51 protein-coding genes and 1 pseudogene (1 of these 52 only partly in view) are annotated in these 56586 nt (G+C 71.2%); 23 read left to right on the top strand and 29 right to left on the bottom strand.

From position 1 onward, the window contains the following. On the top strand, positions 1-270 hold the 3' end of the coding sequence (locus tag AB0H78_RS29385; RefSeq protein ID WP_363237671.1) for a thioredoxin domain-containing protein. The gene continues 558 nt to the left of window position 1, outside the view; the window shows 270 of its 828 coding nt (coding positions 559-828); its start codon lies off the left edge, out of view; the stop codon is at positions 268-270. Positions 271-339: 69 nt separating this feature from the next. Beyond that, positions 340-1305: a prolipoprotein diacylglyceryl transferase gene (lgt, locus tag AB0H78_RS29380; RefSeq protein WP_363237670.1), complete on the top strand. Its 966-nt coding sequence runs from the start codon at positions 340-342 to the stop codon at positions 1303-1305. 67 nt (positions 1306-1372) lie between these two features. Here the strand turns inward: lgt and AB0H78_RS29375 are convergent, their stop codons facing one another. The 16 genes from AB0H78_RS29375 to AB0H78_RS29300 form a co-directional block, all read right to left on the bottom strand. Next, complete coding sequence (locus AB0H78_RS29375; RefSeq protein WP_363237669.1) at positions 1373-2206, bottom strand: CoA ester lyase; 834 nt, start codon at positions 2204-2206, stop codon at positions 1373-1375. After that, entirely contained in the window at positions 2203-3420 is a 1218-nt protein-coding gene (locus AB0H78_RS29370) for a CoA transferase (RefSeq protein WP_363237668.1), read from the bottom strand. The genes AB0H78_RS29375 and AB0H78_RS29370 overlap by 4 nt, the downstream gene beginning before the upstream one ends. Next, positions 3420-4322 (bottom strand): ribokinase, encoded by a 903-nt coding sequence (gene rbsK / locus AB0H78_RS29365; RefSeq protein WP_363237667.1) that lies wholly within the window; start codon positions 4320-4322, stop codon positions 3420-3422. The genes AB0H78_RS29370 and rbsK (AB0H78_RS29365) overlap by 1 nt, the downstream gene beginning before the upstream one ends. Beyond that, the gene (locus tag AB0H78_RS29360) at positions 4319-5737 is read right to left on the bottom strand and encodes an ADP-ribosylglycohydrolase family protein (RefSeq protein WP_363237666.1); all 1419 of its coding nucleotides are present in this window, start codon (positions 5735-5737) and stop codon (positions 4319-4321) included. Before AB0H78_RS29360 ends, rbsK (AB0H78_RS29365) begins: the two co-directional genes overlap by 4 nt. Next, a complete protein-coding gene (locus tag AB0H78_RS29355) occupies positions 5734-6891 on the bottom strand; it encodes an ADP-ribosylglycohydrolase family protein (protein ID WP_363237665.1) in 1158 nt (385 codons plus the stop codon). Before AB0H78_RS29355 ends, AB0H78_RS29360 begins: the two co-directional genes overlap by 4 nt. After that, on the bottom strand, positions 6888-8063 hold the full coding sequence (locus AB0H78_RS29350) for an ADP-ribosylglycohydrolase family protein (RefSeq protein WP_363237664.1): 1176 nt from the start codon (positions 8061-8063) through the stop codon (positions 6888-6890). Before AB0H78_RS29350 ends, AB0H78_RS29355 begins: the two co-directional genes overlap by 4 nt. Next, on the bottom strand, positions 8060-9145 hold the full coding sequence (locus AB0H78_RS29345) for an ADP-ribosylglycohydrolase family protein (RefSeq protein ID WP_363237663.1): 1086 nt from the start codon (positions 9143-9145) through the stop codon (positions 8060-8062). The genes AB0H78_RS29350 and AB0H78_RS29345 overlap by 4 nt, the downstream gene beginning before the upstream one ends. A gap of 62 nt (positions 9146-9207) precedes the next feature. Then, positions 9208-10539 (bottom strand): sugar ABC transporter substrate-binding protein, encoded by a 1332-nt coding sequence (locus AB0H78_RS29340; RefSeq protein ID WP_363237662.1) that lies wholly within the window; start codon positions 10537-10539, stop codon positions 9208-9210. Continuing rightward, on the bottom strand, positions 10539-11393 hold the full coding sequence (locus tag AB0H78_RS29335) for a carbohydrate ABC transporter permease (RefSeq protein WP_363237661.1): 855 nt from the start codon (positions 11391-11393) through the stop codon (positions 10539-10541). Before AB0H78_RS29335 ends, AB0H78_RS29340 begins: the two co-directional genes overlap by 1 nt. Further along, complete coding sequence (locus AB0H78_RS29330) at positions 11390-12349, bottom strand: sugar ABC transporter permease (protein ID WP_363237660.1); 960 nt, start codon at positions 12347-12349, stop codon at positions 11390-11392. The genes AB0H78_RS29335 and AB0H78_RS29330 overlap by 4 nt, the downstream gene beginning before the upstream one ends. After that, on the bottom strand, positions 12346-13383 hold the full coding sequence (locus tag AB0H78_RS29325) for a LacI family DNA-binding transcriptional regulator (RefSeq protein ID WP_363237659.1): 1038 nt from the start codon (positions 13381-13383) through the stop codon (positions 12346-12348). The genes AB0H78_RS29330 and AB0H78_RS29325 overlap by 4 nt, the downstream gene beginning before the upstream one ends. Positions 13384-13526: 143 nt before the next feature. Then, a complete protein-coding gene (locus tag AB0H78_RS29320; protein ID WP_363237658.1) occupies positions 13527-14360 on the bottom strand; it encodes a CoA ester lyase in 834 nt (277 codons plus the stop codon). Continuing rightward, a complete protein-coding gene (gene rbsK / locus AB0H78_RS29315) occupies positions 14357-15268 on the bottom strand; it encodes a ribokinase (RefSeq protein WP_363237657.1) in 912 nt (303 codons plus the stop codon). The genes AB0H78_RS29320 and rbsK (AB0H78_RS29315) overlap by 4 nt, the downstream gene beginning before the upstream one ends. A gap of 142 nt (positions 15269-15410) precedes the next feature. Beyond that, the gene (locus AB0H78_RS29310) at positions 15411-16244 is read right to left on the bottom strand and encodes an ADP-ribosylglycohydrolase family protein (RefSeq protein WP_363237656.1); all 834 of its coding nucleotides are present in this window, start codon (positions 16242-16244) and stop codon (positions 15411-15413) included. Beyond that, positions 16228-17352, bottom strand: a complete 1125-nt coding sequence (locus AB0H78_RS29305; protein ID WP_363237655.1) for an ADP-ribosylglycohydrolase family protein — start codon at positions 17350-17352, stop codon at positions 16228-16230. The genes AB0H78_RS29310 and AB0H78_RS29305 overlap by 17 nt, the downstream gene beginning before the upstream one ends. Further along, positions 17349-18332: an ADP-ribosylglycohydrolase family protein gene (locus tag AB0H78_RS29300; protein WP_363237802.1), complete on the bottom strand. Its 984-nt coding sequence runs from the start codon at positions 18330-18332 to the stop codon at positions 17349-17351. The genes AB0H78_RS29305 and AB0H78_RS29300 overlap by 4 nt, the downstream gene beginning before the upstream one ends. 305 nt (positions 18333-18637) lie before the next feature. On the opposite strand from AB0H78_RS29300, the gene AB0H78_RS29295 reads away from it, so the two are divergent. The 5 genes from AB0H78_RS29295 (at position 18638) to AB0H78_RS29275 (ending at position 27364) form a co-directional block, all read left to right on the top strand. Beyond that, a complete protein-coding gene (locus AB0H78_RS29295) occupies positions 18638-19369 on the top strand; it encodes a VIT1/CCC1 transporter family protein (RefSeq protein WP_363237654.1) in 732 nt (243 codons plus the stop codon). Between the two features lie 292 nt (positions 19370-19661). Further along, positions 19662-24221 (top strand): glutamate synthase large subunit, encoded by a 4560-nt coding sequence (gltB, locus tag AB0H78_RS29290; RefSeq protein ID WP_363237653.1) that lies wholly within the window; start codon positions 19662-19664, stop codon positions 24219-24221. After that, positions 24214-25674, top strand: coding sequence for a glutamate synthase subunit beta (locus AB0H78_RS29285; protein ID WP_363237652.1), 1461 nt, complete (start codon positions 24214-24216; stop codon positions 25672-25674). Before gltB ends, AB0H78_RS29285 begins: the two co-directional genes overlap by 8 nt. Before the next feature lie 353 nt (positions 25675-26027). Then, the gene (locus AB0H78_RS29280; RefSeq protein WP_363237651.1) at positions 26028-26246 is read left to right on the top strand and encodes a hypothetical protein; all 219 of its coding nucleotides are present in this window, start codon (positions 26028-26030) and stop codon (positions 26244-26246) included. Positions 26247-26260: 14 nt separating this feature from the next. Next, the gene (locus AB0H78_RS29275; RefSeq protein WP_363237650.1) at positions 26261-27364 is read left to right on the top strand and encodes a hypothetical protein; all 1104 of its coding nucleotides are present in this window, start codon (positions 26261-26263) and stop codon (positions 27362-27364) included. A 9-nt stretch (positions 27365-27373) separates the two neighbouring features. Here AB0H78_RS29275 and AB0H78_RS29270 read toward each other — a convergent pair whose 3' ends face one another. After that, positions 27374-28099: a glucose 1-dehydrogenase gene (locus AB0H78_RS29270; RefSeq protein ID WP_363237649.1), complete on the bottom strand. Its 726-nt coding sequence runs from the start codon at positions 28097-28099 to the stop codon at positions 27374-27376. Between the two features lie 60 nt (positions 28100-28159). On the opposite strand from AB0H78_RS29270, the gene AB0H78_RS29265 reads away from it, so the two are divergent. The 3 genes and pseudogenes from AB0H78_RS29265 to AB0H78_RS29255 form a co-directional block, all read left to right on the top strand. Next, entirely contained in the window at positions 28160-28876 is a 717-nt protein-coding gene (locus AB0H78_RS29265) for a VWA domain-containing protein (RefSeq protein WP_363237648.1), read from the top strand. Further along, positions 28837-29466 (top strand): HutD family protein, encoded by a 630-nt coding sequence (locus AB0H78_RS29260; protein WP_363237647.1) that lies wholly within the window; start codon positions 28837-28839, stop codon positions 29464-29466. The genes AB0H78_RS29265 and AB0H78_RS29260 overlap by 40 nt, the downstream gene beginning before the upstream one ends. A 5-nt stretch (positions 29467-29471) precedes the next feature. Then, a pseudogene (locus AB0H78_RS29255) lies at positions 29472-29858 on the top strand (VOC family protein); the annotation flags it as partial. Between the two features lie 16 nt (positions 29859-29874). Here AB0H78_RS29255 and AB0H78_RS29250 read toward each other — a convergent pair. Genes AB0H78_RS29250 through AB0H78_RS29235 form a run of 4 tightly spaced genes read right to left on the bottom strand, consistent with a single transcriptional unit; the run spans position 29875 to position 33177 of the window. Next, positions 29875-30246 carry a VOC family protein gene (locus tag AB0H78_RS29250; protein ID WP_363237646.1) on the bottom strand — a complete coding sequence of 124 codons (372 nt, stop codon included), beginning with the start codon at positions 30244-30246 and terminating at the stop codon, positions 29875-29877. Further along, positions 30243-31190: an acyl-CoA dehydrogenase family protein gene (locus tag AB0H78_RS29245; protein ID WP_363237645.1), complete on the bottom strand. Its 948-nt coding sequence runs from the start codon at positions 31188-31190 to the stop codon at positions 30243-30245. Before AB0H78_RS29245 ends, AB0H78_RS29250 begins: the two co-directional genes overlap by 4 nt. Further along, positions 31187-32329, bottom strand: coding sequence for an acyl-CoA dehydrogenase family protein (locus tag AB0H78_RS29240; protein ID WP_363237644.1), 1143 nt, complete (start codon positions 32327-32329; stop codon positions 31187-31189). Before AB0H78_RS29240 ends, AB0H78_RS29245 begins: the two co-directional genes overlap by 4 nt. Next, a complete protein-coding gene (locus tag AB0H78_RS29235) occupies positions 32329-33177 on the bottom strand; it encodes an enoyl-CoA hydratase (RefSeq protein WP_363237643.1) in 849 nt (282 codons plus the stop codon). Before AB0H78_RS29235 ends, AB0H78_RS29240 begins: the two co-directional genes overlap by 1 nt. A 44-nt stretch (positions 33178-33221) precedes the next feature. On the opposite strand from AB0H78_RS29235, the gene AB0H78_RS29230 reads away from it, so the two are divergent. The 3 genes from AB0H78_RS29230 to AB0H78_RS29220 are packed head-to-tail and all read left to right on the top strand — an operon-like array spanning position 33222 to position 35826. After that, entirely contained in the window at positions 33222-34010 is a 789-nt protein-coding gene (locus AB0H78_RS29230; RefSeq protein ID WP_363237642.1) for an SDR family oxidoreductase, read from the top strand. A 45-nt stretch (positions 34011-34055) separates the two neighbouring features. Further along, positions 34056-34643 carry a TetR/AcrR family transcriptional regulator gene (locus AB0H78_RS29225; RefSeq protein ID WP_363237801.1) on the top strand — a complete coding sequence of 196 codons (588 nt, stop codon included), beginning with the start codon at positions 34056-34058 and terminating at the stop codon, positions 34641-34643. A 25-nt stretch (positions 34644-34668) separates the two neighbouring features. Then, positions 34669-35826, top strand: a complete 1158-nt coding sequence (locus AB0H78_RS29220) for an acetyl-CoA C-acetyltransferase (RefSeq protein ID WP_363237641.1) — start codon at positions 34669-34671, stop codon at positions 35824-35826. An 8-nt stretch (positions 35827-35834) separates the two neighbouring features. On the opposite strand, the gene AB0H78_RS29215 is transcribed toward AB0H78_RS29220, so the two are convergent. Further along, entirely contained in the window at positions 35835-36473 is a 639-nt protein-coding gene (locus AB0H78_RS29215) for an SIMPL domain-containing protein (RefSeq protein ID WP_363237640.1), read from the bottom strand. Positions 36474-36681: 208 nt separating this feature from the next. On the opposite strand from AB0H78_RS29215, the gene AB0H78_RS29210 reads away from it, so the two are divergent. Both AB0H78_RS29210 and AB0H78_RS29205 read left to right on the top strand, forming a co-directional pair. Beyond that, entirely contained in the window at positions 36682-36885 is a 204-nt protein-coding gene (locus AB0H78_RS29210) for a cold-shock protein (RefSeq protein ID WP_003969786.1), read from the top strand. A 106-nt stretch (positions 36886-36991) separates the two neighbouring features. Continuing rightward, complete coding sequence (locus AB0H78_RS29205; protein WP_363237639.1) at positions 36992-38569, top strand: DEAD/DEAH box helicase; 1578 nt, start codon at positions 36992-36994, stop codon at positions 38567-38569. A 19-nt stretch (positions 38570-38588) separates the two neighbouring features. Here AB0H78_RS29205 and AB0H78_RS29200 read toward each other — a convergent pair whose 3' ends face one another. From AB0H78_RS29200 to AB0H78_RS29185, 4 genes are read right to left on the bottom strand one after another with little or no spacing between them, the layout of a single operon-like run. Then, a complete protein-coding gene (locus tag AB0H78_RS29200) occupies positions 38589-39635 on the bottom strand; it encodes a nitronate monooxygenase (protein WP_363237638.1) in 1047 nt (348 codons plus the stop codon). Further along, entirely contained in the window at positions 39635-40369 is a 735-nt protein-coding gene (locus AB0H78_RS29195) for a CoA-transferase (protein ID WP_363237637.1), read from the bottom strand. The genes AB0H78_RS29200 and AB0H78_RS29195 overlap by 1 nt, the downstream gene beginning before the upstream one ends. After that, positions 40366-41214, bottom strand: coding sequence for a CoA-transferase (locus AB0H78_RS29190; protein WP_363237636.1), 849 nt, complete (start codon positions 41212-41214; stop codon positions 40366-40368). Before AB0H78_RS29190 ends, AB0H78_RS29195 begins: the two co-directional genes overlap by 4 nt. After that, positions 41211-41990 (bottom strand): enoyl-CoA hydratase family protein, encoded by a 780-nt coding sequence (locus AB0H78_RS29185; RefSeq protein WP_363237635.1) that lies wholly within the window; start codon positions 41988-41990, stop codon positions 41211-41213. Before AB0H78_RS29185 ends, AB0H78_RS29190 begins: the two co-directional genes overlap by 4 nt. Before the next feature lie 54 nt (positions 41991-42044). On the opposite strand from AB0H78_RS29185, the gene AB0H78_RS29180 reads away from it, so the two are divergent. Further along, positions 42045-42797 carry an SDR family oxidoreductase gene (locus tag AB0H78_RS29180; RefSeq protein WP_363237634.1) on the top strand — a complete coding sequence of 251 codons (753 nt, stop codon included), beginning with the start codon at positions 42045-42047 and terminating at the stop codon, positions 42795-42797. 1 nt (position 42798) lies between these two features. Beyond that, complete coding sequence (locus tag AB0H78_RS29175) at positions 42799-43692, top strand: SDR family oxidoreductase (RefSeq protein WP_363237633.1); 894 nt, start codon at positions 42799-42801, stop codon at positions 43690-43692. Positions 43693-44029: 337 nt separating this feature from the next. On the opposite strand, the gene AB0H78_RS29170 is transcribed toward AB0H78_RS29175, so the two are convergent. Both AB0H78_RS29170 and AB0H78_RS29165 read right to left on the bottom strand, forming a co-directional pair. Beyond that, complete coding sequence (locus AB0H78_RS29170; protein WP_363237632.1) at positions 44030-45505, bottom strand: HEAT repeat domain-containing protein; 1476 nt, start codon at positions 45503-45505, stop codon at positions 44030-44032. A 49-nt stretch (positions 45506-45554) separates the two neighbouring features. Beyond that, a complete protein-coding gene (locus AB0H78_RS29165) occupies positions 45555-46445 on the bottom strand; it encodes a hypothetical protein (protein ID WP_363237631.1) in 891 nt (296 codons plus the stop codon). Between the two features lie 102 nt (positions 46446-46547). Here AB0H78_RS29165 and AB0H78_RS29160 point away from each other — a divergent pair, with 102 nt between their 5' ends. The 3 genes from AB0H78_RS29160 to AB0H78_RS29150 all read left to right on the top strand — a co-directional run bounded on the left by AB0H78_RS29160 (position 46548) and on the right by AB0H78_RS29150 (position 50786). Beyond that, positions 46548-47324: a serine protease gene (locus AB0H78_RS29160; protein ID WP_363237630.1), complete on the top strand. Its 777-nt coding sequence runs from the start codon at positions 46548-46550 to the stop codon at positions 47322-47324. Positions 47325-47416: 92 nt separating this feature from the next. Then, positions 47417-50512 carry an endo-alpha-N-acetylgalactosaminidase family protein gene (locus AB0H78_RS29155; protein WP_363237629.1) on the top strand — a complete coding sequence of 1032 codons (3096 nt, stop codon included), beginning with the start codon at positions 47417-47419 and terminating at the stop codon, positions 50510-50512. 67 nt (positions 50513-50579) lie between these two features. Next, on the top strand, positions 50580-50786 hold the full coding sequence (locus AB0H78_RS29150) for a hypothetical protein (protein WP_363237628.1): 207 nt from the start codon (positions 50580-50582) through the stop codon (positions 50784-50786). Here the strand turns inward: AB0H78_RS29150 and AB0H78_RS29145 are convergent. Further along, positions 50765-52486, bottom strand: coding sequence for a beta-galactosidase (locus tag AB0H78_RS29145; RefSeq protein ID WP_363237627.1), 1722 nt, complete (start codon positions 52484-52486; stop codon positions 50765-50767). The genes AB0H78_RS29150 and AB0H78_RS29145 overlap by 22 nt on opposite strands. A gap of 104 nt (positions 52487-52590) precedes the next feature. Between AB0H78_RS29145 and AB0H78_RS29140 the strand changes: the two genes are divergently transcribed. From AB0H78_RS29140 to pepN, 3 genes are read left to right on the top strand one after another with little or no spacing between them, the layout of a single operon-like run. Then, a complete protein-coding gene (locus tag AB0H78_RS29140; RefSeq protein WP_363237626.1) occupies positions 52591-53478 on the top strand; it encodes an AraC family transcriptional regulator in 888 nt (295 codons plus the stop codon). An 11-nt stretch (positions 53479-53489) separates the two neighbouring features. Beyond that, on the top strand, positions 53490-53792 hold the full coding sequence (locus AB0H78_RS29135; protein WP_363237625.1) for a chorismate mutase: 303 nt from the start codon (positions 53490-53492) through the stop codon (positions 53790-53792). A 49-nt stretch (positions 53793-53841) separates the two neighbouring features. After that, positions 53842-56334: an aminopeptidase N gene (pepN, locus tag AB0H78_RS29130; protein WP_363237624.1), complete on the top strand. Its 2493-nt coding sequence runs from the start codon at positions 53842-53844 to the stop codon at positions 56332-56334. Positions 56335-56586: the final 252 nt, after the last annotated feature.

The raw sequence follows: 56586 nt of genomic DNA, 5'->3' as shown, positions 1-56586 counted from the left end.
CTCGCGGGGAAGGTGGACGGGCTCGACACCCCGTCCTTCCAGTCCTGTGTGAACGGCGGGACGCACGACAGCTGGGTGAAGAAGTCCAACACGGCCTTCCAGAACAGCGGTTACAGCGGGACGCCGACCGTGCTGCTCAACGGGGACGCGGTCTTCCCGAAGAAGGGCGACGAGGCCATCACCCCGGCCAACCTGAAGAAGTGGGTGGCGGAGGCGAACAAGGGCAAGAAGGCCGGAACGCTCACGCCGAGCCCTGGCACCACGGGCTGACCTCGTTACCCAGCCGTTGCCGGGTGGGTAGTCCGCTCTCCCACCCGGCAAGGTAGCGTCGGCTCTGCCATGAATCTTGCTTATATCCCGAGCCCGTCGACCAGCGTGGTCCATCTTGGACCGATCCCGCTGCGCGGCTACGCGTTCTGCATCATCATCGGTGTCTTCGTTGCCGTCTGGTACGGCAACAAGCGCTGGATCGCCCGGGGCGGCAAAGCCGGCACCGTGGCCGACATCGCCGTCTGGGCGGTGCCCTTCGGCCTGGTGGGCGGGCGGCTCTACCACGTCATCACCGACTACGAGCTGTACTTCAGCGACGGCAAGGACTGGGTCGGCGCCTTCAAGATCTGGCAGGGCGGCCTGGGTATCTGGGGGGCGGTCGCGCTCGGCGCGGTCGGCGCCTGGATCGGCTGCCGCCGCCGCGGCATCCCGCTGCCGGCCTGGGCCGATGCCATGGCCCCCGGCCTGGTCATCGCGCAGGCCATCGGCCGCTGGGGCAACTGGTTCAACCAGGAGCTGTACGGCAAGCCGACCGACCTGCCGTGGGCGCTGAAGATCAGTGAGGGCACCGACCGGGTCGCCGGGACGTACCACCCGACGTTCCTGTACGAGTCGCTCTGGTGCCTCGGCGTCGCCGCGCTGATCGTCTGGGCAGACCGGCGGTTCCGGCTCGGGCACGGGCGGGTCTTCGCGCTGTACGTCGCGACGTACTGCGTCGGGCGCGGCTGGATCGAGTACATGCGGATCGACGACGCGCACCACATCCTGGGTGTGCGGCTCAACGTCTGGACCGCGATCGTCATGTTCGTGCTCGCGGTGACGTACTTCGTCATCTCGTCGAAGCTCCGGCCGGGGCGCGAGGAGATCGTGGAGCCGGATGCGGCCGAGGCCGCCGAGTCCGCTGAGTCCGCGGAGGACGGGGACGCCTCCGACTCCGTCGACCTGGACAAGAAGGCCGAGACCGGGGACAAGCCGGAAGAGGCCGAAGCCGAGGCCGAGCCCGCCGACGAAGAAGCGGCCGCCAAGAAGAGCTGACCGTATCTGTGCAGAGAGGGCCCCGGACCAGTACTGGTCCGGGGCCCTCCGCGTATCGGTGCGTGTGTCAGCGGGGCCGTGACGCCAGTGCGAGCGTGCGCCGCGCGCCCTCGACCACGGCCGCGTCCACGAACCGGCCGTCGGGCAGCGCGAGTGCGCCGCTGTCGGTGGCGGCCGCCTTCACGATCTCCTCCGCCGCCTCCATGTCCTGCTCCGTCGGCAGGAATGCCCGCTCGATCACGGGCAGTTGGCGCGGGTGGATCGCGGTCCTGCCCAGGAAACCGAGCGCCCTGCCCCGGGCGCAGCTCGCGGCCAGGCCCTCCAGGTCGCGCACGTTCGGAAACACCGACTGGGCCGGCGGGGCCAGGCCCGCCGCGCGGGCCGCCACCACGACGCGGCCGCGCGGCCACGCCAGGCCGGTCTCGTCCGCGATCCCCAGGTCGGCGCGCAGGTCCGCCTCGCCCAGGGCAAGGCCGCGTACCGACCGGGTCGCCGTGGCGATCTCGTACGCGTACTCGATGCCCAGCGCGGACTCCAGCAGCGGGTGGAGCGGGAGCTCCGCCGGGGCGTGTGCCGCCCAGGCGGCCACCGCGCGCACCTGGTCCGCGCTGTCCGTCTTGGGCAGCCGCAGCCCCGCCAGGCCCGGGAGGGGTGCGAGGGTGCGGACCTCGTGCTCGGCCAGGGGCCCGTTCAGCGCGTTGATCCGGACATGGACCGGGGACGGGCCCGGTGCACCGGAGGAGAGGAGCTCGGCCGTGGCGTCGAGGGCGTAGGCCTTGCGGTCAGGGGCGACCGCGTCCTCCAGGTCCACCAGCACGACGTCCGCGCCGCTGTGCAGCGCCTTGGCGACCACCTCGGGCCGGTCGCCGGGTACGTACAGCCAGGTCAGGACGGCGCTCATCGGACCGCTCCCGACGCGCGCAGGGCGGCGATGTCCGCGGCCTCCAGGCCCAGGTCCGCCAGGACGTCGTCGGTGTCCGCGCCGTGCGGGCGGCCCGCCCACTTGATGGCACCCGGGGTCTCCGAGAGGCGGAAGAGCACGTTCTGCATACGGATCGTGCCCAGCTCCTCGTCCGGGACCTCGGTGATCGTGCCCAGGGCGCGGTACTGCTCGTCCTCCATGACGTCCCCGATCTCGTAGACCGGGGCGATGGCCGCCTCCGCTTTCTCGAAGGCGGCGACCACCTCCGCGCGGTCGTGCCGGGCGATCCAGGAGGCCACCGCCTCGTCGAGCTCGTCCGCGTGCTGGGCGCGCTGGGCACCCGTCGCGAACCACGGTTCGTCGATGAACTCCGGCCGTCCGACCAGGTGCATGACGCGCTCCGCGATGGACTGCGCCGACGTCGAGACGGCCACCCACTTTCCGTCGCGGGTGCGGTAGGTGTTGCGCGGCGCGTTGTTGTTCGAGCGGTTTCCGGTGCGCGGCTGGACATAGCCGAGCTGGTCGTACCAGATGGGCTGCGGGCCGAGGACCGCGAGCATCGGCTCGATGATCGCCATGTCGACGATCTGGCCCCGGCCGGTCTTGTCCCGGCCCTGGAGCGCGGCCATGACCGCGTACGCGGTGGAGAGCGCCGCGATCGAGTCCGCCAGGCCGAACGGCGGGAGCGTCGGCGGTCCTTCCGGCTCGCCGGTCATCGCCGCGAAGCCGCTCATCGCCTCGGCCAGCGTGCCGAAGCCGGGGCGGCGGGAGTACGGACCGAACTGGCCGAAGCCCGTCACCCGGGCCAGCACCAGGCGCGGGTTCGCCTCGGAGAGCCGGTCCCAGCCCAGGTCCCACTTCTCCAGGGTGCCGGGGCGGAAGTTCTCGATGATCACGTCGGCCTCGGCGGCCAGCTTCAGCAGCACCTCGCGCCCGCCCGCCGAGGACAGATCGAGGGTGATGTTGCGCTTGTTGCGGCCCAGCAGTTTCCACCAGAGGCCCACGCCGTCCTTGCTGGGGCCGTGCCCGCGCGAGGGGTCGGGCTTGCGCGGGTGCTCGACCTTGATGACCTCGGCGCCGAAGTCGCCGAGCATCGTGGCGGCGAGCGGGCCCGCGAAGAGCGTCGCCAGGTCCAGTACGCGCAGGCCCTCCAGGGGGCCCGGCGCGGGGGCGGTCTGCGGTGCGTTGTTCATCAGTTGTTCCTCGCGTACAGCTCGTCGATCTCGGCTCGGGTCGGCATGGAGGCGCTCGCGCCGGGGCGCTGCACGCCCAGCGCCGAGGCGGCCGACGCCCAGGCCATCGCCTCGTGCATCGGGCGGCCCTCACCGGCGGCCACGGCCAGCGCGCCGACGAACGTGTCGCCGGCGGCGGTCGTGTCCACCGCGGCGACTCGCAGCGCGGGAACGACGAAGGGGTCGGTGCCGCGGGCCGCGTACAGGCTGCCCGTGGCGCCGAGCGTGATGACCACCGCGGGGACCTGCTCCAACAGGGCCGCGGCCGCCCGGTGCGGGTCGCTGTGGCCGGTCAGGGTCTCGGCCTCGTGCTCGTTGGGCACCAACAGGTCCGTGAGCGCGAGGAGTTCGGGCGGCAGGGGGCGCGCGGGGGCGGGAGTGAGGAGGGTCCTGACGCCGTGGGCGCGAGCCGCACGGGCCCCTGCGACGACGCCCTCCATGGGCACCTCCAGCTGGAGGAGGAGTGCGCCGGACGCCGCGATGCGGGCCTCGTCGCCGCCGGTGAGCGCGGTGAGAGCGGCGTTGGCGCCGGGGACGACGACGATCGCGTTGCCGCCGTCGTCGTCCACCACGATGTGCGCGATCCCGCTGGGACCCGGGACGGTGCGCAGCCCCGACGTCTCCACGCCGGACTCCGCCAGCGCGGCCCGCAGCCGCGGACCGAAGTCGTCGTCCCCGACGGCTCCGATCATGGTGACCGCGCCGCCCGCACGGGCGGCGGCGACGGCCTGGTTGGCGCCCTTGCCGCCGGGCACCGTACGGAACTCCCGGCCCGCGACGGTCTCGCCGCGCCGGGGCGCGGCCGCCACGTACGCGACCAGGTCCATGTTGGTGGAGCCCAGGACGGTCAGTGCGGGTGTCATGCCGGGCGTCCCTCTTCTCGTACGCGGTCCTGCACATGGGCCAGGGTGCGCTCCGCGAGCGCGTCGAAGCCGATGCCGTCCATGCCGCCGACCGTGGTGGCCAGCCGGTTCTTCAACGGCGCGGTCCAGCGTGCGGGTACGGCCTGCGGCGAACCGGCCAGCAGGCCGGAGATGCTGCCGGCGGTCGCGCCGTTGGAGTCGGTGTCCCAACCTCCGGACACCGCACGGCAGATGGAGCCGGTGAAGTCGCCGCCGGCGTGGGTGAGGGCCGCGGCCAGCAGGGCCGCGTTGGGCAGGACATGCACCCAGTGGTGGTCGCCGTACGCGGTGTGGAGCTCGTCCACGACCGTCTCGAAACCGGCGGCCGTGCCGAGCGGTTCGGCCGCGGCCCGCTCGATCCCGAAGCGCACCGCGGCGGCGAACCGGGAGCGCGGCGGGACGACGGAGAGGCCGCTGCGCAGACAGGCGTGGACGTCCTCGGTGCCGGTGGCCGCCGCGGCGATCACCGCCGCCGCGAACATCTCGCCGTACACGCCGTTCGCCGTGTGCGTCAGCACCGCGTCCCGCCAGGCCGCTTCGGCGGCCGCCGCCGGATCGCCCGGGTGCGTCCAGCCGAAGATGTCGGCACGGATCTGTGCGCCGATCCACTCACGGAAGGGATTGCGGTACGAGGCGGTGTCCGGCGGCTCGATCCCGTCGAGCAGATTGCGGTACGCGACCCGCTCGGCGGTGAAGGTCCGGCCCGCGGGGAGTTCGTCCAGCCATAGCTGAGCCACGTCGGCGGTGCTGAAGCCGTGCCCGTACCGGTCGAGCAACAGCAGCCCGAGCAGCGGGTAGTTGAGGTCGTCGTCCTCGGGCGCACCGTCGATGTTCTCGGCCAGCGAGGTCGGGCGCGAACGCCGGTTCCACGGGTGCGCGGCGGCCACCTCGGGGTCGAGACCGGCCTCGGTGAACCAGGTGTCGAGCGGCCAGTTGCCGGTGGAGCGGGCGATCGCCCGGATGCCGGACAGCGTCAGCTTCTCCACCGGCTTGCCCAGGACGCAGCCCGCGGCCCGGCCCAGCCAGGATGCCTCGAGGCCGGCGCGCAGCGCGTCCCGGCCGGGGACAGCCCCCGACGGGGCGGGCCAGGCAGGGCAGGAGGCGCGGATCGCGTCCAGGTCCGTCGGCTCGTCCGGCGCCAACGGTGAGGCGACAGCGGCCAGTTCGTCCAGGATCTCCTCGGCGAGCCGGCGCAGCCCGGGCGGCGTGGGGCCGGCGGAAGCGCCCGCGCGCTCCGGGGCCAGATGGCCGCCCGCCGCCGTCCAGCGGCTGGTCGCCGCCTCGACGGGCCGGCAGTCCTGGGCGGCCTGGCGCAGTTCGTGTCCGACCAGGTCCTCGGGCTGGACCCAGGTCAGGCGCAGGGCACGCGCGGTCACCGGGCACCCGCGATCGCGCCGAACAGCGCCTCGTGCTCGCGGCGGCGCTCCAGGTCGCGGGCGAACACCTCGCGGGTGACGGCGGACAGGGCCGCGGCCGGGGCGTGCAGGTCGAGGCGGCTGGCGGTGGCCACGGTCTGCGCCCACTCGCCGGGGACCGCGCTCTCGCCGTACAGTGCACCGATGATCGCGGCGCTCATCGTCGCGATGGAGTCGCAGTCGCGGCCGTAGTTGACCGAGCCGAGCACGCTCTCGCGGAAGTCGCCGCGACCGGCCAGCAGCATGCCGAGTGCGACGGGCAGCTCCTCGATCGCGTGCAGGCGCGAGGGGCGGCGGGCGCCCAGCGACGGCTTGCGGTACTCGGGGCCGACCGTGTCGAAGGGGGCCACGGCCTCGCGCAGCGGCTTGAGCGCGGACTCGTAGCCGTCATGGCGTACGGCGACCTCGCAGACCGCCTCGATCGCGGAACGCGTGCCGTCCTTGGCGAGCGCCAGAGCGTCCTCGACGACCGACTCGGGCGTGGCGCCCGGCTTGCAGGCCGAGGCGACGGCGGCGGCGAACACGGCCGCGGCCTCGCGCCCGTAACTCGACTGGTGCGCACCGGCGACGTCCAGCGCCTCGGCGTAAGCGGCCCCGGGATTACCCGCGTTGACCAGGCCGACCGGCGCCATGTACATGGCCGCACCGCAGTTGACGATGTTGCCGACTCCGGCCTCGCGCGGGTCGATGTGCCCGTAGTGCAGCCGTGCGACGATCCACTTCTCGGCCAGGAAGATGCGCTGCAACGGCAGCGCCTCGGCCTCCAGTTCGGGGATCCAGCGCGGTACGCCCATCAGGTCGGGCACCAGGTGGTCGGCCACCGCGTACGCGTCCAGGTGGTCGCGGACCTTGTCGTAGACCCGGATCAGGGCGTGCGTCATCAGGGTGTCGTCGGTGACGTGTCCGTCGCCCTTGTGGTACGGCGCGATCGGCCGCGCCGTGCGCCACTCGTCCTTGTAGAACGGCTCCACGATGCCCTGGACACGTCCGCCGTGCCGCTCGCTGATCGCCTCGGGGGTCCAGCCTTCGACCGGGCCGCCGAGTGCGTCTCCGACGGCCGCGCCGATCAGGGCGCCGTTGGTGCGGTCCTCGAGGGTCGGGGTGGGGGCGGTCATGAGCGGGTTCCTTCCGGGGATACGGGCAGGGGGGAGTTGGCGGTGAGCCGGGCGGCGACCTCGACGAGGTCGGTGCCCGCGAGCTGCGGCAGCGCGCAGCCGACGAGGGTGCGGCAGCTGTCGCGCCAGGTGGCGGGCAGTGCGTCGCCGCCGCCTATGGCGCCGGTCAGCGCGCCGGCCAGGGCCGGGGCGGAGTCGGCGACGCGGGCCAGGCAGGCGGCGGAGGGGACGGCCTCGGCCAGGGCGCCGCCCGAGGCGAGCGCCATGGCGAGGGCGACCGGCACCGTCTCGGCGGCGGCGATCCCGTAGCTGTAGACGTGGTCGACGATCTCGTGCTCCAGGACGGGCACGAGCGCGAACGCGCCGCCCGCCGTACGCGCCAACCGCACGGCGTGCAGGGCGTTGCGGCGGATCTCGCTGCCCTCGGGGAGCTGGGCGAGAGCCTCTTCCACACAGGTCTCGACGGACGCGCCGCCGAGCGCGGCGGCCACGGCCGCGGCCATGGCGCGGGCACCGTGCACCCCGTCGCCGTCCTGGGTGTAGCGGGCGTCGAACTCGGCGAGGTCGGCGGCCGCGGCGGGATCACCGGGGTGGACCACGGCGAGCAGGGTGGCGCGTACGCACGCGGCGTCGTCGAAGTGGTGCGGGTTGTCGTGACCGGTGGCCGGCGGACGCATCCCCGCGGCCAGGTTGCCCAGACCGGCGCGCACCGAGATACGGGCACGCAGCGGCATCAGCGCCGACTCGATCTCGTCCGCCTGCGCGGACGCGGCGGCCACGTCGTCGGCGAGGCCGAGCCAGGCCATCGACAGCGCGGCGCGCACCCGCTGATGGGGCGGCAGATCACTGTCTCCGGAGCTCGCCGCCGACAGGATCGCCTGAGCTGTGAACGTCGCCCACTCGGCGTCGTCGGAGGGGCCGAGCTGCAGCGGGGCGGGCGGCTGGTTCAGCGCGATGGGCACCGGGAGCGTGGTCGTCGCGTTCTGCTCGGCGAAGGTGTCGAGCTCACGGGTGAGCCGGCGCGTCCAGTCGGGCAGCAGCGCGGCACGGTGGCGTCCCGCCGGCCAGCCGGCGGCATCGCCCGCGGCGATCCCGAGCAGCAGCCCTTCGATACGGCGGTGCGGGTCGGAGCCGGCCCGGACGGAGACGGGGTCGGTGGTCTGTGTCGTCACGAGGCGGCCTTGCTGTGGTCGTGGTGCGGTACGAGGCGGTCGGCGAGGTCGAGGATCCGGCGTCCGGCCATGGAGGGCAGGCAGCTTCCGCGTACGGGACCGATCGCCTGCGCCCAGTGCGCCGGGATCCCCGAAGCGCCGCCGAGTGCACCGGCCAGGGAGCCTGCGACGGCCGCGGTGGTGTCGGCGTCGCGGCCCATGTTGACGGCGGCCAGCACCGAAGCCCTGAAGTCGCCGCGGGCCGCGACGAAGGCGCCGAATGCCAGTCCGACGGCCTCGGGGGCCAGATCGGTCCACGGGTATCCGCCGATCACCACGGCCGAGCGCACCGCGTGTTCGACGGAGGCGGTCGACGCGTCCGCGCTCTGCGAGGCCCGGCGTGCGGCGCTCACCGCGCGGTGCAGCGAACGCGCGGTCCAGGAGTCCTCGGGGACCACGGAGAGCGCTGCCTGCACCACGGCGTCCGGGCTGTCGCCGACCATGGCGGCGGCGACACCGGCGGCGACCGCCTGGCCGCCGTAGATGCCCTCGCCCTCGTGGCTGACTGTTCCGTCGATGGCCACCAGCCTGGCCGCTTCGGCGGGCCGACCGGTGGCGTACACGCCGAACGGGGCGGCCCGCATGGCGAGTCCGTCGCTCCAGGCGTGCCGGTGCTGGGCGGAGATCGGGGCGGCGAGACCCCGGCGGAGGTTCTCCAGCGTGCCGCGCTCACTGAACCCGGCGCCGCGGAACGGGCCTTCGTCGATGTCGGCGATCCAGGTGTGCCAGGCCTTCTCGACGTGGGAGACGGTGAGCCGGGAGCCGTGCTCCGCGAGGAGCAGCCCCGAGAAGATCGCGTACTCGGTGTCGTCGGTCCCCGCCGGTTCCGCCGAGACGAAGTCCTCGATGCGCCCCCAGCGTTCCCGTATCTGAGACGGCGTCATGTTCTCCGCGGGCGCGCCCAGGGCATCGCCCACGGCGAGTCCGAGGAGCGCGCCGCAGGCGCGGTCCCGCAGCGAGCGAGGGGCGTCGCCCTGCTGGGGACGGAGCAGGGTCACGGTCGGCCCGGGTTCTGCGGGGGAGGGGTCGGGGCTGCCACTCATGGTGCTGATCGTGCTCATTTCTAGGGTTGAGCCGGTGTGCTGACGCCCGGGGAGGGGGAGCGTCAGCGCTGGTAGCGGTCGAGGACGCGCTGGCCGTCTCCCGCGAGTTTCGTCCGGAGGGAGCCGAGAGTGCCGGAGCCGTTGTAGTAGTTCTGGAACGCCGGGGTGGCGATCTTGTCCTTCCACTCGGCGTATCCGCGCACCCCGAGAACCGGGGAGGGGACGAGGTTCCCGAAGATCTGGCTGCCGGTGTTCCAGCCGTCCTTCGGCGAGCTCAGCGCCGGGTCCTTCAGCGCCGAGGTGCTGGTCGGCAGCATCCAGTCGCCGAGGGCCAGGCGCGCCGCGTTCTTCCCCTGGGTGAGGAAGGAGATGAAGTCGACGGCGGCCTGCTTGTGCGCGGAGTCCTGCGAGACCGAGAGGGTCTGCGGTACGACGCCCTGGGTCTCCCCGGCCGCTCCGCTGCCCGCCGGGAGCGGCAGGACGGTCCACTGGAAGCCCTTGGGCGCCTGCTGCTTGACCTGCTGGCGGTAGGAGAAGTTCAGCGGAACCATGGCGTACTTGCCGGCGAAGAAGCCGGGCAGGGTGTCGGAGCCGCTCATGCCCAGGCTGCTCTTCGGCGAGGTGTGCTCGACGTTGATCTGCCGGTTGATGAGCTGGGAGACGGCCGACTCGGCGGGGTCGAAGGCCACCTTGTTCTTGCCGGCGGCGCGGCTGAAGATCGTGCCGCCGGTGGAGACGGAGAGGTTGACCGACTGGCTGACCGGCTCCTTCATGGACCAGGCCACGCCGTACTGCTCAGGCCTGGAACCCGAGCCCTTCACGGTCATCTTCTTCGACGCCTGCTCGAACTCCGCCCAGCTCCACGGGTGGGCCGCGGTCGGAATCCTTGCCCCCGAGGCCTTCAGGAGCTTGGTGTTGGCGATCAGGACGCGCGGCTCCTGGAGGAACGGCACACCGTAGACACCCTTGTCGTACGTGGTGGTGTTCCACGACTGCCCCGGGATGTCCCGCTTCAGCGAGGCGGGCAGCAGCTTGCCGATGTCGGCCAGGTCGCCGCCGTACGCGAAGTCCGTGAGGTCGGAGGCGTCGTCATGGATGATGTCCGGCGCCGCGCCGCCCTCGAAGGACGTCAGGAGCTGGTCGTGGATTCCGTCCCAGCTGCCCTGTACGTACTTGACCTGGACGTCGGGGTGCGCGGTGTTCCACTCCTTCACCAGCGCCTTGTTGGCGGCGACGGAGTCCTGCTGCCAGGCCAGGCTGAGGAATTCGAGGGTGATCCGGCCGTGGGCGTCACCCGTGTCGCCCTGGGAGCAGCCGGCGACCAGTGCCAGGCCCAGGGTCGCGGCCAGCGCGGCCGTCGCGGTGCGCAGCCGGGTCCTCGCGGGGGTGCGCATCAGCCCTTCACCGCCCCGGCGAGCATGCCGCCGACCAGTCTGCGCTGGAGCAGCGCGAAGAAGAGCAGGCTGGGGATGGTGGCGATGACGGAGGCCGCGGCGAGCGGTCCGAGGTCCGCGACGCCCTCGGCGCCGAGGAACCGGGTGAGGATCACGGACATGGTCTGGTGCTCCGGGGACTTGAGCAGGACGAGGGCGAAGAAGAACTCGTTCCAGGCGGTGACGAAGGTGAACATCGCGGTGGCCACCAGACCTGGGGTGAGCAGCGGGAAGACCACGCTGACCAGGGTGCGCAGACGGCTCGCGCCGTCCACGGCCGCGGCCTCCTCGAGGGTGACGGGCACGGCCTTGACGTACCCCTGGAGCATCCAGAGGGAGAAGGGCAGGTTCCACACGACGTACACCGCGATCAGCCCCACCAGGGAGTCGATCAGGTGCAGGTTCTTCAGGACGAGGAACAGCGGGATGATGATCAGCACGAACGGGAACGCCTGGCTGATGAGCACCCAGCCGTTGGCGGCCGTGGTCATCCGTGAGCGGAAGCGGACCAGCGCGTAGGCGGCGGGCACCGCGAGGGCGGTCGCGATCACGGTGGCGCTGCCGGCCACGATGAAGCTGTTGAGCGCGGCGTGGAGCAGCGGCTGGGTGTCGAAGGCCGTACGGAAGTTGTCCAGCGTCGGATGCCTGGGCAGCCACGTCGGGTCGATCGAGCCCAGCTCCTGCGGCGACTTGAAGGCCGTGGAGAGAAGCCAGAGCAGCGGGAAGGCCAGGAAGACCAGGTAGCACAGGAGGCCGAGGTACTGGCCGGTGCGGCCGGCGGTGCGACGGGCGCGGAGCCCTGCGGGGATGCTCATGCCGTCTCCTCGTTGAGCTTCTTGCGCAGCGTCAGGGTGAGGAGGACGGCGATCACCGCGACCATCCCCAGGCCCATGGCGGCGGCGTATCCGAACTGGCCGTACTTGAAGGCCTCGTCGTACGCGAAGAGCATCGGGAGCTGGGTCTTGCCGCCCGGGCCGCCCTGGGTCAGGACGTAGACCAGGCCGAAGGAATTGAAGTTCCAGATGAAGTTCAGGGCGGTCACCGAGATCACCACCGGCTTGATGGCCGGCCAGGTGACGTTGGTGAAGCGGCGCCAGATTCCTGCGCCGTCGAGGTTCGCGGCCTCCGTCAGCTCGACCGGTACGTTCTGCAGCCCGGCCAGCAGGACCACGGTGGTCTGCGGCATGCCCGCCCAGACTCCGACGACGATCACGGCGGGGAGGGCGACGGAGAGGCCGGTGAGCCAGTCGACGTTCTGGTGGATCACATGAAGCTGCGTCAGGACCTTGTTCAGGATGCCCGCGTCGGGGTGGTAGACCAGGCGCCACATGATGCCGACGACGACCTCGGGCATGGCCCAGGGGACGAGTGCCAGGGTCCGCGCCAGCCAGCGGAACCGCAGGTTCTGGTTGAGCAGCAGGGCCAGGCCCAGCGACATGAGGAACTGCAGCGCGGTGACGCTGACCGCCCAGATGATCCCGATCTTGAAGGACTGCCAGAAGAGCGAGTCGTGCAGCAGATCGGTGAAGTTGGCCAGGCCCAGGAACTTCGTGGACGTCGTACGTCCCGCCTGCGCGTCCGTGAAGGCCAGGGATATGCCGTAGAGCAGTGGGCCCACGCTGAGCACGAGGATCGGTATCAGGGCGGGGGCCAGCAGGAACCAGGCCCCCCGGTCCAGACCGAGCGCGCGCTTGCGCTGCTCGGGGGAGCGGGGCGGCGGGGTGCCGCGATGGTCCAGGGCGTCGTTGCCCCGGACTGCGGTGACACTCATGCGAACCTCAGGTTCTCCTGTTCGGTTGCCGGCGCGGTCGAGCTGCGTACGACAAGGCGGGGTATGGCGGTGGTGTGCTGGGGGGTTTCGGGGGCGGTCCCGTGGCCGAGGCGGGCGAGAAGGAGTTCGGCCGCCCGCCGGCCGCGCTCGGCCGATCCCAGGTCCACGCTGGTGAGCGGGGGCCAGGCGGCCTGGGCGAGGGCGCTGTCGTCCATGCCCACCACGGCGATGTCGTCGGGGACGCGTACGGAGCGGGTGTGCAGGGTGCGGATCGCGCCGACGGCCAGCTGGTCGTTGGCGCAGAAGATCGCGTCGGGTGCGGCGGCCAGCAGCGACTCGGCGGCGCGGGCTCCCGACTCGGTGGCGAAGTCGGTGGAGACGACGAGGGACGCGTCGTACGGCAGGGCGCAGTCGGCGAGCCCCTGGCGGTAGCCGGCCATGCGATTGCGTCCCGGGACCGTGTCCGAGGGGCCGTTGACGAAGGCGATCCGGCGGCGGCCGGTCATGTGCAGATGCTGTACGGCCATCGCGGCGCCCAGGACGGAGTCGGCGCGCACGCTGTCGATGGGCACGCCTTCGGGGAGGGAACCGATGACGACGACAGGGGCGGCGGCCGAGTTCAGCGTGCGGACGTACGCATCCGTGATGCGGATGGGGCACAGGATGAGTCCGTCGCTGGTGCGGTCGCTGAGACTGCGGATGACGGCGAGTTCGTCCTCGACGACCGCGTCGGTGGAGTGCAGCAGCAGCCGGTAGCCGGCGGCCTTGGTGACCGCCTGGATCTCGCGGACCATCGTCACGTAGACGGGGTTGCCGATGTCTTCCATGGCGAACGTCAGCTGCCGGGTCCGCCCGCCCTTGAGCGAGCGGGCCACCGCGTTGGGGACGTAACCGAGTTCGGCCACGGCCTCCTCGACCCTGCGCAGGGTGTCGGCGCGCACGGTCAGTCCGTTGAGGACACGGGAGACGGAGGCGATGGACACCCCTGCACGCTCGGCGATCGACACGATGGTCGGTGGCCCCTGTGATGTCATGCCTGCCCCCTGAGCGGTGAATGACGCGGTGGCTGTAAACGTTTTCAGCAACTGGAAACGATTACAGATGTTGCTTACATCTTTCTTCCGCGTCAACGGGTCGGCGATGTGATCCACATCTCACCGGGGGGCTGCGGCCCAGGTCAGTGCAGGCGAGCAGCCAGTGCGAGGGTGCGCCGCGCGCCCTCCACGACGGCCTCGTCAACAAAACGGCCGTCGGGGAGAGCGAGCGCGCCGGCGTCGGCGGCCGCGGCTTTCACGAGCTCCCGGGCCGCCTCCGTCTCCGCTTCCGTGGGCGTGAACGCCCGCTCGATCACGGGCAGTTGGCGGGGGTGGATGGCTGCCCGGCCGAGGAATCCCAGGGACCGGCCGCGGGTGCAGCTCGCGGCCAGGCCGTCCAGGTCCCGGATGTCGGGGAAGACGGACTGGGCGGGCGGGGCCAGGCCGGCCGCGCGGGCCGCCACCACGATCCGGCTGCGGGCGAAGTCCAGGCCCGCGTCGTGACGTACCCCCAGATCCGCCCGGAGGTCCGCCTCCCCGAGGGCGATGCCGAGGACGGAGGGGTGGGCGGAGGCGACCGTGTACGCGTTCTCGACTCCGAGCGCGGACTCGATCAGCGCGTACAGCGGAACTCCGCACGCGGCGGCCCGGGTTACCTGCTCCCGGCACGTCACCTTGGGGAGGCGGAAGGCGGACAGGCCCGGGAGGTGGGCGAGCGCCTCGATGTCCTGCTCCGTGGAGATCCGTACATGGACCGGGGCGGGCCGGGGCTGCGCGAGGAGTTCCGCCGTGGCGTCGCGGGCGTAGCCCTTGCGGTGCGGGGCCACCGCGTCCTCCAGGTCGACGATCACCACGTCGGCGCCGGAGTCGAGGGCCTTGGCGACCACTTCGGGGCGGTCGCCCGGTGCGTACAGCCAGGTCAGCGGCGTGGACTGCGGGGGAGTCGGGGTCGTCGGCGGGGTGCCGTCCGCCGTCATGAGGCGCTGTCGATCTCCGTGCGGTACGGCATCGAAGGGGTGGCCCCGGTCCGCTGGACGCAGAGAGCTGCCGCCGTCGTCGCCCAGGCGATCGCCGCCGGCATCGGCTTGCCCTCGCCGAGCGCCACGGCCAGCGCGCCGACGAAGGCGTCCCCGGCGCCCGTCGTGTCGACGGCCTCGACTTCGTGCGCCGGGGTGAGGAGGGGCTCGGAGGTCCGGGTCGCGTAGAGCGTCCCCTCGGAGCCGAGGGTGATCAGGACCTCGGGGACGTCCTTGAGGAGCGCGGCTGCCGCTTCGTACGCGTCGGTGAGGCCGTTGGTGAGGGCCTGGGATTCGAGGCGGTTGGGGATCAACAGGTCGGTGACAGCGAGGAGTTCGGGGGGAAGCGGCTGGGCGGGGGCGGGCGTGAGGAGCGTACGGACGTTGTTCCTGCGGGCCGCCTCGGCTCCGGCGATCACTCCGGAGAGGGGGAGTTCGAGCTGGAGGAGGAGGGTCGCCGAGGAGGCGATCACGGCCTCGTCGCCGGGGGCCAGCGCGGTGACCGTGCCGTTGGCGCCGGGGATGACGACGATGGAGTTGGAGCCTGCGGAGTCGACCACGATGTGCGCGGTGCCGGTGAGGCCCTCGGTGGTGCGCAGGGAGTCGGTGTCGACTCCGGCCTGGGTGAGGGCGGTGCGGAGCGTGGTGCCGTGGGGGTCGTTGCCGACGGCGCCGATCATGGTGACCGTGGCGCCCGCGCGGGCGGCGGCGACGGCCTGGTTGGCGCCCTTGCCGCCCGGGATCGTACGGAACTCGTGGCCGGTGACCGTCTCGCTGCGGGCCGGGTGGCGGTCGACGTACACGACCAGGTCCATGTTGGTGGAGCCGAGGACGGTGATGCCGGTGCGGGGGGTGTCGGTGATCGTCATGGGCGGATGGCCTCCTGGCGCGTGGGGTGGGTGAGGGTGTCGAGGACCGAGGCGGAGAGATCGCCGTCGGCGTGGGTGAGGGCTGCGGCCGGTTCCAGGTGTGCCGACGTGCCTGGCCGTGACGCCGGTGCGCGGCGGAGCATCAGCGAGCCGCGAGGGCCGCGAACGCCGACTCGTGCGTGCGGCGCCGCTCCGCGTCCTGGGCGAAGACCTCCCGCGTCACCTCCGCCAACTCCCTTGCGGGGGTGAGGAGATCGAGGCGGCAGGCCTCCGCCACCGTCTTCGACCAGTCGCAGTCCCGGCTGTAGTTGACGGAGCCCTGGACCGTGTGGCGGAAGTCGCCGTTGCCGACGAGAAGCATCCCCGGGGCGATCGGGAGTTCCTCGATGGCGTGCACGCGCGAGGGGCGGCGCGCGGCCGGCGACGGCTTGCGGTAGTCAGGGCCGACCGTGTCGTACGGGGCCACCGCCTCGCGCAGCGGGCGCATCGCCGTCTCGAAGTCCGTGTGGCGCGACGCCACTTCGCGGACCGCTTCGCTCGCCGTACGCGTGCCGTCCTTGGCCGGCGAGAGCGCCGCCCCCGCCGGGTTCGCCGCGTTGACCGGGCCCACCGGCGGGGGGAGCGCCTCCGCCTCCAGCTCGGGGATCCAGCGCGGCGTGCCGATCAGGTCGGGGACCAGGTGGTCGGCGACCGAGTATGCGGTGAGGTGATCGCGGACCGTGCCGTACACGCGGATCAGCGCGTGCGTCATCAAGGTGTCGTCGGTGACGTGCCCATCGCCCTTGTGGTGCGGCGCGATGGGCCTGGCCGTGCGCCGGTCGTCGCCACGGAAGGGGCCGGCGATGCCGCGCACGCGGCCACCGTGCCGTTCACTGATCTGCTCAGGTGTCCAGCCCTCGACCGGTCCGCCGAGCGCGTCGCCGACCGCCGCGCCGGTCGGGCTGCCCGCGATCCGGTCCTCAAGTGTGAGCGTCATGTCGGAATTGTCCATCTGGGGCGGTTGATTGCCGTGCCTGTACGAGAAGTTCGGCGAGTTCCACCAGATCCGTGCCCGCGAGCCGGGGCAGCGCGCAGCCGACCAGCGTCCTGCAGGCCTGTCGCCAGGTGTCGGGGAGTGCTGCCGCGCCGCCGAGCGCGCCGGTCAGGGCGCCGGCCAGGGCGGGTGCGGAGTCGGCGACCCGGGAGAGGCAGGCGGCGGTGGGCACGGCTTCGGTGATGCGGCCGCCGGAGGCGAGGGTGAGTGCCAGGGCGACGGGGACGGTCTCGGCGGCGGCGATCCCGTAGCTGTAGATGTGGTCGACGATCTCGTGTTCCAGGCGGGGGACCAGGGCGAACGCGCCCTCGGCGTCGCGGGCGAGCTTCACCGCGTGCGCGGCGTTGCGGCCGATCTCCGTGGACTCGGGCAGCTGGGCGAGGGCGGCTTCGACGGCCTCGTACGGGTCGGCGCCGCCGAGCGCCGCGGCGACGGCTGCGGCCATCGCGCGGGCGCCGTGCACTCCGTCGCCGTCCTGGGTGTAGCGGGCGTCGTACTCGGCGAGTTCGGCGGCGGCGACCGGGTCGCCCGGGTGGACGACGGCCAGCGCACAGGCCCGTACGCAGGCCGCGTCGTCGAAGTAGTGCGGGTTGTCGTGCCCTGTGGCGGGCGGGCGCAGCCCGTTGGCGAGGTTGCCCAGACCCGCGCGCACCGAGATCCGGGCGCGCAGCGGCAGGACCGCCGACTCCACCTCGGGGGCGCGGTCGGCGGCCGCGGCGATCTCGGCGGCGAAGGACCGCCAGGCGAGGTCGATGGCGCTGCGGATCCGGCCCGGCGGCGCGTGGAGCAAGGTCGTGGCGGTGTACGCCGCCCACTCGGCGTCGTCGGACGGGCCGAGCTGGAGCGGCTCGGGGTCCTGGTTGAGGGCGATGGGCACGGGCAGGGTGGTCGTGGCGTTCTGCTCGGCGAAGGTGTCGAGTTCACGGGTGAGGCGGCGCGTCCACTCGGGCATCCTGGCCGCCCGGTGACGCGCGGCCGGCCACCCGGCGGCGTCCCCGGCGGCAAGGCCGAGGAGCAGCCCTTCGACGCGGCGGTCCGGGTCCTTCGTCATGACGTCACCGCCGTCGGCTCGTCGTCGGGGGTCAGGAGATCGGCGATGTCCAGGACGTGATAGCCGGCCATCTCCGGCAGGCAGCTGCCGCGCACCGGGCCGATCACGGTCGACCACTCCTCGGGGATCGACTGCGCCCCCTTCATCGCGCCCGCCAGCGCGCCGGCCACCGCAGCCGTCGTGTCCGCGTCGCGGCCCATGTTCACCGCCGTGAGGACCGAGGCGCGGAAGTCGCCGCGTGCGTACGCGAAAGCTCCGAAGGCCAGGCCGACCGCCTCCGGCGCCAGGTCCGTCCAGGGGTAGCCGCCGATGACCACCGCCGAGCGGATCGCCCGCTCGCCCCGGTCGGCCGCGACCACCGCGCGGCGCATCGAGCGGGCCGTCCAGGAGTCCATCGGTACGACGGAGAGCGCCGCCCCGATCACGGCCGCCGGGCCCGCGCCCGACATCGCCGCGGCCACGCCCGCCGCCACCGCCTGGCCTCCGTAGATGCCCTCGCCCTCGTGGCTCACCGAGCCGTCGACGGCGACGAGGCGGGCCGCCTCGGCGGGACGGCCCGCGGCGAACACCCCGAAGGGCGCCGCCCGCATGGCGAGTCCGTCGCTCCAGGCGTGCCGGTGCTGGGCGGAGATGGGGGCGGCCAGGCCGCGGCGGAGGTTCTCCAGGGTGCCGCGCTCGCTGAAACCCGCGCCGCGGAAGGGGCCCTCGTCGAGGTCGGCGATCCAGCGGTGCCAGGCCCGCTCCACATGGGACGCGGTGAGGGCCGAGCCGTGCCGGGCGAGGAGGAGACCCGAGAAGATCGCGTACTCGGTGTCGTCCGTGCCCGCCGGGTTGTCGGAGACGAAGCCTTCGATACGGCCCCAGCGGCGGCGGATCTCCGAGGGGCGCATGTTCTCCGCGGGCGCCCCGAGCGCGTCGCCGACGGCCAGCCCGAGCAGGGCCCCGCGGCCCCTTTCGCGGAGGTCGGCGGCGAGCGGCAGAGGGGTCCGCGGGCGATTGCATGCAATCGCCCAGGGGTCGGGGGGTTTCCCCGCAGGTGAGTACAGCATGGCTAGCGCCTCCAGGGGCTCGCCGACCGGTTCCTGGATGTGTGCCACACCGCGCGCCTCACGCGCCGTTGAAACCTCACTGTCACCCGGTCGGAATCGGCCGGGAGTGGCGGCTCCGCCGCTGGTAAGTACGGCCTGGCTTGCTGGCGGGGGTTTTGAATCGTGCGTACTTTCGAAGCTGTTGAGGGGGAAGCGGGGCTGCCCGAACCCGCAGTGCACGAATCAAGGGGATAGCTGTGTCCATCATCGATACCGAAGCGACGCTGCACGAGGCGCACCGCGACAACCACACCCACCGCGATGTCAACGGCGGCTGGCTGCGCCCCGCCGTCTTCGGTGCGATGGACGGGCTCGTCTCCAACCTCGCGCTCATGACGGGTGTCGCGGGCGGGGATGTCTCGCACCGCACGATCGTGATCACCGGGCTCGCCGGTCTCGCGGCCGGAGCCTTCTCCATGGCGGCGGGTGAGTACACGTCAGTCGCTTCGCAGCGCGAGCTCGTCGAGGCCGAACTGGACGTCGAGCGGCGCGAGTTGCGCAAGCACCCCAAGGACGAGGAGAACGAGCTCGCCGCGTTGTACGAGTCCCGGGGCGTCGAGGCGGAGCTGGCGCGCGAGGTCGCGCGGCAGCTGTCGAAGGATCCGGAGATGGCGCTGGAAATCCATGCGCGCGAGGAGCTGGGCATCGACCCCGGCGATCTGCCGTCGCCGCTCATAGCCGCGGTCTCCTCCTTCACGGCCTTCGCGCTCGGCGCGCTGCTGCCCCTGCTGCCCTACCTGCTCGGCGCGCAGGCGCTGTGGCCCGCGCTGGTCGTGGCGCTGTTCGGGCTCTTCGGCTGCGGGGCGGTCGTGGCGAGGGTCACGGCCCGGTCCTGGTGGTACAGCGGGCTGCGGCAGCTGGCGCTCGGCGGGGCCGCGGCAGGTGTGACGTACGCCCTGGGCACACTGTTCGGAACCGCCGTAGGGTGAGACACTATGTGGAGCGCTGCATAAGTAGTCCGTTACCCAGCGGTTTTGATCCGTTAACCGTGGGGCATAAGGCGAAAGCGCTGTGGGCAACGACGCCTGCTCTGCTGCGGGTCGACGGAGACCGATCTGTCCCCCTCCGACCCACCTCCACCGCGTGATGCGGTGTCCGCATGCTGGAATGAACTATCCGCTTTCCGAGAAGCGTTCCATCATGTAACCTGCACGAAATTTCGCAGAGGGCCAACGTCGTCCCTCGGCTATTGCATATGCCACGACGACGACGGGAGTGCCGATGCGTTCCGACGCCTGGTCGCCCATGGAGGGTCGCCCCGCCCAGCAGGGGATGTACGACCCTCGTAACGAACACGATGCCTGCGGTGTCGGGTTCGTGGCCACTCTTACCGGTGTGGCCAGCCATGAGCTGGTCGAACAGGCGCTGACCGTACTGCGCAATCTCGAACACCGCGGTGCCACGGGCTCCGAGCCGGACTCCGGCGACGGCGCAGGAATCCTGCTCCAGGTCCCGGACGCCTTCCTCCGCGAGACCGCCGGATTCGACCTCCCCGAGGCCGGTTCGTACGCCGTCGGAATCGGCTTCCTGCCGATAGACGACAGTGCGGCAGCCGTCTCACAGATCGAGACGATCGCCGCCGAAGAGGGCCTCACCGTCCTCGGCTGGCGTGAGGTGCCCGTCACCCCCGATCTCCTCGGCAACGGCGCCCGCGCCACCATGCCGGCCTTCCGCCAGCTCTTCGTGGCCGACGGCAGCTCCAAGGACATCGCGCTCGACCGCAAGGCCTTCGTCCTGCGCAAGCGCGCCGAGCGTGAGGCCGGGGTGTACTTCCCCTCGCTCTCCGCCCGGACGATCGTCTACAAGGGCATGCTCACCACGGGACAGCTGGAGCCGTTCTTCCCGGACCTCTCCGACCGCCGTTTCGCCACGGCCGTCGCCCTGGTCCACTCCCGCTTCTCCACGAACACCTTCCCCAGCTGGCCGCTGGCCCACCCGTACCGCTTCGTCGCGCACAACGGCGAGATCAACACGGTCAAGGGCAACCGCAACTGGATGAAGGCCCGCGAGTCCCAGCTCGCCTCCAGCCTCTTCGGCCCGGAGAAGCTGGACCGCATCTTCCCCGTCTGCACCCCGGACGCCTCCGACTCGGCCTCCTTCGACGAGGTCCTGGAGCTGCTCCACCTCGGCGGCCGCTCGCTGCCGCACTCGGTGCTGATGATGGTCCCCGAGGCGTGGGAGAACCACGACTCGATGGACCCCGACCGCCGCGCCTTCTACCAGTACCACTCCACGATGATGGAGCCCTGGGACGGCCCGGCCTGCGTCACCTTCACCGACGGCACCCAGGTCGGCGCGGTCCTCGACCGCAACGGTCTGCGCCCCGGCCGCTACTGGGTCACCGACGACGGCCTCGTCGTGCTCTCCTCCGAGGTCGGCGTGCTCGACATCGACCCGGCGAAGGTCGTCCGCAAGGGCCGCCTGCAGCCCGGCAAGATGTTCCTCGTCGACACCGCCGAGCACCGCATCATCGAGGACGACGAGATCAAGGCGGCCCTGGCCGCCGAGAAGCCGTACGCCCAGTGGCTGGAAACCGGCGAGATCGAGCTCGAGGACCTCCCCGAGCGCGAGCACATCGTCCACACCCACGCCTCGGTCACCCGCCGCCAGCAGACCTTCGGCTACACCGAGGAAGAGCTCCGCGTCATCCTCGCGCCGATGGCCCGCACCTCCGGCGAGCCGCTCGGCTCCATGGGTACGGACTCGCCGATCGCCGCGCTCTCCGAGCGCCCGCGCCTGCTCTTCGACTACTTCACCCAGCTCTTCGCGCAGGTCACCAACCCGCCGCTGGACGCCATCCGCGAGGAGCTCGTCACCTCGCTGCGCTCCGTGCTCGGCCCCGCGGGCAACCTGCTGGAGCCGACCGCGGCCGCGTGTCGCAGCGTCACGCTGCCCTTCCCGGTGATCGACAACGACGAGCTCGCCAAGCTCATCCACATCAACGCCGACGGCGACATGCCGGGCATGAAGGCGGCGACGCTTTCCGGCCTCTACCGCGTCTCCGGCGGCGGCGAGGCCCTGGCCGCCCGGCTGCGGGAGATCTGCGCCGAGGCGGATGCGGCCATCGAGGCCGGCGCCCGACTGATCGTCCTCTCCGACCGGCACTCCGACGCCGAGCACGCACCGATCCCCTCGCTGCTGCTCACCTCGGCCGTCCACCACCACCTCATCGGCACCAAGCAGCGCACCCAGGTGGGCCTGCTCGTCGAGGCCGGTGACGTCCGCGAGGTGCACCACGTCGCGCTGCTCATCGGTTACGGAGCCGCGGCCGTCAACCCGTACCTTGCGATGGAGTCCGTCGAGGACCTCGTCAGGGCGGGCACCTTCATAGAGGGTCTCGAGTCCGAGCAGGCCATCCGCAACCTGATCTACGCGCTCGGCAAGGGCGTGCTCAAGGTCATGTCGAAGATGGGCATCTCGACCGTCGCCTCCTACCGCGGTGCGCAGGTCTTCGAGGCCGTCGGTCTCGACGAGGCCTTCGTCGCGGAGTACTTCAACGGCACGGCCACCAAGATCGGCGGCGCCGGTCTCGACGTCGTCGCCAAGGAGGTCGCGGCCAGGCACGCCAAGGCGTACCCCGTCTCCGGCATCGCCGCATCGCACCGCGCGCTGGAGATCGGCGGCGAGTACCAGTGGCGCCGCGAGGGCGAGCCGCACCTCTTCGACCCGGAGACGGTCTTCCGCCTGCAGCACGCCACGCGCAACCGGCGCTACGACATCTTCAAGCAGTACACGGGCCGCGTGAACGAGCAGTCCGAGCGGCTGATGACGCTGCGCGGATTGTTCGGCTTCAAGTCCGGCCGTGAGCCGATCTCCATCGACGAGGTCGAGTCGGCCTCCGAGATCGTCAAGCGCTTCTCGACCGGCGCCATGTCGTACGGCTCGATCTCGCAGGAAGCCCACGAGACCATGGCCATCGCCATGAACCAGCTCGGTGGCAAGTCCAACACCGGTGAAGGCGGTGAGGACCCGGAGCGTCTCTACGACCCGGCCCGCCGCTCCTCCATCAAGCAGGTCGCCTCCGGCCGCTTCGGTGTGACCAGCGAATACCTGGTCAACGCGGACGACATCCAGATCAAGATGGCGCAGGGTGCCAAGCCCGGCGAGGGCGGCCAGCTGCCCGGCCACAAGGTCTACCCGTGGGTCGCCAAGACGCGTCACTCGACGCCGGGCGTGGGCCTCATCTCCCCGCCGCCGCACCACGACATCTACTCCATCGAGGACCTGGCTCAGCTGATCCACGACCTCAAGAACGCCAACCCGGTCGCACGTATCCACGTGAAGCTGGTGTCGGAAGTCGGGGTCGGCACGGTCGCAGCGGGTGTCTCCAAGGCGCACGCGGACGTCGTCCTCATCTCCGGCCACGACGGCGGTACGGGAGCCTCGCCTCTCACCTCGCTGAAGCACGCGGGCGGTCCCTGGGAGCTCGGCCTCGCCGAGACCCAGCAGACGCTGCTGCTCAACGGCCTGCGCGACCGCATCGTCGTGCAGACCGACGGCCAGCTCAAGACCGGCCGCGACGTCATCATCGCCGCGCTGCTCGGCGCCGAGGAGTTCGGTTTCGCGACCGCGCCGCTCGTCGTCTCCGGCTGCGTCATGATGCGCGTCTGCCACCTCGACACCTGCCCGGTGGGCATCGCCACCCAGAACCCCGTTCTGCGTGACCGCTTCTCCGGCAAGGCCGAGTACATCGTCAACTTCTTCCAGTTCATCGCCGAAGAGGTCCGCGAGCTGCTGGCCGAGCTCGGCTTCCGTACGATCGAAGAGGCCGTCGGCCACGCCGAGCTCCTCGACACCGAGCGGGCCGTGGACCACTGGAAGGCGCAGGGGCTCGACCTCAACCCGCTCTTCTACGTCCCCGAGCTGCCCGAGGGCGCCGTACGCCACCAGGTCATCACCCAGGACCACGGTCTGGAGAAGGCGCTCGACAACGAGCTCATCAAGCTCGCCGCCGACGCGCTGCAGGCCTCGGCCGCCGAAGAGGCGCACCCGGTCCGCGCACAGGTCGCCATCCGCAACATCAACCGGACCGTCGGCACCATGCTCGGCCACGAGGTGACGAAGAAGTTCGGCGGTGCGGGCCTGCCCGACGACACCATCGACATCACCTTCACGGGTTCGGCCGGTCAGTCGTTCGGCGCGTTCGTGCCGCGCGGTGTGACGCTGCGCCTCGAAGGCGACGCCAACGACTATGTGGGCAAGGGCCTTTCGGGCGGGCGCGTCATCGTCCGTCCCGACCGTGGCGCCGACCACCTCGCCGAGTACTCGACGATCGCGGGCAACACGATCGGCTACGGCGCCACCGGCGGCGAGCTGTTCCTGCGCGGCCGTACCGGCGAGCGGTTCTGTGTCCGTAACTCCGGTGCCACGGTCGTCTCGGAAGGCGTGGGCGACCACGGCTGCGAGTACATGACCGGCGGTCACGCGGTCGTCCTCGGCGAGACGGGGCGTAACTTCGCGGCCGGCATGTCCGGCGGTGTCGCGTACGTCATCGACCTCGTCAAGGACAACGTCAACTCGGGGAACGTCGGCGCGATCGAGGCCCTCGACGAGACCGACAAGCAGTGGCTGCACGGTGTCGTGCAGCGCCACGCCGAGGAGACCGGGTCCACCGTGGCCGAGAAGCTCCTCGCCGAGTGGGACACCGCGGTGGACCGCTTCAGCAAGATCATCCCGACCACGTACAAGGCAGTGCTCGCCGCCAAGGACGCCGCTGAGCTGGCCGGTCTCTCCGAGACCGAGACCACCGAGAAGATGATGGAGGCGGCGACCAATGGCTGACCCCAAGGGCTTTTTGACCACGGGCCGCGAGGTCGCACAGACCCGCCCCGTCGGCGAGCGGCTGAAGGACTGGAACGAGGTCTACGTTCCGGGCTCCCTGCTGCCGATCATCAGCAAGCAGGCCGGACGCTGCATGGACTGCGGCATCCCCTTCTGCCACAACGGCTGTCCGCTGGGGAACCTGATCCCCGAGTGGAACGACTACGCGTACCGCGAGGACTGGTCGGCGGCGAGCGAGCGCCTGCACGCCACGAACAACTTCCCGGAGTTCACGGGCCGTCTGTGCCCCGCTCCGTGCGAGTCGGCGTGTGTGCTCGGCATCAACCAGCCGGCCGTCACGATCAAGAACGTCGAAGTCTCGATCATCGACAAGGCGTGGGACAGCGGCGACGTCACCCCGCAGCCGCCGCAGCGGCTCAGCGGCAAGACCGTCGCGGTCATCGGCTCGGGCCCGGCGGGCCTGGCCGCCGCCCAGCAGCTGACGCGGGCCGGCCACACGGTCGCCGTGTACGAGCGGGCCGACCGCATCGGCGGTCTCCTGCGGTACGGCATCCCCGAGTTCAAGATGGAGAAGGTGCACATCAACCGCCGCATCGAGCAGATGCGCGCGGAGGGCACCAAGTTCCGTACCGAGGTCGAGATCGGCCGCGACATCGACGCGTCGAAGCTGCGCAAGCGCCACGACGCGGTCGTCATCGCGGCGGGCGCCACGGTCTCCCGCGACCTTCCGGTCCCGGGCCGTGAGCTCAACGGCATCCACTTCGCGATGGAGTACCTGCCGCTCTCGAACAAGGTGCAGGAGGGCGACTTCGTCACCCCGCCGATCACCGCCGAGGGCAAGCACGTGGTCGTCATCGGCGGCGGCGACACGGGCGCGGACTGCGTGGGCACCGCCCACCGCCAGGGCGCGGCCTCGGTCACCCAGCTGGAGATCATGCCGCGGCCGGGCGACGACCGTTCGGCCGGGCAGCCCTGGCCGACCTTCCCGATGCTCTACAAGGTCACCTCGGCTCACGAGGAGGGCGGCGAGCGGGTCTACTCCGTCTCGACCACGCACTTCGAGGGCGACGAGGACGGGAACGTCCAGTTCCTGCACCTGACCGAGGTCGAGTTCATCGACGGCAAGCTGACGCCGAAGCCGGGCACGGAGCGCAAGATCCCCGCCCAGCTCGTCACGCTGGCCATGGGCTTCACGGGCACGGACCAGGCCAACGGTCTGGTCCAGCAGTTCGGTCTCGAGCTCGACGAGCGCGGCAATGTCGCGCGCGATGCCGATTTCGCCACGAATGTGGACGGCGTGTACGTTGCTGGTGACGCGGGCCGCGGCCAGTCGCTCATCGTGTGGGCGATCGCCGAGGGTCGCTCGGCGGCGCGTGGCGTGGACCGCTTCCTCACGGGGGCGAGCGAGCTGCACGCCCCGATCAAGCCGACGGACCGTTCCCTGATGGTCTGACCCGGCCCCCGCAAAGACGTCCCGTACAACGGCGTACGGAACTGAACACGGCGCTTGCCCCACTGTCCCCGACCGGACGACTGGGCGGGCGCCGTGACGCGTTTCGCCTGCGGCGCGGCGGGGTGGGTGCGCCCCCGTCCTTTTGCGGGGGCTGCGCCCCCGCACCCCCCGGTACGCGACCTTCGGCCGCGTGTCCTCAATCGCCGGACGGGCTTGATTTTTGCCGGCACCGGCTCACATGTGCGGGTTGTGCGTCCGGGGGCGGAGCCCCGCCCCGTCGCGGCTATTGACTAAAAGTCAGTTTCGCAGCACGCTCGGGGCCGAGCCAGCCAACCGCCCCTCCGGGAGGTCCCGTGAGCACCGCTGCCCTGCCGCAACTCGCCACCGAGCTCAACGCCCCGCCCCCCGACTCCGTCGCCCAACTTTCCGAGCCCCAGATCCAGTTGCTCGCCGACGCCCTGCGGGGCGAACGCGCCCGTCGCGCCGAAGGGCTCGGTGAGGCCGCCGAGGAAGCGCTCAAGCTCGTGCCCGCCCTGGCCCGTGGGCCCGTCCGCCGCATCCTCTTCAGGTGAAGGGACGCCCTCCCATGGACACCTTGCGCAATCGCGCCGAGACCCAGAAGCTCGCCCGCCTCCTCGGGGAGGAGCCCGACCGGCTCTCCTTCCTCCAGGACCTCCCCGCCGACGACGTCCGCGCCCTGCGCGAGCAGACCGTGGCCGCCCTCTACGACGATCAGCCCGAGATGCTCGACCGCATCGCCAAGGCCACCAAGCTCGTCCCCGCCGGGGTCGCCGCCGCCATTTCCCAGAAGGCGCTCGGCCCCCGCCTGGCCGCCGCCGTCGCAGGCCGGCTCGAGCCGCCCCGCGCCGCCGACATCATCGAGAAGCTGCCCGTCTCCTTCACCGCCGAGTCCTGCGCCCATCTCGACCCCCGCAGGATCCCCGGCATCGTCGACCGCCTCGACGAGAACCTCGTCGTACGGATCGCGGTCACCCTCGCCGAGCGCGGCGACCACATCACCATGGGGCGCTTCGTCGGACATCTGCGCGACCACGCCCTGGAGCGGATCCTTCCGCAGGTCGGGGACGACGACGTACTGCGCTCCGGATACGCCGTCGACCAGCCAGAACAGCTCGGCAGGATCATCGCGTTGATGGGGCAGGAGCGCCTCGCCTCCGTCATCGCTTCGGCCGCCGCCGACGGCCTGTGGCCCGAGGCGCTCGCCGTCGCGGGGATGGTCACCGGGGAGCAGCGCGCCGCCATCGCGACGCTCGCCGCCCGCAGGCCGCAGGACGAACTCGACTCCCTGGTACGGGTCGTGGCGGATCAGGGGCTGTGGGAGTCGCTGCTCCCGCTCGTCGCCGTACTCGACGAGGAGGACCGCAGGGGCGTCGCCGTACTCCCGTCGCTGCGCGAGAGCGACGTGCTCGCGGGGGTCGTACGGGCCGTCGTGGCGACCGGTCTGTGGGCCGAGTTCCTGCCGCTGGTCGGGCTGCTGCCCGAGGAGTCCCGCAAGGTCGTCGCGGACGCGGCGGGCCACCTCGCGGACAGCGAGCTCGACGCTCTCGCCCGCGAGGTCGACAAGCAGGACCTGTGGGAACTGGTGCTGCCGCTCGTGGAGTTGATGGACGACACCGGCAAGCAGCGCATCTTCGAACTGCCGGCTTTCCAGGACCAGGCCGGGGAGTGAGCGGGCCGGTCAGCCGGTCGTCTGGCCCCCGTCGACGGTGAACTCCGTCCCCGTCACATACGAGGACGCGTCCGAGACGAGGAACCCGACCAGCTGACCGGCCTCCTCCGGCTGCCCCATCCGCCCCAGCGGCACATGCGACCAGTCCTTGTCCGCGACCGCCGCCGTCATAGGGGTGTCGATCGCCCCGGGGTGCACGGAGTTCACCCGTATCCCGTACGGCGCCAGGTCCAGCGCCGAAGAGCGGGTGAGGCCGCGCAGGCCGAACTTCGTCGACCCGTACGCCGCATGGCCCTTGATCCCCACCAGCCCTGCCGTCGACGAGACGTTCACGATCGATCCGCCGCCCGCCTCCTTCATCGCCGGGACCACCGCCCGTATCCCCAGGAACGGGCCGATGAGGTTGACCCGCAGCAGGCTCTCGAAGTTCTCCAGGGTCTCGTCCTCCACGGACGCCGTCCGCCACAGCGCCGCGTTGTTCACCAGCGCGTCCAGCCGCCCGAAGGCGCTGAGCACGGCCTCGACCACCGACGTCCAGTCCGCGGCCTCGGACACGTCATGCGGCACGAACACCCCTTTTCCACCAAGGGACTTGGCGACCTCCTCGCCCTCGTCCTCCCGTACGTCCGTGACCACCACCCGCGCCCCCGCCCCGGCGAACATCCGCGCCTCCGCCGCGCCCTGGCCGCGTCCCGCCCCCGTGATGACGACGACCTTGCCTTCCAGAGAGTTCATTTCAGCCCCTCGCTCGGTGTCGTACTGTCGGCTGATCGAATCGAGTGGACGGAGCACCGGATGCCCATCAGCCTCCAGAAGATGGAGGAGACCGCGCCCGCGCTCGTCAGCCTCTACAAGACCGCAGGCATATCACTGAACAAGCACGGTCTGAACGGCGAGCGCGCAGCGGTCTACCTGGTCATCGACTACTCAGGATCGATGAAGCCCTACTACCAGGACGGCAGCGTCCAGGCCCTCGCCGACCGCGTGCTCGGTCTCGCCGCGCACTTCGACGACGACGGCACGGTCCCCGTCGTCTTCTTCTCCACCGACGTCGACGCCGTCGAGGACATCACCCTCGCCAACCACCACGGCCGCGTCGAGAAGATCGCCGCCGGGCTCGGCCACATGGGGAAGACCAGCTACCACCTGGCCATGGACGCCGTCATCGACCACTACCTCGACAGCGGCTCGACCGCGCCCGCCCTCGTCGTCTTCCAGACGGACGGCGGCCCGATCAACAAGCTCGCCGCCGAACGCTATGTCTGCAAGGCCGCCAAGCTGCCGATGTTCTGGCAGTTCATCGGCTTCGGTGACCGGGGCAGCAAGCAGTTCGATTTCCTCCGCAAACTCGACGAACTCGCCGTCCCCGCCCGCCGCCCCGTCGACAACGCGGGCTTCTTCCACGCCGGCAGCGACCCGCGGAAGGTCTCCGACGGCGAGCTCTACGACCGGCTGGTGGCAGAGTTCCCCGTATGGCTGAGCACGGTGCGGGCGGCAGGGATGGTGCGGTGACAGAGGTGCGGGCAGAGGTACGGGCAGGGGTACGGGTCCTGAGGGCCGCCGGGCGCCCGGCCGTCCCCTGGAAGAACGGCGGCGGCATCACCCGCGAGATCGCCGCCTGGCCCGAGGGCGCGGACATGGACGACTTCGCCTGGCGCGTCAGCCTCGCCGACGTCACCGCCGACGGACCCTTCTCCGCCTTCCCCGAAGTGGACCGCACACTGACCGTCGTCGAAGGCGCCGGGATGGACCTCACCGTGGGCGGCCTGCGGACCCTGGTCGACGAGCGGTTCGTACCGCGCGACTTCGCGGGCGACACCGCGACCGACTGCCGCCTTCTCGACGGCCCCGTCGTGAACTTCAACGTGATGTACCGCAGAGGCCGCACGGAGGTCACCACGGCGGTCCTGCGCGGCCGGACCCCGGTCGAGGTCCCGCCCGGCGCGACCGTACTGGTCGTCGCGCTGGACGGGTCCGCGGTCCTGGAGGGCGCGGGCATCGAACTCGGGCCGTACGACGCCGCGTTGGCGACCCGCGGCCCCCTGGGCGTGCTGCGCGCCGAGCGGCGCACGGCGCTGGTCACCATGCGCATGGCACAGTGACGGCCATGACTTCTCTCGTACGACACATCACGATCGACTGCGCCGACGCCCACAAGCTGGCGACGTTCTGGTCGCAGGTCCTTGACGCCCCGCTGGCCGACGACGACTTCCCCGGAGACCCGGAGGCGCTGGTGCAGGCGCCGGGCGTCGGGGTGCTGTTCGTCCAGGTCCCCGAGTCCAAGTCCGTGAAGAACCGCGTCCACCTCGACCTTCAGCCGCAGGACCGTTCCCGCGACGAAGAGGTGGAGCGGCTGCTGGAGCTGGGTGCCTCCCTGGTGGCCGACCGGCGCAATCCGGACGGCACCGGCTGGGCGCTCATGGCCGACCCCGAGGGCAACGAATTCTGTGTCGAGCGCAGCGTCGCCGAGCGGGAGAAGACCTCCGGGGCCCAGTGAGCCGGCCCGGAGCTCAGCGCGCGAGCAGACAGAACGGGTGGCCGGCCGGATCGGCGTAGATGCGCCAGCCGCTCTCGTTGTCGTCCAGGAGGTTGGCCCCCGCTTCCAGGACCTCCTGCTCGGCCCGGTCCAGGTCGTCCACCTCGAAGTCCAGGTGGAACTGTTGCGGGCGCGAGGGGTTGGGCCACTGAGGAGCCTGGTGGTCCTCCGCCCGCTGGAAGCCCAGGACCAGTCCCGCCGGCGTATGGAGCGTCGCGAAGTCGGCGTCGAGCCTCCAGCGGCGGTCGGGCTGGTTCACCGTGCCGCCGAGGACCGTCCGGTAGAAGGCGGCCAGGCTCGGCGGGTCGGGGCAGTCCAGGACTATGCACTGCAGGGCGGCGATCATGCGGTGGATTCTAGTGCGGCCAGTACGGCGGTCCGGCAGGCGGTGGGGTTGCCCCAGGCGTCCCGCAGCGGCCGGGCCTTCCGCAGCCACAGCGAGAGGTCCAGTTCCTCGGTGTAGCCGACCGCGCCGTGCAGCTGGAGCGCGGTGCGGGCCGCCGTGTACGCCGCCTCGCCCGCGGTCACCTTCGCCGCCGCGATGTCCCCCGGCGCCATGGTGAGCGCGGCCCCGTAGAGCAGCGGTCGGGCGAACTCCAGGGCGAGGAGGGTGTCCGCGAGGCGGTGCTTGACCGCCTGGAAGGCGCCGATCCGCGTCCCGAACTGGGTCCGCTGCTTCACGTACGCGACCGTACGGTCCAGGAGCGCGAGCCCCACACCGAGGGACTGCGCCGCGGTGAGGAACGCCGCCATGCCGGCGGCCTCGCTCAACGCCGGTGTGCCGCCCAGGAGTTCACCGCCGGGATCCGGGGCGAACAGGCGGCGGGCCGGGTCGGCCGATGCGCGCAGCGGACCGTACCCGGGCGCGACGCGCCCCTCGGAGGTGACCAGCAGGTCGGCGGCGTCGGCGTCCAGTGCGTACGGGCCCTCGGCGAGGGAGATCAGCGCCTCGCCCGCGGCGATCCGCGGCAGCCACTCCTTCGCGGCGGGCGTCGGGGCCAGGAGCACGGCCGCGGCCGCCGTCTCGACCACCGGGCCCGGCACGCAGTGGCGTCCCAACGCCACGTAGGTCAGGGCCAGTTCGACGGGCAGCGGCCCCACTCCCTCGTACGCCTCGGGGACCGCCAGCGCGAACACCCCGGCCTCCGCGAGCCGCGCCCACAGGGCCCGGCCAGGGGCGTGGTCCCCGGCGGCCCAGGACCGTACGACAGAAGGCGTGTCGGCGGCCGTGAGCAGCGCGTCCAGGGAGCGCGCGAAGTCCTGCTGCTCGTCGGTGAGCTGGAATCTCATGCGCGGCGTCCCCTCGGCAGGCCGAGCAGCCGCTCGGCGATGATGTCGCGCTGGATCTCGTTGGTGCCCGCGTAGATGGGCCCGGAGAGGGAGAAGACATGACCCTCGGCCCAGGCGGTGTCCGCCAACTCCCCGTCGGCGCCCAGCAGATCGAGCGCCGTCTCGTGGAGCGCGATGTCGTACTCCGACCAGAAGACCTTGTTGAGACTCGACTCCGCGCCGATCGTCTCGCCCGCCGCGAAGCGCGAGGCGTTCGCGTACGTGAAGAGCTGGTAGGCGCGCGCGCCGATCACCGCGTCCGCCACCCGGTCGCGCACCGTCACCTCCTCGCCCCGCTCGCGCCACAGCGCGGTGAGGCGGTCGGCGGCGGCCAGGAAGCGGCCGGGGGAGCGCAGGGTGAGGCCGCGCTCGTTGCCGGTGGTGGACATGGCGATGCGCCAGCCCTGGCCCGGCTCCCCGATGACGTCCTCGTCGGGGACGAAGACCTGGTCGAGGAAGAGCTCCGCGAAGGCCGGCTTTCCGTCGAGGCGGCCGATGGGGCGGACCGTGACGCCCGGCGCCTTGAGGTCGAACATCAGGTAGGTGAGGCCCTGATGGGCTTTGGGCGCGTCAGGATCCGTACGGAAGATGCCGAACGCGCGGTCCGCGAAAGCCGCCCGGGACGACCAGGTCTTCTGCCCCGAGAGCAGCCAGCCGCCGTCCGCCCGTACGGCGGTCGACCGCAGCGAGGCGAGGTCGGAGCCGGACTCCGGCTCGGACCAGGCCTGCGCCCAGATCACCTCGCCGCTCGCCATCGGGGGCAGGACGCGGGCGCGCTGCTCGTCGGTGGCGTGGTCGAAGAGGGTGGGGGCGAGGAGGTTGATGCCGTTCTGGGAGACCCGGCCGGGGCCGCCGGCCCGGTAGTACTCCTCCTCGAAGACCAGCCACCGGAAGATGTCCGCGCCCCGGCCGCCGTACTGCTGGGGCCAGTTGACGACCGACCAGCGGTCCGCGGCCAGCCGCCCCTCCCACTCCCGGTGGGCCGCGAAGCCCTCCTCGGTCTCCAGGGAGGGGAGCGGCTCGGCGGGGACGTTCGCCGCGAGCCACGCTCTCGCCTCGGCCCGGAAGGCGTCCTCGTCGGGCGTGTGCGTCAGGTCCATCAGCTGCTCGCCTTCTTCATCGCTGCTATGTCCATGCCGCCCAGCGGGTCGGCGGCCGTCTCGGCGTTGTGGGCGTGGGCGAGATGGTGCAGTCCGAAGACGGAGTCCATCCCGGCGTGCATGCCCTGCAGGTCCTCCGCCTGATTCACGGCGCGCTTGGTGAGGGCGAGTCCCAGACGCGGCATTCCGGCGATCTGAAGCGCCAACTCCTCGGTACGGGACGAGAGTTCGTCGCGCCCCACGACCTGGTTGATCATTCCGACCTCGTACGCCCGCCGGGCGCTCATCCTGTCCCCGGTGAACAGGAACTCCTTCGCGATGCGTGGCGGCATCACCCACGGATGCGCGAAGTACTCGACGCCCGGGATCCCCATCCGTACGACCGGGTCGGCGAAGAAGGCGTCCTCGCTCGCCACGATCAGGTCGCAGACCCAGGCCAGCATCAATCCGCCCGCCACGCACGCCCCTTGGACGGATGCGATCACCGGTTTCGGCAGCTCGCGCCAGCGCCTGCACATCCCCAGATAGACCTCGGACTCGCGGGCGTACCGGCTCTCGGCGCCCGCCTTGTCCGAGTGGTCCCACCAGAGTCCGGCCCGCCGCTCGAAGGGCAGATGGGCATCGCGTTCCGGGGTGCCGATGTCGTGGCCCGAGGAGAAGTGGTCGCCCGCCCCGGACAGGACGAGGACCTTCACCTGCGGGTCGTCGGCCGCCCGGTAGAAGGCATCGTCCAGGGCGTAGGTCATCGCGGAATTCTGGGCGTTGCGGTACTGCGGGCGGTTCATGGTGAGGTGCGCGACCGGGCCGCGGCGCTCGTACAGGACCGGTGGTGCGGACGGGTCGGGCATCGGACTCCTTCCCTAACAAGTGTTTGGTAGGTTAACGTGCCGGTGTGACGAACAACAAGCCGCAGTACGTCCCCGGCCACGGCCTGCTGACCGGCCGCACCGCCGTCATCACCGCAGCCGCCGGAGCGGGCATCGGCGGGGCGACGGCCCGTAAATTCCTGGAGGAAGGCGCCCGCGTCGTCCTCGGCGACACGCACGCCCGCCGCCTCAAGGAGTCCCAGGCGGCGCTCGCCGAGGAGTTCGGCACCGACCGCGTCGCCTCGCTGCCCTGTGACGTCACCGACGAGACCCAGGTCCAGGCGCTCTTCGCGTACGCGGGAGAACTGCACGGCGCCCTGGACATCGTCGTCAACAACGCGGGCCTGGGCGGGACTTCACCCCTCGTCGAGATGACCGACGACCAGTGGTCCAAGGTCCTGGACGTCACCCTGAACGGAACCTTCCGCTGCACGCGAGCCGCCCTGCGCGCATATAGGGAGACGGGAGGCGGCGGCGTCATCGTCAACAACGCCTCCGTCGTCGGCTGGCGCGCCCAGGCAGGCCAGGCCCACTACGCGGCCGCGAAGGCCGGCGTCATGGCCCTCACCCGGTGCGCGGCCATCGAGGCCGCCGAGTACGGCGTACGCGTCAACGCCGTCTCCCCGAGCCTCGCCATGCACCCGCACCTGGTGAAGGTCACCACCCCCGAACTCCTCACCGAGCTCACCGCACGCGAAGCCTTCGGGCGCTACGCGGAGCCCTGGGAGGTCGCCAACGTCATCGTCTTCCTGGCCAGCGGCTACTCCTCGTACATGACCGGGGAGACCATCTCCGTCAGCAGCCAGCATGCGTAAGACAATGGCGGCGTGCCGACCAACAGCAACGCCAAGAAGACCCCGGTGACCGCCACCCCCGCGCGCCGCCGCGAACTCCTCGACACCGCCGCCGAGGTGTTCGCCGCCCAGGGCTACAACGCCACCACCGTCCGCAGGATCGCGGACGAGGCCGGCATGCTCGCCGGGAGCCTCTATTACCACTTCGATTCCAAGGAATCGATGGTCGACGAGATCCTCTCCACCTTCCTGACCGAGCTCTGGGCGGGCTACGACGCCGTGCTCGAAGCCGGCCTCGGCCCCAGGGAGACCATCGAGGCCCTCGTCACCGAGTCCTTCCGCGAGATCGACCGGCACCGCGCCGCCGTCGCGATCTACCAGAAGGAGTCCAGGCACCTCGCCGCCCTGCCGCGCTTCCACTACCTCGCCGACTCCCAGACCAAGTTCGAGAAGGCCTGGCTGGGGACGCTGGAGCGCGGCGTCGAGGACCGGGTCTTCCGCGCCGACCTGGACATCCGCCTCACCTACCGCTTCGTCCGCGACACCGTCTGGGTCGCGGCGTCCTGGTACCGGCCGGGCGGCCAGCACAGCCCCGAGGAGATCGCCCGCCAGTACCTGTCGATGGTCCTGGACGGGATTTCCGTCCGTACATAACCCGTTGCACCGGAGGAGCCAAGCCATGTCCGAGGCCTACATCGTCGAAGCGGTCCGCACCCCTGTCGGCCGGCGCAAGGGAGGCCTCGGGGCCGTGCACCCCGCCGACCTCGGCGCGCACGTGCTCAAGGCGCTCGTCGCCCGCTCGGGCATCGACCCCTCGGCCGTCGAGGACGTGGTCTTCGGCTGCCTGGACACCGTCGGCCCGCAGGCCGGCGACATCGCCCGTACGGCATGGCTGGCAGCCGGGCTGCCCGAGGAGGTGCCGGGCGTGACCATCGACCGCCAGTGCGGCTCCTCCCAGCAGGCCGTGCACTTCGCCGCCCAGGGTGTCCTCTCCGGCACCCAGGACCTGGTGGTCGCGGGCGGCACCCAGAACATGACGCAGATCCCGATCGCCTTCGCCTCGCGCCAGGCCGCCGAACCCCTCGGCCTCACCGGTGGCCCGTACGCGGGCAGCGAAGGCTGGCGGGCGCGGTACGGCGACGCCCCCGTCAACCAGTTCCACGGCGCCCAGCTCATCGCGGAGAAGTGGGGGATATCCCGCCTGGAGATGGAGGAGTTCGCCCTGCGCTCCCACCAGCGGGCGATCCAAGCGATCGACGAGGGCCGCTTCGCGCGCGAGATCGTTGCGTACGGGAACGTCACGACGGACGAGGGCCCGCGCCGCGACACGACGCTCGCCAAGATGGCGGGCCTCAAGCCGGTCCTCGAAGAGGGCACGATCACCGCCGCCTGCTCCTCCCAGGTCTCCGACGGCGCGGCCGCGATGCTGATCGCCTCCGAACGGGCGGTCGCGGAACACGGTCTGACCCCGCGCGCCCGTATCCACCACCTCTCCGTACGGGGGGAGGACCCGATCCGGATGCTCTCCGCCCCGATCCCGGCCACGGCGTACGCCCTGAAGAAGACGGGGATGTCCCTCGACGACATCGACCTGGTCGAGATCAACGAGGCCTTCGCCCCGGTCGTCCTCGCCTGGCTGAAGGAGACCGGGGCGGACCCCGACAAGGTCAACGTCAACGGCGGTGCGATCGCGCTGGGCCACCCGCTCGGCGCGACGGGCGTCAAGCTGATGACGACCCTCCTGCACGAGCTGGAGCGCACGGGCGGCCGCTACGGACTGCAAACGATGTGCGAAGGCGGCGGCCAGGCGAACGTCACGATCATCGAGCGCCTCTGAGCGGTCGGCTACGGGGTGAGCGAATAGCCCACCAGCACGGCCGCCGCGATCTCCACGAGCCCCGGCGCCAGATCGCCGTCCACACCCTCCCCGGAGATCAGGCGGCCGTGCGAGCGCACCCCGAGCGTCTCCGGATCCACGTCCTGGAGATGGATGACCGGGCCCAGCCCCGCGCCGGCCGCCTCCGCGTACACCTCGGCCTTGCGGCGTGCCGCCGCCACCGCCAGACGTCGCGCCTCGTCGCGCAGCGCCGGTTTGTCGTGAACGTCGAAGACGACCTCTTCGACGTGGTTCGCCCCCGCGTCCACCGCGTCCACGATGAGCTGCTGCAGATCGTGCAGGGCGGAGGCTTCCACGGTGTACGAGGCCTGGCAGCGGTAGCCCAGAAATTTTCGATCCGCGCCGTAGCCTTCGTACGAAGAGGTGAGGGAGAGCCGGGATCCGGAGACCGCGGCGTCCGGTATGCCGTGTCTGCGCACCGTGTCGCGAAGTTGTTTCACGGCCGTTCCGGCCCGCTTGAAGGCCTCGTCCGGGGTGGGCGCCAGAAGGTCAACTGCCAGTTTCACACGGGCCACTTGAGGCTCACGCTGCACACTGCCCGCACCGAACACGCTGAGCCCCCAGGGCTCTCTGATCGCTTGAGTCACACCCGGATCCAAGCAGCGACCGCGCAACCGTGCTAGTGTTGGACCTGTTGCAGTTTTGGTACCCATGAACTTTATGTGCGCCTGACGGGAATGTTCCTCAGGCGCATTGTTAGTTTTTCCGGTGTTTCTCCGGTTATGGGGTTCAATGCGGCGACGCGGAATTCGTAAAGTGCGAATTTCCGGCTCTGCACCTGTTTGGGAGAATGTTATGGCCACCGGTACCGTGAAGTGGTTCAACTCTGAAAAGGGCTTCGGCTTCATCGAGCAGGACGGCGGCGGCGCCGACGTCTTCGCCCACTACTCCAACATCGCCACCTCGGGCTTCCGTGAGCTCCAGGAAGGCCAGAAGGTCTCCTTCGACGTCACGCAGGGCCAGAAGGGCCCGCAGGCGGAGAACATCGTCCCGGCCTAATTGCCGGACGCGTACCTCGCTGACCGGGGCTCGCACCTTCACGGTGCGGGTCCCGGTTTGTGCTGTGTGTCCGACAGACAAGACCGGCAGGAAGGCTAGAAACTGCATGACCCGCTCCGCTGAACGTCCCTCGCGCCCCGCACGCAACCATTCGTCGAGGGGCCGCTCTCAGGCCCCCGCCAAGGGTCCGGCCCGCAAGGCGGCCCCCAGGCCCGCCGAATTCACGCTGCCGGAGACCATCACCCCCGCGCTGCCCGCCGTCGAGGCTTTCGCCGAGCTGGACATGCCCGCCGCCCTCCTGAAGACCCTTGCGGCACAGGGCGTCACCGACCCGTTCCCGATCCAGAGCGCGACCCTGCCGAACTCCCTCGCGGGACGCGACCTCCTCGGCCGCGGACGCACCGGGTCCGGCAAGACGCTCGCCTTCGGACTCGCGCTGCTCGCCCGCACCGCGGGCCGGCGATCCGAGCCCAGGGCGCCGCTCGCACTCGTACTCACCCCGACGCGTGAGCTCGCACAGCAGGTCACGGACGCGCTGACGCCGTACGCGACCTCCGTCAACCTGCGGGTGGCCACCGTCGTCGGCGGTATGTCCATCGCCAAGCAGGCCGGTCAGCTGCGCCGTGGTGCCGAGGTCGTCGTGGCCACGCCCGGGCGCCTGAAGGACCTCATCGAGCGCGGCGACTGCCGACTGGACCAGGTCACCATCACCGTCCTCGACGAGGCCGACCAGATGGCCGACATGGGCTTCATGCCGCAGGTCACCGCGCTGCTGAAGCAGGTCGTGCCCGGTGGGCAGCGGATGCTGTTCTCGGCGACGCTGGACAAGAACATCGACCGCCTCGTGAAGATGTTCCTGACCGACCCCGTCGTGCACTCGGTCGACCCGTCCGCCAGCGCCGTCACGACCATGGAGCACCACCTGCTCTACGTCGCCGACGCCACGGACAAGAAGGCCGTCACGACGCGGATCGCCGCCCGCGACGGGCGCGTGATCATGTTCATGGACACCAAGCGGTCCGTGGACCGGATGGTCAAGCAGCTCCTCGCGAGCGGTGTCCGGGCCTCCGGTCTGCACGGCGGGCGTTCGCAACCGCAGCGCAACCGGACGCTCGACCAGTTCAAGAACGGTCAGGTCACCGCGCTGATCGCGACGAACGTCGCGGCCCGTGGCATCCACATCGACGACCTTGATCTCGTTGTGAACGTGGACCCGCCGACCGACCACAAGGACTACGTCCACCGCGGCGGGCGCACCGCCCGTGCCGGTGAGTCGGGCAGCGTCGTCACGCTCGTACTTCCCGAGCAGAAGCGGGAGATGACCCGGCTGATGTCGGACGCGGGCATCACGCCGCAGACCGCGCGGGTCAAGTCCACCGACGAGGAGCTGGCCCGGATCACCGGCGCCCAGGAGCCTTCCGGGGTGGCCGTGATCGTCGAGGTTCCGCAGCCGACGCAGCCCCAGGGCCAGCGCCGGTCGCGCCCGAGCCGGCCCTCGCGGGCCGGTGGCGCCGCAGGCGGTGCCGCGGCGGCCCAGGGCAGCCGGGGCAGCCGTGGGCGCCGTGGCGGCCAGGGTGGCGGCGGCCGCAGCGGCCAGTCGGGTCAGGGTGCGGGCCAGGGCCGCAGCGCCCAGGGCGGCCAGGGCCGTGGCGGTCAGGGCGGCGGACGCCGGGCTGCTGCCTGACGGTAGACAGAAGCGCTGATCAGAGGCGCGGGAGGGTGCTCAGCACCTCCCGCGCCTCTGTCATGATCCGGGTGATCAGCTCGGCGCAGGACGGCAGGTCGTCTATCAACCCCGCCACCTGGCCCGATGCCATCACACCGAGGTCGGTGCGGCCGTCGACCATCGAGGCTTTCAGGAGCATCGGGGTGTTGGCGGCCAGCAGGACCTGACTCCATGTCAGGTCCTTTCCGTGTTTCATGGCCAGGCCTTCGCGGACCATCTGCGGCCAGGAGAGCCCGGAGAGTTTGCGGAACGAAGCGGCCCGGCGGGAGGCGTGCAGCAGCGTCCGCGTACGGCCCGAGCGCTCCAGGGCGGTGACCAGGTCGCTGCGGAGCATGCGGTGCGGCATGCCGTCGACCGCCGTGGTCACCGTGATGTTCTTGACCGTCGCTTCAAGGTACTTGGCCTTGACCGCGTCGGGGACGGTCGAGTCCGAGGTGAGCAGGAAGCGGGTGCCCATCGCGATGCCCGCCGCTCCGTACGCCAGGGCGGCCACCAGGCCGCGGCCGTCGTAGAAGCCGCCCGCCGCGATCACCGGGATGTCCACCGCGTCGACAACCTGCGGGAGCAGCACGGTGGTTGCCACCTCTCCCGTGTGGCCGCCGCCCTCACCGCCCTGGACGATCACCGCGTCCGCACCCCAGTCCGCGACCTTTTCGGCATGGCGGCGGGCGCCGATCGAAGGGATGACGATCACCCCCGCGTCCTTGAGCTCGGCGATCAGCTCGCGGGACGGCGCGAGCGCGAAGGAGGCCACCTTCACGCCCTCGTCGATGATGATGCGGACCCGGTCGCGGGCGTCGGAGGCGTCCGCGCGGAGATTGACGCCGAAGGGCTTGTCCGTACGGGACTTGACCTCGCGGACCGCGCCGAGGAGCTGGTCGGGGGTCATCGTCGCGGAGGCCAGGATGCCCAGTGCGCCCGCGTTCGCGGAGGCGGAGACCAGGCGGGGGCCGGCCACCCAGCCCATTCCGGTCTGGACGACGGGGTGCTCGACACCGATGAGCTTGGTGAGGGCCGTTTCCATCAGGAGGTCTTCACCTCGCGGTCGCGGATCGACTTCGGGTCGATGACCTCGCGGATCAGGTGGAGCTCGTGGTCGGTCGGTTCGCGGGTGTACGGGACGCCGGCGGGGACCATGAGCGGGAAGCCGGTGGCCTTCTGGACCTCGTCGACCGTGACACCCGGGTGCAGGGACACCAGGCGCATCGCGCGGTCGGGGGTCGCGAAGTCGAAGACGCCCAGGTGGGAGATGACGTACGGGATGCGGTGGAAGCGGGTCGCGGACGGCCCCGCGGCCGCCGCGCTGTCGTAACCGACCCCGCTGATCATGTCCACCCTGGGGACGAAGACCCGGGTGGAGTGCTTGGGGACCCAGTAACTGGTCGGGTTGTTCAGGGTGTTGACGGGGGCGCCGCGTACACCCAGGAGCTGGCGGGTGGGGTGCTGCCAGTCGCCGATGCAGGAGATGTTCTGGTTGCCGTAACGGTCGATCTGGCTGGCCCCCATCATCACGTGACGGCGGCCGCCGGTGACCATCGTGAGGTGCTTGCGGTACGGGAGCCAGCCCTCGGGGGTGCCGTCGAGGGAGACCAGGGTCGCCTCGCCGTCGGTCAGGAGCAGATCGGGCGAGAAGGTCCGCTTGGCCAGGCGCGCGCCGAACGAGGGGATCAGGCCCATGGGGGAGGCGAGGATCTCGCCGCTGTCGCGCCAGGCCTCGGCGCAGGCGATCACGCAGTACTCGGCTCGGGTCGTCGTCATCGCTGCTCCTTGTGCCAGGCCTGGACGGCGGACTGGTAGCGCTGTTCGTCGCCGGCCAGGAAGCGGGCCGCGAAGTCGGCGTACGGGGTTGTCGCGTAGTGGCGCTGGAAGGGCTCGTCGCGGTCGTAGTCGGGGGCGCAGGAGGTGAAGTGAGCGCCGTTCGGGGTCTCGCAGACGCCGGTGACGGTGTGGCGGCTGACGAGGAGGGTCTGGGGCGGGTGGGTCTTTGTGAGGTCGGCGGTGTCGACGAGCTGCTCGCAGGAGAGGTACGCGGTGTCGGCGGCCTCGCAGAAGAGGTCGTCGAAGTAGGGGTCGGGGCCCAGGTACTGGCCGTTGCCCAGGCGGTCGGCGCGGTTGAGGTGGACGAGGGCCGCGTCCATGCGCAGGGCGGGGACCGCGACGAACACCTCGCCGTCCTCGTAGGGCGAAGTGACCGTACGGAGCTGGGGGTTGACCCGCATCACATCGGATCCGATGCCCGCGCGGACGGGGAGGAAGGGGAGGCGGTTGGCCGCGGCGTGCAGGCCCCACATGAACATCGCCTCGTCGATCTCGGTCAGCTCGATGGCTGCGCTCTCGCGGGCGGCGCGGTAGTGGGGCTCCAGGGGGATCGAGTCGAGGGTGGTGAAAGCCGCGGTGAGCTTGCGGATGCGGCCCGCGGCGGCGAGGAGGCCGACGTCGGGGCCGCCGTAGGAGATGACATGGAGATCGGTGATCTCGGAGCGGAGCAGTGCGCGCACCAGAGCCATCGGTTTACGGCGTGAGCCCCAGCCGCCGATGCCGAGCGTCATGCCGGAGCTGAGGCGCGAGACCACTTCGTCGGGGGTCATCGTCTTGTCGGTCATCGGGCGGGCCTGCCTTCTGTCTGCGTGCTCGGCGTGCTCTGCGTACCGAAGGTGTCGCGGACGCGGTCGGCGATGCCGCTGAGGTTGGCCTCGAAGGTGAAGCCCTGCTCGAAGCGGTAGCTGCGGTGTACGTCGACGGGGTCGATGCCGTTGATCGCCGCTTTGGCCAGGCGCAGGAGGGTGCCGTCCTTCTGGGCGATCTCCCGGGCCAGGTCGAGGGCCGCGGCTTCCAACTCGGCCGGTGGGACCACTTTCCAGACCGAGCCGTGGGCGTGGAGTTCGGCGGCCGTGGCGGTGCGCGAGGTGAAGTACAGGGCCCGCATGAGGTGTTGGGGGACCAGCCGGGAGAGGTGCGTGGCCGCACCGAGCGCGCCCCGGTCGAGTTCGGGCAGGCCGAAGGTGGCGTCGTCGGAGGCGACGATCGCGTCCGCGTTGCCGACCAGGCCGATGCCGCCGCCCAGGCAGAAGCCGTTGACGGCGGCCACCACCGGGACCTCGCAGGTGTAGACGGCTGAAAACGCCTCGTAGCAGCCGTGGTTGGCGCCGATCAGGGAGGCGTGGGTGGGGTCGTGCTGGAGCTCTTTGATGTCCACGCCCGCGTTGAAGCCCCGGCCTGCCGCGGCCAGGATCACGCAGCGGGTCCCGGGGTCGCGGCCCGCGGCGCGCAGGTCGTCGGCGAGGTCGTACCAGCCCTGGACCGGGAGGGCGTTGACGGGTGGGAAGTCGACGGTGATGCGGGAGATTCCCTTTTCGGGGCTGGAGGTGGAGACACCCATGAGCGGATCAGCTACCTTTCCACCAAACGTTTGTTAGGTGGAAAGGTAGCGCGGATGGAGCTGGCCGGGAAGGTCGTTGTGGTGACGGGCGGTACCCGGGGCGTGGGGGCGGGGATCGCCTCGGCGTGCGCGGGAGCCGGCGCGCGGGTCGTGGTGTGTGCGCGGCGGCCGCCTGAAGTGGCGTCGGAGGGCGTGGAGTTCGCGGCCGTCGATCTGCGGGACGCGGGGGCCGTCCGGGAGTTCCTGGAGGGAGTCGTCGAGCGATATGGGCGGCTCGACGTGCTCGTCAACAATGCGGGTGGCACGCCGCACCGGCTGCTCGGCGAGGGGGAGGCCGAACGGCATGCGCGGGTGGTCGAGCTCAATCTGCTGGTGCCGATGGCGGTGTCGCTCGCCGCGTACGGACATCTGCGGGCCTCGGGCGGCTGCGTGGTCATGGTCGGGAGCGTGAGCGGGGGGCGGGCCTCGCCGGGGACCGCGGCCTATGGGGCCGCCAAAGCGGGGCTGGAGAACCTGGCGCGATCCATGGCCGTGGAGTGGGCGCCCGAAGTGCGGGTGAACACCGTGGTGTTGGGGATGGTGCGCACCGAGCTCTCGCATCTGCACTACGGGGATGCGGAGGGTGTCGCCGCCGTCGGGCGGACCGTACCGCTCGGGCGGCTCGCGGAGCCCTCGGAAGTGGGCGAGGTCGTTGTCTTCCTCGCGTCGGAGCGGGCCGCCTATGTGAGCGGGGCCTCGCTTCTCGTGCACGGGGGCGGGGAGCGGCCCGCCTTCCTGGAAGCGTCAACTGTCAATAAGGAGAAGTGAGATGAGTGCTGTCCGGGGTCGGTTGTGCGAGGGGCGCGTCGTGATCGTGACCGGTGGAGGGCGGGGGCTCGGACGGGCCCATGCGCTGGCCTTCGCCGCGGAGGGGGCGCGGGTCGTCGTCAACGATCTGGGGGTCGGGCTGGACGGGGCGGGCGCGTCCTCCGGGCCCGCGCAGGCCGTGGTGGACGAGATCGTTTCGGGGGGTGGCCAGGCTGTCGCGCATGGCGGTGACATCGCCACGGGGGAGGGTGCGGCCTCGCTGGTGGCTGCGGCCGTGGATACGTACGGGCGACTGGACACCCTGGTCAACAATGCGGGATTCCTGCGGGACAGGATGCTCGTCAACCTGGACGAGGACGACTGGGACGCGGTCATGCGCGTCCATCTGAAGGGGCACTTCCTGCCGCTGAAGCATGCGGCGGGGTACTGGCGGGGGGAGGCCAAGGCGGGGCGGGAAGTGGCGGCGAGGGTCGTCAACACCACCTCGGGGGCCGGGTTGTTGGGGAGCGTGGGGCAGGGGAACTACGCGGCCGCCAAGGCGGGAATCGTGGGGCTGACGCTGGTCGCCGCCGCGGAGATGGGGCGGTACGGGGTGCAGGTGAACGCGATCGCGCCGGCGGCGCGGACCCGGATGACAGAGGAGACGTTCGGGGCGCTGGAGGGGCTGCCGGAGGACGTGTCGCCGCTGGTGGTGTGGCTGGGGTCGGGGGCGTGCGACGGGGTGACCGGGCGGGTCTTCGAGGCGGAGGGCGGGCGGATCACCGTGATGGAGGGATGGCGGGCCGGGCCGTCCGTCGACGGGGGCGGGCGGTGGTCGCCCGCGGGGGCGGGGGAGGCGGCGGTCAAGTTGCTTGCGACGGCGGAGGTTCCGGGGGCGGTGTACGGGGCGCGGTAGTTGGGGCCGAAGGGGTGGGCCCGCGTTGCCGCTGCGCGGAGAGTGTCCCCTGGCCCGCCCCTTCCCGGCCGCGACACTTTGCGGCTCCGCCGCGTGGGGGCTCCGCCCCGGACCCCGGTCCTCAATCGCCGGACGGGCTTGATTTTGCCGGGTGCTGGATTGATTGTGCGGAAGCGGAAGCGGAAGCAGGAGCAGGAGCGGTAGTGGTAGCGGTTGGGCGACTGCAGGCAGTGCACGGGCCGTAGCCAGGCCTAGGGGTGTCAAGCGGATCAGGCCGCCGGCGATAGGTGACCGCGGCACGATCCGCCGGACACCCCCTGCGTCCCACGAAGCCGGTTCAGCGGCAGCGTGGCGTCGTGCGCGTCAAGCGGTGCTTTGCCGCCTCGTCCTCTACGTAATCGATCGCCTCCAGCGCCGTCGAGTGCGCATAGCCCTCCGGGTCCTCGTCCGCCAGGATCCGTACCAACGTCCCCACCGCACGCGGATCCTGACGCATCGCCAGACCCCGGGCCGCCTCCGCCGCCGTGTCCGGGTCCTCGTCGTCCAGGAGGGACGCGAGGGCCTCGCGGATCTGTGGGGTGTCCGCGTCCACCGCCGACAGGTCCAGCGTCGCCCAGTCCCTGACCTCCTCGTCCGGATCCTGCGTGAGGGTGATCAGCGCTGCCAGCGCCTCCGTGTCGTCCGCGGGGACCAGACCGTGCAGGGCCAGGGTCACCCGGTGGCGCACATCGCGGTCCGGGTGTGCTGCGTGCTGGAGGATTTCGGGGAGCGCCGCCGGGTCGCCGTGGTGGCCCAGGGCCAGGACCGCCGACTGGATCAGCTCCGGGTGTACGGCCGTTCGGGCCAGGTCGCGCAGGATGGGGAGGGACCGGCGTACGAAAGGCTTGTCCGCCGCGAAGCCCAACTGGGCCAGCACGTCCGCCGCGAACGCCTGACGCAGCGGGTCGCCGCCGTCCGCCGCCCACGCGGCCGCCGCCTGGAACGTCTCCTCGTCGCCCCGCCGCTGCAGCGCGAAAACCGGCTCCGCCCAGTCGTCGAGCGTCGCATCGCCGTACCGCAGCGCACGCTCCGCCAGCTCCTCGAACGGCGCCTGGATGCCGAGCTCCGCCTCCAGCAGCGTGGCGATCGCGCCGTGGCCGGTCTGCTGCTCGGCGCTCGCCCAGGGCGCGTTCTCGCCTATCAGGTCCACGACCACCGTGAGGCCGTCGTCCTCCCTGACCCGGCGCGCCACCGCCTCGTACGCGGAGCCGTAACTCTCGGCGAGCTGCCGGCGCACCTCCTGCTCCACATCCAGCGCAAGCCACCGCCGCGCCTCCGCCAGCGCCTCCTGGCGTGCGCTCGCACCGTGCCGCAGCAGCACCCGCACGGTCTCCGCCGAACCCCGGCCCGCCGCCGTCACCAGCGGCGGCACCCCGCCAGGGCCCGGCAGATCGGGGTCGGCGCCATGGGCGAGGAGGACCTCCGCCGTCTTCCCGTACCCCTTCTGCGCCGCCCAGGTCATCGCCGTGAAGTCGAGCTCCTCGCGGAGATCGGGCTGTGCGCCCGCCGCCAGGAGCGCCCGTATGACCTCCGTGTGGCCGCCGCTCGCCGCCCCGCACAGCGGCAGGTCCACGGTGTCCTCGCCGCTCGGGCGGTTCGGGTCCGCGCCCGACGCCAGGAGCAGCCGTACGATGCCGGGCCGGTCGCCCAGCGCCGCCCGGTAGAGCGCGCTGCCCAGGCCCTCGCTCTTCGCCTCGGCGGACGCGCCCGCGCGCAGCGCCCGTACGACGGCGTCCTCGTCGCCGGCGAGCACCGCCTCCATCAGGTTCGTCATCCTTCGACCATCGCGCGCACAGCGCCGCAGCGCAAAGACATTTCGTGCCTCAGGTGTCGCACTCCAGCACCGTGCGGCACAGCGCGCAGCGGGCGCGGACCCGGCCGCGGCAGGGGAGGCGGATGCGCTGGAAGCAGCACGGGCAGGGGAAGGAGACCCGCAGGTCGGAGGGGCCGCCCTCGAAGGCGTACGCGGATCCGGGCGGCGACCAGCCGCGGTGGTCCATGGCATAGCGGCGGTCCTTGGCATACCGGCGGCGGCCCGACCAGCCGGCGGCCGTCAGCGGCGGCTCCAGGTGGTCATGGCCCGCCTGGAGCAGTCCCTTGCGGTACGCGGTGTACGCCTGCGGGCTGGTGAACCAGATCGACGGGTCCTCGCCGAAGACCTCCGCCCGCTTCGCCAGCACGTACCCGAACTCCTCCGGTGTGAGATAGCCGAGCTTCTGCCGCGACACCTCGTCCTCGCGGAACGCGTCCAGGAGCAGCCAGCCCGCACCCAGATACGTCGTCGCCGTGTCCGTGAGGATCTCGTTGTCACGGGTGCCGGGGAACGTGAGGTCGAGGCGGTGCAGCAGGACGTGCATGACCTCGTGGGCGAGAGCGGCACCGATGTCGTTGCGGTGGGTGCGGAAACGGTCGTTCAGATCGATGAAGTACTCCGGGCCCGCCGCCAGTTCGACCCCCGCCGCGTGCTGCATCTCGCGGAAGCTCACGATCATCCGGGCGTCGGGGAGACGCAGATGCTGGACCATGGCGCGCGCGACGCGCTGGGCGCCCAGGTGCAGATCGTCCACGTCGGAGAAGGCGACATCGACGGGGGCGACGCTCGGCGCGTAGGTACGGATGCCGTCGTACGACAGGCGTTTGTAGAGCGCGGTGATGGCCGCCCGCACGGTCTCGAGGTGCGGGTACCCGTGTACGACCTCGCTGCCGCTCGTCACCTCTCCACTGTACGGGGGAGCGGAAAGCCCGGATAGCACACGTTCCGGTGGGAATGATCTCCTCCGGAGATCTTGGCCGGCCGATCCACGGGAGGGCGTCCGTTGAGGAAACTGCTGCGAAGTCTGAGGAAATGGGCGGGTGTTGGGGTCCTGGTGCTGGCCGTCACCGGCCTGCCGGGCCCGCCCGCATCGGCCGCCCCGCCGCCCGTCGTCGGCGGAAGCCGCGCCGAGGAGGGCGAATTCCCTTTCGTGGTACGGCTGTCCATGGGGTGCGGCGGCGCCCTCTACGCCAAGGACATCGTCCTGACCGCCGCCCACTGCGTGGACCGCACCGGTGACGACACCTCGATCACCGCGACCGCAGGCTCCGTAGACCTGCTCGGCGCCAAGGCCCACGACATCCGGTCCGTCAAGGTCCTCCAGGCCCCCGGCTACACCGGAACGGGCAACGACTGGGCGCTGATCAAACTGGAACGGCCCTTCGCACTGCCCACCCTGCGGGTCGCGACCTCGCAGGCGTACGACCAGGGCACCTTCACCGTCGCCGGCTGGGGCGCCACCGGCGAGAACGGGGCGCAGCAGCGCTACCTGCGCAAGGCGACCGTGCCCTTCGTGACGGACGCGCAGTGCGCCCGGGCGTATGGCGACCCACTCCTGCCCGGCCAGGAGATCTGCGCCGGAAACCTCACAGCCGGCGGAGTCGACGCCTGCCAGGGCGACTCCGGCGGCCCCCTGTTCCGCAAGGACGGCCAAGGCCACTGGCTCCAGACCGGGATCGTCAGCTGGGGCCGGGGCTGCGCCGAGCCCGGCTACCCCGGCGTCTACACCCAGGTGTCGGCCTTCGCCCCCGCCATCAGAAAGGCCGCCGACTCGCTTTAGTCCAACACCTGTCCCTCCTTTGTCCATAGGCTCATACGTCCCCCTCCTCCATCGTGACGTGCAGGAACAATCCCGCGACGGAGGAGACGAGCGTGCACGCAGAGACACAGCCGCGAGGACAGCGCGGCCCCAGCCGCAGGACGGTGGTGGCCGCAGGCGCGCTGGCCGGAGCGGGCGCGGCCGTCGCCTCCCCGGCCGCGTTCGCCGCGGAGGCGGGCGAGGCGGTGCTCGTCTCCGGCGCGCTCGCGGTTCGCGTCGCCGGAGACTTCCCGCGGATCGTCTCGTACACCGACCGGCAGACCGGCGCGCTCCTGTACGGGCAGCAGGAACCGGTCGCTTCGGTGCTCGTCGACGGCGTCTCCCACACCCCGAAGGTGAGCGCCGCGCCACGCGGCCGCGACCGCATGACGTACACCCTCGCCCTCGCAGGCGGCACCGAGATCGGCGTCGAGATCCGGGTGCGCGACTGGCAGGTCGACTGGCGCGTCACCCGCATCGCCGACACCGCGGCGCTGCGCGTGGGGACGCTGCAGATCCCGGGGCTCGCGTTCCTGACCGTACGCAGCGACCAGCCCGGAGCGACGCTGCTCGCCGCCAAGATCCAGCTGGACAAGGCCAAGACCGGCGACACCCTCGTGAAGGTCACCGCGGACACCGCGCCCGACGCCGCCGCCACCGGATGCGCGTACGCCGTCGTCGCCCACGACCGGCTCGGCGGGGCCGTCGAGACCAACACCGTCTACGACAAGGTCGACAGCGCCGCCGGGACCACCTGGGAGAACGGCCGGCTGTGGCGCCAAACCGTCACCGCCGGAGACCACGTGGAGGCCCGGCTCGCCTGCGGCCAGTGGACCCACCGTGCCGCGACCTCGCCCGTGGACGCCACCGAGCCCCTCCCGTACGCGACGATCGTCCTCACCCGCGACCGCAACGGCGACGGCGTCGTCGACTGGCAGGACGCGGCCATCGCCTTCCGCGACATCATGGTGACCCCCCTCGGCGCCGACGAGCAGCACCTGCGGGTCGTCCCGCACATCCCCTTCAACTTCGCCTCGCAGGCCACGAACCCCTTTCTGGCGACCCTCGACAACGTCAAGCGGATCTCCCTTGCCACCGACGGACTGCGCCAGTTCACCCTCCTCAAGGGCTACCAGTCCGAGGGCCACGACTCCGCCCACCCCGACTACGCGGGCAACCACAACCAGCGCGCCGGCGGCCTCACCGACCTCAACACCCTGGTCCGCGAAGGCCGCAAGTGGAACAGCGACTTCGCCGTCCACGTCAACGCCACCGAGTCCTACCCCGTCGCCCACGCCTTCTCCGAGACGCTCGTCGACAAGACCAATGAGCAGTGGGACTGGCTCGACCAGAGCTATCGCATCGACTCACGCCGCGACCTCGTCTCCGGCGACATCGTCAAGCGCTTCAAGGACCTGCGCGCCGAGGCCGACCCGGCACTCAACACGATCTACATCGACGTCTTCCGCGAATCCGGCTGGACCTCCGACCGGCTCCAGCGCGCCCTGCGCGAACAGGGCTGGATCGTCACCAGCGAGTGGGGCCACGGCCTGGAACGCTCCTCGATCTGGTCGCACTGGGCGAACGAGACCGACTACGGCGGCGACACCTCGCGCGGCATCAACTCCCAGCTGATCCGCTTCATCCGCAACCACCAGAAAGACGTCTTCGCCAACAAATGGCCCACCCTGCTCGGAGCCGCCCGCATGGGCAACTTCGAAGGATGGGTCAACAAGACCGACTGGAACGCCTTCTACGACATCATCTGGACCGAGGCGCTCCCCGCGAAATACCTGCAGGCCTACCCCGTCCAGCGCTGGACCGAGCACGAGATCAGCTTCTCCGGCCCCACCAGGACCGTCGTCGACGACACGACCGGCGCACGGCGCATCACCACCGACGGGCGCACCGTGTACGAGGCCGGGGCCTATCTGCTGCCCTGGGAGCCGAGGAAGGCCACCGACCCGGCGAAGCTCTACCACTACAACCCGGCCGGGGGCAGCAGCAGTTGGGAGCTGCCGCGCGGCTGGGCCGGATCCTCTCGCGTCGCCGTGTACCGGCTCACCGACCAGGGACGGGAGTTCGTGCGCGACGCCCCCGTACGGTCGGGGAAAGTCACCCTCGACGCGGAAGCCGGCCGGCCCTACGTCCTCTACCGCACCCGCGTCGCCGCCGTCGGCGACCCCGGCTGGGGGCAGCACAGCGCGATCCGCGACCCCGGCTTCAACTCAGGCTCCCTGAAGGGCTGGAGCGTCAGCGGCCCCGCTAAGGTCGCCCTCAGCGCGATCGGCGACTACGAACTGGTCATCGCCGGGGGCGCCGCCGCCCGCGTCGCCCAGCGGCTCGGACGGCTCCCGGCCGGCACCTACGCGGCATCCGTACAGGTCGAGGTCGGCGCGAGCGCCGGTGAACGCCGACGGGCCGCACTCGAAATCCGTACCGCCGACGGCGTCACCGCGACGAACCACACCGACGTCTCCCACGCAGGGAACTACGTCGCGGCCGACCGCAAACACGACACCCGCTTCCAGCGGATGTTCACCCGCTTCACCGTCCCCGAAGCCGGCGGCCCCGTCGACCTGGTCCTGCGCGCCGACGCGGGACAGGCACAGGTGCGCTTCGACAACCTGCGCGTCGTCGCCGCCGCGCCCACCACCAGGCCCGGAACGCTCGTCTTCGAAGACTTCGAGAACGTCCCCCAGGGTTGGGGCCCCTTCGTGAAGGGCGACGCGGGCGGCTCCACCGACCCGCGTACGCACATCGCCCAACGGCACGCCCCGTTCACCCGGCGCGGCTGGAACGGCAAGACCATCGACGACATCATCGACGGCACCCAGTCCCTGAAGTCACGCGGCGAGAACGACGGCATCGTCTACCGGACCGTCGACCACACGGTCCGCTTCACGGCGGGCAAGCGCTACCGGGTCTCCTTCCGGTACGAGAACCAGACGGCCGGCCAGTACGCCTGGATCACCGGACTCGACGCGGCCGGCACCACGGACGCACGCGAACTGGAACGCCGGGAACTGCCCGTCACCACCGAACCGGCCCTGCTGAGCTACGAGTTCACCGCACCCACGGGCGGCGACACCTGGGTGGGACTGCGCAAGACCGGCGACGACGGCGTCGCCGAATTCTCCCTGGACGCCTTCGAAGTGCGCGAAGTGTAAAGCGAGGTGTAAGAGGCCGGCCGAGAGCCGGTTCGCCGGGCGCGGCTCGGCGGGAGAGACTGCACCCATGCAGCTCCCCGCCGAAGCCGTCGCCGCGACCGCGCTGATCGAGGTCGTGCGGATCTCCGCAGTACCGGCCGAACGGGGCGCCCCCTACCCCGGGAAGACGGTCGCCCACTGGGCAGGGAACGAGGCCGTCGCCGCGGAAGCCACCCCGGCCCAGGCGCTACTCACCCTCTTCCGTACGGCGGCTCAGCCGATGACCAGCACCTGATCGCCCGGCTCCACCAGCTCCAGCACCCACACCTCGTTCTCGCCCTCACGGAGCACAGGGCCCGGTACATACAGGGCGGACTGCGGCCCCGCAGACCAGTAGCGGCCCAGACAGAAGCCGTTCACCCACACGAACCCCCGCCCCCAGCCCGGCAGTTCCAGCGACGCGTCACCCGCACCCCGGACCTCGAACGTCCCCCGGTACAGACCCCGGTCCCCGTCCACGACCGGCCCGAACGGCAGCTTCGCGACCGCCGCCGCATCGTCGAAGGAGTCGAGGCGCAGCCCCTGCGCCCGTACCCCGTGCAGATACTGCCGCTCGTGCAGAATCCCGCCGGTGATCCCCTTCGGCTCCGCCAGACGCGGACCGTAGTTGACCCTGCCCAGCGACTCCACCCACAGCTCGACAGCCGCCGGACCCGCCACCGGAGCCCCCAGCCCGGTCCTCACCCCGTCGACGTACAACAGCGCCACATCCCGCAGCCCCGACACCGTCAGCGGATACGGCGTGCGCGGACCCGGCACATCCACCCGGTAACGGACCAGCCCGCGGTCCACATCCAGCTCCTCGAACGTCGCCGGAACCGCACCCTCCCGCTCCGGGCCACCCAGTGCATCCAGCACCTCGGCCAGCGGCGCCCACTCACTCAGCACCGGCCGCACCTCAACCCCCAACTGCGGCGGTGCAGGCGGAAGTTCAGGCAGCGGACCCTCCTGATAGGCGGCCAGGATCTCCCGGAACAGCCAGAACTTCTCCGTCGGCCGCCCGAACTCGTCCACCGGCGCCCCATAGTCGTACGACGTCACCGTCGGCTGCAGCTCACCACCATGCAGCTCACCCGCCCGGTTCGCCCCCGAGAACCCCGCGAAATTCGTCCCCCCGTGCGCCATGTACAGATTCACCGACGCCCCGCACTCCAGAATCTCCCGCAGCGCATCCGCGGCATCCGCCGGATCCCGTACGACATGCTCCGCATCCCAGTGGTCGAACCACCCGCACCAGAACTCCATGCACATCAGCGGCCCGCGCGGCTGATGCCGGCGCAACACCTCGAAACCCTCCCGCGCACCCGACCCGAAATTCGCCGTCGCCAGCACACCCGGCACCGAACCGCCCGTCAGCATGTGATCCTCCGGACCATCGGAGGTGAACAGCGGAACGCTCACCCCGCGACGGCGGAGAAGACCCGTCAGATGCGCGAGATACACCTGGTCGGAGCCGTAACTCCCGTACTCGTTCTCGACCTGCACCATGATCACCGCACCGCCGCGGTCGATCTGCCGCGGCACGATCTCATGCAGCAGATGATGGAACCAACGATCCACATGACCCAGAAACTCCGGATCACGCGTCCGTACCCGCCGCCCCAGCGGCCCCGTCAGCCAGTGCGGCAGACCACCGTTCTCCCACTCGGCACAGATGTACGGACCCGGGCGCACCACCGCCCACAACCCCGCCTGCTGCGCCGCATCCAGAAACCGGCCCAGCGCCTGCACATCATGGAAGCGGCCCGCCTGCGGCTCATGCAGATTCCACGGCACATACGTCTCCACACAGTTGAGCCCCATCGCCCGCAGCATCGCGAGCCGGTGACCCCACTGGTCCTCATGCACCCGGAAGTAGTGCATCGCCCCCGACAGCAGCCGCACAGGCCGCCCGTCCAGCTGAAAATCCTTCTCGCCCACCGTGAAATCTGCCACGGAGCCCAGCTTTGCCCCCTGGCGGCGACCCGGTCCATGGACAAAGATCAACGCTGGTTGGACGCAACGCAGCGCAACGCAGCACACAGAAAGGGCGATTCGCGGTGTATCACACCTGGATGCGCTACTTCACACCAAGCCCCGTCCACCAGCGACTCGGCCTGGTCTGCCTCGGCGTCGGACTCCAGCACGGCACCCTGCCCACCGTCGGCCCCCGCACCCTCGACCACCACGTCGCCGTCGTCGTCAGCTCCGGCAGCGGCTGGTTCAAAGGCGCCGACGGACGCCGCACCGACATCACCGCACCCGCCCTGATCTGGCTCACCCCCGGCGCCACCCACCACTACGGCCCCGACCCCGCAGCCGGCTGGGACGAATCCTTCGTCGACTTCACCGGACCCGCCACCACCACCTACACCGAACTCGGCTACATCGAACCCGACCGCCCCGTCGTCCCCCTCGCCGACACCGCGGGCCCCCGCGCCGCCATCGGCCGCATCGCCCGCGCCGCCCGCCGCGGCAACCCCCTCCTCGAAGTCGAGACCGGCGCCGCCGTCCACGAACTCCTCGTCGCCCTGCGCCGCGCCCGCGCCGACATAGCCCCCGACGGCGACCCCGTCCTGCAAGCCCTGGCCCGAGACGCCTTCCAGCCGCTGTCCGTCGCCGAACACGCCGCCCGCCACTCCATGACGCCCGCCGAGCTCCGTACCGCCGTACGCAGAGGAGCCGGCTGCAGCCCCAAGGACTACCTCCTCGGCATCCGCCTGGGCCGCGCCAAAGAACTCCTCGCCGCCACCGAACTCCCCGTCGCCGCCGTCGCCCGCCGCGTCGGATACGACGACCCCGCCTACTTCTCCCGCCTCTTCACCCGACGCGTCGGCACCGCCCCCATCCGCTTCCGCGAACAGCAGGGCCGCACCGTCCCCGGCGGCTGGAGCAACCAGATCCCGGATCCTGAACACCCTCCGACCATCCCCACACGCGCAACGTAAACTCCGTGACCATGACCGAGATCGACCCGGCCGTCCAGGACGAGCTGAACCGCCTCCGCGGATCCATCGACAACATCGACGCGGCAGTCGTGCACATGCTCGCCGAGCGCTTCAAATGCACCCAGCAGGTCGGCGTGCTCAAGGCAGAACACCAGCTGCCCCCCGCCGACCCCGCCCGCGAAGCCCGCCAGATCGAAAGGCTCCGCGAACTCGCGACAAGCGCCCGCCTCGACCCGGCATTCGCGGAAAAACTGCTCAATTTCATCATCGCCGAGGTGATCCGCCACCACGAGACGATCGCCCAGTCCGGCTGACCCCCTCCGCCCACTGCGCCATGCCACCGCCGTACGGCACCATGGGCGCATGTCCGTACTGACGCGCGACGAAGCGCAGACCCGTGCCCGGCTCCTCGACGTCCAGCGGTACACGATCGCACTCGATCTCACCCAGGGCGACGACACCTTCGACTCCCGCACCCGCATCGCCTTCACCGCACGCGAAGCCGGGGACACCTTCGTCGAACTCAAGCCGGCCACCCTGCGCTCCGTCACCCTCGACGGACAGCCCATCGACCCGGAAACCCTCACCGACGACCGGCTCGCCCTGACCGGCCTCACCGCGGGCGCACACGAACTGTGCATCGACGCCGACATGCGCTACTCCCGTACCGGCGAAGGCATGCACCGCTTCACCGACCCCACCGACGGCGAAACCTACGTCTACACCCAGCTGTTCATGGACGACGTCCAGCGCACCTTCGCCGCCTTCGACCAGCCCGACCTCAAAGCCCTCTTCGAGCTGACCGTCACCGCCCCCGAAGGCTGGAGCGTCCTCGCCAACGGCATCACCGAGCAGCAGCCCGACGGCAGCTGGAAAGCCGCCACCACCCCGCTCATCTCCACCTACCTCGTCGCCGTCGCCGCAGGCCCCTGGCACTCCGTACGCACCGAGCACGCCGGAATCCCCTTCGGAATCCACTGCCGCCGCTCACTCGCCCCCCACCTCGACGCCGACGCGGACGAAATCCTCGACATCACCCGCGCCTGCTACGACCGCTTCCACGAAAAATTCGACGAGCCCTACCCCTTCGACTCCTACGACCAGGCCTTCGTCCCCGAATTCAACGCCGGCGCCATGGAAAACCCCGGCCTGGTCACCTTCCGCGACGAATTCATCTACCGCTCCGCCGTCACCGACACCGAACGCCAGACCCGCGGCATGGTCATCGCCCACGAAATGGCCCACATGTGGTTCGGCGACCTCGTCACCCTCCAGTGGTGGGACGACATCTGGCTCAACGAGTCCTTCGCCGAATACATGGGCTACCAGACCCTCGCCGAAGCCACCCGCTTCACCGACACCTGGGTCGACTTCGCCGTCGCCCGCAAGGGCTGGGGCTACGACGCCGACCAACGCCCCTCCACCCACCCCGTCGCCCCCGACCCCGAAGCAGTACCCGACACCGCCTCCGCACTCCTCAACTTCGACGGCATCTCCTACGCCAAGGGCGCCTCCGCCCTGCGCCAACTCGTCGCCTGGCTCGGCGAGAAGGACTTCCTGGCCGGCATCAACACCCACTTCGCCCGCCACCGCTTCGCCAACGCCACCCTCGCCGACTTCATCGACTCCCTCGCCTCCGCCACCGACCGCGACGTCCACGCCTGGGCCGCCCAGTGGCTGGGCACCACCGGCGTCGACACCCTCACCCCGCGGATCGAGGAGTCCGACGGCACCTGGTCACTGGCCGTCGACCGCGACGGCAGCCGCCCCCACCGCATCACCGTCTCCACCTTCGACGTGGACGCCGTCGACCCCGCACAGCTCCTCCCGCGCGACCGCATCGAACTCGACGTCCCCATGGGCGACACGGCCAAGGCACTCCCCGGCCGCCGCCCCGACCTGGTCCTCCTCAACGACGGCGACCTCACCTACGCCAAGGTCCGCCTCGACACCACGTCCTGGGACACCGCCGTACGCACCCTCTCCGGCATCCCCGAACCCCTCACCCGCGCCGTCTTCTGGAACGCGGCCCGCGACATGGTCCGCGACGGCGAACTGGCCCCCACCGCCTACCTGGACGCCGCCCGCGCCCACCTCCCGCACGAATCCGACCTCGCGATCACCCAGGGCGTCCTCACCTTCGCCGCCACCCAGATCACCGACCGCTACCTGGCGCCCACCGACCGCCCCGCAGCCCTCGCCGCCCTCGCCGCGATCTGCCGGGACCTGATCCGCCGCACCGAAGACGGAAGCGACACAGGCCTGCGCCTCATCGCCGTACGCCACTTCATCGACGCCGCCACCCAGCCCGAATCCATCCAGGGCTGGCTCGCCGAAGGCTCCGTCCCCGGCGGTCCCGAACTCGACCCCGAACTGCGCTGGCGCATCCTCACCCGCCTCGCCGTCCTCGGCGCCACCGACGAGCCCACGATCGCCGCCGAACTCGACCGCGACCCCAGCGCCACCGGTCAGGAGGGCGCGGCCCGCTGCCGCGCCGCCCTGCCCACCCCCGAAGCGAAGGAAGCAGCCTGGTCGGCGCTCTTCTCTTCGGACACCCTCTCCAACTACCTCTTCACCGCCACAGCCCAGGGCTTCTGGCAACCCGAACAGGCAGACCTGACAAGCCAGTACGTCCCGCGCTTCTACGAGGACGCGGTGGCCTTGGCGGCCCGCCGGGGCCCGGCGATCGCAGACGCGGCAGGGCGCTACGCCTTCCCCGCGTACGAAACGACCCCCACAGCCCTGGCCCAGGGCGAGGCCTGCCTGGCAGAAGCCGACATGATCCCGGCCCTGCGCCGCAAACTGGTGGACCAACTGGACGACCTCCGCCGAGCCCTGAGCGTCCAAACGCCCTGACCTCCCCGCCCCACGGACGCTGCGCGCCACCAAGAACGACCCCGCGGCCCCATCACGCACGGCCCGGGGATGGCGCTCCTCGCCCCCATATACGGGCGGGCGGGTGGGAGAAGGGGGGGGCGCCCCCCCCGGCCCCCGCCGGACCCCCCCCCCCGCCCCCGGGGCGGCCCCCCCCGCCGGCCCCCCCCCCAGGTGGGGGACCCCCCCGCCAGACAGACACCCGGCCGGGCGGCGCGGGGCGGGGGGGGCCGC

Source organism: Streptomyces sp. NPDC050738 (genome assembly GCF_040654175.1).
Taxonomy (GTDB): Bacteria; Actinomycetota; Actinomycetes; order Streptomycetales; family Streptomycetaceae; genus Streptomyces.
The sequence above is the reverse complement of the archived record's forward strand: the minus strand, read 5'-3'. Positions and strand labels throughout refer to the sequence as shown.

Excerpts from the sequence above, each read along its gene's own strand:
- AB0H78_RS29135 (WP_363237625.1), top strand. The coding sequence starts at position 53,490 with ATGACCGAGATCGACCCGGCCGTCCAGGACGAGCTGAACCGCCTCCGC.
- AB0H78_RS29210 (WP_003969786.1), top strand. The coding sequence starts at position 36,682 with ATGGCCACCGGTACCGTGAAGTGGTTCAACTCTGAAAAGGGCTTCGGC.
- AB0H78_RS29345 (WP_363237663.1), bottom strand. The coding sequence starts at position 9,145 with ATGAGTGGCAGCCCCGACCCCTCCCCCGCAGAACCCGGGCCGACCGTG.
- AB0H78_RS29325 (WP_363237659.1), bottom strand. The coding sequence starts at position 13,383 with ATGACATCACAGGGGCCACCGACCATCGTGTCGATCGCCGAGCGTGCA.
- AB0H78_RS29170 (WP_363237632.1), bottom strand. The coding sequence starts at position 45,505 with ATGACGAACCTGATGGAGGCGGTGCTCGCCGGCGACGAGGACGCCGTC.
- rbsK (WP_363237657.1), bottom strand. The coding sequence starts at position 15,268 with ATGACGATCACCGACACCCCCCGCACCGGCATCACCGTCCTCGGCTCC.
- AB0H78_RS29275 (WP_363237650.1), top strand. The coding sequence starts at position 26,261 with ATGGACACCTTGCGCAATCGCGCCGAGACCCAGAAGCTCGCCCGCCTC.
- AB0H78_RS29185 (WP_363237635.1), bottom strand. The coding sequence starts at position 41,990 with ATGGGTGTCTCCACCTCCAGCCCCGAAAAGGGAATCTCCCGCATCACC.
- AB0H78_RS29180 (WP_363237634.1), top strand. The coding sequence starts at position 42,045 with ATGGAGCTGGCCGGGAAGGTCGTTGTGGTGACGGGCGGTACCCGGGGC.
- AB0H78_RS29320 (WP_363237658.1), bottom strand. The coding sequence starts at position 14,360 with ATGACGGCGGACGGCACCCCGCCGACGACCCCGACTCCCCCGCAGTCC.
- AB0H78_RS29260 (WP_363237647.1), top strand. The coding sequence starts at position 28,837 with ATGGCTGAGCACGGTGCGGGCGGCAGGGATGGTGCGGTGACAGAGGTG.
- AB0H78_RS29330 (WP_363237660.1), bottom strand. The coding sequence starts at position 12,349 with ATGAGTGTCACCGCAGTCCGGGGCAACGACGCCCTGGACCATCGCGGC.
- AB0H78_RS29150 (WP_363237628.1), top strand. The coding sequence starts at position 50,580 with ATGCAGCTCCCCGCCGAAGCCGTCGCCGCGACCGCGCTGATCGAGGTC.
- AB0H78_RS29190 (WP_363237636.1), bottom strand. The coding sequence starts at position 41,214 with ATGACCGACAAGACGATGACCCCCGACGAAGTGGTCTCGCGCCTCAGC.
- AB0H78_RS29340 (WP_363237662.1), bottom strand. The coding sequence starts at position 10,539 with ATGCGCACCCCCGCGAGGACCCGGCTGCGCACCGCGACGGCCGCGCTG.
- AB0H78_RS29355 (WP_363237665.1), bottom strand. The coding sequence starts at position 6,891 with ATGACCGCCCCCACCCCGACCCTCGAGGACCGCACCAACGGCGCCCTG.
- AB0H78_RS29200 (WP_363237638.1), bottom strand. The coding sequence starts at position 39,635 with ATGGAAACGGCCCTCACCAAGCTCATCGGTGTCGAGCACCCCGTCGTC.
- AB0H78_RS29265 (WP_363237648.1), top strand. The coding sequence starts at position 28,160 with ATGCCCATCAGCCTCCAGAAGATGGAGGAGACCGCGCCCGCGCTCGTC.
- AB0H78_RS29245 (WP_363237645.1), bottom strand. The coding sequence starts at position 31,190 with ATGAGATTCCAGCTCACCGACGAGCAGCAGGACTTCGCGCGCTCCCTG.
- AB0H78_RS29335 (WP_363237661.1), bottom strand. The coding sequence starts at position 11,393 with ATGAGCATCCCCGCAGGGCTCCGCGCCCGTCGCACCGCCGGCCGCACC.
- lgt (WP_363237670.1), top strand. The coding sequence starts at position 340 with ATGAATCTTGCTTATATCCCGAGCCCGTCGACCAGCGTGGTCCATCTT.
- AB0H78_RS29195 (WP_363237637.1), bottom strand. The coding sequence starts at position 40,369 with ATGACGACGACCCGAGCCGAGTACTGCGTGATCGCCTGCGCCGAGGCC.
- gltB (WP_363237653.1), top strand. The coding sequence starts at position 19,662 with ATGCGTTCCGACGCCTGGTCGCCCATGGAGGGTCGCCCCGCCCAGCAG.
- AB0H78_RS29285 (WP_363237652.1), top strand. The coding sequence starts at position 24,214 with ATGGCTGACCCCAAGGGCTTTTTGACCACGGGCCGCGAGGTCGCACAG.
- AB0H78_RS29235 (WP_363237643.1), bottom strand. The coding sequence starts at position 33,177 with ATGCCCGACCCGTCCGCACCACCGGTCCTGTACGAGCGCCGCGGCCCG.
- AB0H78_RS29270 (WP_363237649.1), bottom strand. The coding sequence starts at position 28,099 with ATGAACTCTCTGGAAGGCAAGGTCGTCGTCATCACGGGGGCGGGACGC.
- AB0H78_RS29305 (WP_363237655.1), bottom strand. The coding sequence starts at position 17,352 with ATGACGAAGGACCCGGACCGCCGCGTCGAAGGGCTGCTCCTCGGCCTT.
- AB0H78_RS29220 (WP_363237641.1), top strand. The coding sequence starts at position 34,669 with ATGTCCGAGGCCTACATCGTCGAAGCGGTCCGCACCCCTGTCGGCCGG.
- pepN (WP_363237624.1), top strand. The coding sequence starts at position 53,842 with ATGTCCGTACTGACGCGCGACGAAGCGCAGACCCGTGCCCGGCTCCTC.
- AB0H78_RS29370 (WP_363237668.1), bottom strand. The coding sequence starts at position 3,420 with ATGAACAACGCACCGCAGACCGCCCCCGCGCCGGGCCCCCTGGAGGGC.
- AB0H78_RS29310 (WP_363237656.1), bottom strand. The coding sequence starts at position 16,244 with ATGACGCTCACACTTGAGGACCGGATCGCGGGCAGCCCGACCGGCGCG.
- AB0H78_RS29175 (WP_363237633.1), top strand. The coding sequence starts at position 42,799 with ATGAGTGCTGTCCGGGGTCGGTTGTGCGAGGGGCGCGTCGTGATCGTG.
- AB0H78_RS29205 (WP_363237639.1), top strand. The coding sequence starts at position 36,992 with ATGACCCGCTCCGCTGAACGTCCCTCGCGCCCCGCACGCAACCATTCG.
- AB0H78_RS29375 (WP_363237669.1), bottom strand. The coding sequence starts at position 2,206 with ATGAGCGCCGTCCTGACCTGGCTGTACGTACCCGGCGACCGGCCCGAG.
- rbsK (WP_363237667.1), bottom strand. The coding sequence starts at position 4,322 with ATGACACCCGCACTGACCGTCCTGGGCTCCACCAACATGGACCTGGTC.
- AB0H78_RS29240 (WP_363237644.1), bottom strand. The coding sequence starts at position 32,329 with ATGGACCTGACGCACACGCCCGACGAGGACGCCTTCCGGGCCGAGGCG.
- AB0H78_RS29250 (WP_363237646.1), bottom strand. The coding sequence starts at position 30,246 with ATGATCGCCGCCCTGCAGTGCATAGTCCTGGACTGCCCCGACCCGCCG.